This is a genomic window from Terriglobia bacterium (assembly GCA_020072785.1).
Lineage (GTDB): Bacteria > Acidobacteriota > Terriglobia > Acidiferrales > UBA7541 > Acidiferrum.
On sequence record JAIQGG010000001.1, the window covers coordinates 1 to 57671 of the forward strand.

The 57671-nt window shown below is 64.2% G+C and carries 44 protein-coding genes, 1 tRNA gene and 1 pseudogene (1 of these 46 running past the window's edge); 25 read left to right on the forward strand and 21 right to left on the reverse strand.

Going from position 1 to position 57671, the window contains the following annotated elements; all coding sequences use genetic code 11:
- The first annotated feature begins 485 nt into the window (after positions 1–485).
- From LAN61_00005 to phoU (LAN61_00055), 11 genes and pseudogenes are all read left to right on the forward strand, one after another.
- Complete coding sequence (locus LAN61_00005) at positions 486–3080, forward strand: AMP-binding protein (protein ID MBZ5538879.1); 2595 nt, start codon at positions 486–488, stop codon at positions 3078–3080.
- A 94-nt stretch (positions 3081–3174) separates the two neighbouring features.
- Positions 3175–5688: a 2-oxoglutarate dehydrogenase E1 component gene (locus LAN61_00010; protein ID MBZ5538880.1), complete on the forward strand. Its 2514-nt coding sequence runs from the start codon at positions 3175–3177 to the stop codon at positions 5686–5688.
- A 187-nt stretch (positions 5689–5875) separates the two neighbouring features.
- A complete protein-coding gene (locus tag LAN61_00015) occupies positions 5876–6571 on the forward strand; it encodes a response regulator (GenBank protein MBZ5538881.1) in 696 nt (231 codons plus the stop codon).
- Positions 6561–8408, forward strand: coding sequence for a PAS domain-containing protein (locus tag LAN61_00020; GenBank protein MBZ5538882.1), 1848 nt, complete (start codon positions 6561–6563; stop codon positions 8406–8408). The genes LAN61_00015 and LAN61_00020 overlap by 11 nt, the downstream gene beginning before the upstream one ends.
- Before the next feature lie 140 nt (positions 8409–8548).
- Positions 8549–9349, forward strand: a complete 801-nt coding sequence (gene phoU, locus LAN61_00025; GenBank protein ID MBZ5538883.1) for a phosphate signaling complex protein PhoU — start codon at positions 8549–8551, stop codon at positions 9347–9349.
- Between the two features lie 286 nt (positions 9350–9635).
- Positions 9636–11270 carry a putative porin gene (locus tag LAN61_00030; GenBank protein MBZ5538884.1) on the forward strand — a complete coding sequence of 545 codons (1635 nt, stop codon included), beginning with the start codon at positions 9636–9638 and terminating at the stop codon, positions 11268–11270.
- A 244-nt stretch (positions 11271–11514) separates the two neighbouring features.
- Positions 11515–12543, forward strand: coding sequence for a phosphate ABC transporter substrate-binding protein PstS (gene pstS / locus LAN61_00035; GenBank protein ID MBZ5538885.1), 1029 nt, complete (start codon positions 11515–11517; stop codon positions 12541–12543).
- Between the two features lie 53 nt (positions 12544–12596).
- Positions 12597–13583, forward strand: a complete 987-nt coding sequence (pstC, locus tag LAN61_00040; GenBank protein MBZ5538886.1) for a phosphate ABC transporter permease subunit PstC — start codon at positions 12597–12599, stop codon at positions 13581–13583.
- Positions 13580–14281, forward strand: a pseudogene (gene pstA / locus LAN61_00045) (phosphate ABC transporter permease PstA). The gene pstC and the pseudogene pstA overlap by 4 nt, the downstream one beginning before the upstream one ends.
- Positions 14282–14429: 148 nt before the next feature.
- Positions 14430–15161 (forward strand): phosphate ABC transporter ATP-binding protein PstB, encoded by a 732-nt coding sequence (gene pstB, locus LAN61_00050; protein ID MBZ5538887.1) that lies wholly within the window; start codon positions 14430–14432, stop codon positions 15159–15161.
- 59 nt (positions 15162–15220) lie between these two features.
- Positions 15221–15886, forward strand: coding sequence for a phosphate signaling complex protein PhoU (phoU, locus tag LAN61_00055; protein ID MBZ5538888.1), 666 nt, complete (start codon positions 15221–15223; stop codon positions 15884–15886).
- Positions 15887–15898: 12 nt separating this feature from the next.
- Here the strand turns inward: phoU (LAN61_00055) and LAN61_00060 are convergent, their stop codons facing one another.
- Genes LAN61_00060 through LAN61_00075 form a run of 4 tightly spaced genes read right to left on the reverse strand, consistent with a single transcriptional unit; the run spans position 15899 to position 20857 of the window.
- Complete coding sequence (locus LAN61_00060) at positions 15899–17593, reverse strand: hypothetical protein (GenBank protein MBZ5538889.1); 1695 nt, start codon at positions 17591–17593, stop codon at positions 15899–15901.
- Between the two features lie 47 nt (positions 17594–17640).
- Positions 17641–18108 (reverse strand): DinB family protein, encoded by a 468-nt coding sequence (locus LAN61_00065; GenBank protein ID MBZ5538890.1) that lies wholly within the window; start codon positions 18106–18108, stop codon positions 17641–17643.
- Between the two features lie 42 nt (positions 18109–18150).
- Positions 18151–19476 (reverse strand): amidohydrolase family protein, encoded by a 1326-nt coding sequence (locus LAN61_00070; protein ID MBZ5538891.1) that lies wholly within the window; start codon positions 19474–19476, stop codon positions 18151–18153.
- A gap of 55 nt (positions 19477–19531) precedes the next feature.
- Positions 19532–20857 (reverse strand): amidohydrolase family protein, encoded by a 1326-nt coding sequence (locus LAN61_00075; GenBank protein ID MBZ5538892.1) that lies wholly within the window; start codon positions 20855–20857, stop codon positions 19532–19534.
- 166 nt (positions 20858–21023) lie between these two features.
- On the opposite strand from LAN61_00075, the gene LAN61_00080 reads away from it, so the two are divergent.
- The 3 genes from LAN61_00080 to LAN61_00090 all read left to right on the forward strand — a co-directional run bounded on the left by LAN61_00080 (position 21024) and on the right by LAN61_00090 (position 22780).
- Positions 21024–21365, forward strand: a complete 342-nt coding sequence (locus LAN61_00080; GenBank protein MBZ5538893.1) for a hypothetical protein — start codon at positions 21024–21026, stop codon at positions 21363–21365.
- Positions 21366–21443: 78 nt separating this feature from the next.
- Positions 21444–21770 carry a hypothetical protein gene (locus LAN61_00085; GenBank protein MBZ5538894.1) on the forward strand — a complete coding sequence of 109 codons (327 nt, stop codon included), beginning with the start codon at positions 21444–21446 and terminating at the stop codon, positions 21768–21770.
- A gap of 125 nt (positions 21771–21895) precedes the next feature.
- A complete protein-coding gene (locus tag LAN61_00090; GenBank protein ID MBZ5538895.1) occupies positions 21896–22780 on the forward strand; it encodes an NAD(P)-dependent oxidoreductase in 885 nt (294 codons plus the stop codon).
- Positions 22781–23258: 478 nt separating this feature from the next.
- Here the strand turns inward: LAN61_00090 and LAN61_00095 are convergent, their stop codons facing one another.
- Entirely contained in the window at positions 23259–25109 is a 1851-nt protein-coding gene (locus LAN61_00095; GenBank protein MBZ5538896.1) for an AIPR family protein, read from the reverse strand.
- Positions 25110–25416: 307 nt separating this feature from the next.
- A complete protein-coding gene (locus LAN61_00100; GenBank protein ID MBZ5538897.1) occupies positions 25417–26352 on the reverse strand; it encodes a hypothetical protein in 936 nt (311 codons plus the stop codon).
- Between the two features lie 353 nt (positions 26353–26705).
- Between LAN61_00100 and LAN61_00105 the strand changes: the two genes are divergently transcribed.
- The gene (locus LAN61_00105; GenBank protein MBZ5538898.1) at positions 26706–26903 is read left to right on the forward strand and encodes a hypothetical protein; all 198 of its coding nucleotides are present in this window, start codon (positions 26706–26708) and stop codon (positions 26901–26903) included.
- 180 nt (positions 26904–27083) lie between these two features.
- Here LAN61_00105 and LAN61_00110 read toward each other — a convergent pair whose 3' ends face one another.
- Together LAN61_00110 and LAN61_00115 are read right to left on the reverse strand one after the other, a co-directional pair.
- On the reverse strand, positions 27084–27521 hold the full coding sequence (locus LAN61_00110; protein ID MBZ5538899.1) for a cupin domain-containing protein: 438 nt from the start codon (positions 27519–27521) through the stop codon (positions 27084–27086).
- A gap of 157 nt (positions 27522–27678) precedes the next feature.
- Positions 27679–28680 carry a dihydrodipicolinate reductase gene (locus LAN61_00115; protein ID MBZ5538900.1) on the reverse strand — a complete coding sequence of 334 codons (1002 nt, stop codon included), beginning with the start codon at positions 28678–28680 and terminating at the stop codon, positions 27679–27681.
- Positions 28681–28890: 210 nt separating this feature from the next.
- On the opposite strand from LAN61_00115, the gene LAN61_00120 reads away from it, so the two are divergent.
- From LAN61_00120 to LAN61_00135, 4 genes are all read left to right on the forward strand, one after another.
- Positions 28891–29181, forward strand: a complete 291-nt coding sequence (locus LAN61_00120; GenBank protein ID MBZ5538901.1) for a 4a-hydroxytetrahydrobiopterin dehydratase — start codon at positions 28891–28893, stop codon at positions 29179–29181.
- Positions 29182–29288: 107 nt separating this feature from the next.
- A complete protein-coding gene (locus LAN61_00125) occupies positions 29289–30269 on the forward strand; it encodes a flippase-like domain-containing protein (protein MBZ5538902.1) in 981 nt (326 codons plus the stop codon).
- A 248-nt stretch (positions 30270–30517) separates the two neighbouring features.
- On the forward strand, positions 30518–31492 hold the full coding sequence (locus LAN61_00130; protein MBZ5538903.1) for a diguanylate cyclase: 975 nt from the start codon (positions 30518–30520) through the stop codon (positions 31490–31492).
- A 240-nt stretch (positions 31493–31732) separates the two neighbouring features.
- Positions 31733–34096, forward strand: coding sequence for a response regulator (locus LAN61_00135; protein ID MBZ5538904.1), 2364 nt, complete (start codon positions 31733–31735; stop codon positions 34094–34096).
- Between the two features lie 123 nt (positions 34097–34219).
- Here LAN61_00135 and LAN61_00140 read toward each other — a convergent pair whose 3' ends face one another.
- The 5 genes from LAN61_00140 to LAN61_00160 all read right to left on the reverse strand — a co-directional run bounded on the left by LAN61_00140 (position 34220) and on the right by LAN61_00160 (position 41280).
- Positions 34220–35203, reverse strand: coding sequence for a (2Fe-2S)-binding protein (locus LAN61_00140; protein MBZ5538905.1), 984 nt, complete (start codon positions 35201–35203; stop codon positions 34220–34222).
- Positions 35200–36990, reverse strand: coding sequence for an NAD(P)H-dependent oxidoreductase subunit E (locus tag LAN61_00145; protein ID MBZ5538906.1), 1791 nt, complete (start codon positions 36988–36990; stop codon positions 35200–35202). Before LAN61_00145 ends, LAN61_00140 begins: the two co-directional genes overlap by 4 nt.
- Positions 36991–36999: 9 nt before the next feature.
- Positions 37000–38925, reverse strand: coding sequence for a molybdopterin-dependent oxidoreductase (locus tag LAN61_00150; protein ID MBZ5538907.1), 1926 nt, complete (start codon positions 38923–38925; stop codon positions 37000–37002).
- Between the two features lie 544 nt (positions 38926–39469).
- Positions 39470–39868 carry a hypothetical protein gene (locus tag LAN61_00155; protein MBZ5538908.1) on the reverse strand — a complete coding sequence of 133 codons (399 nt, stop codon included), beginning with the start codon at positions 39866–39868 and terminating at the stop codon, positions 39470–39472.
- Positions 39869–39990: 122 nt separating this feature from the next.
- Positions 39991–41280 carry a citrate synthase gene (locus tag LAN61_00160; protein MBZ5538909.1) on the reverse strand — a complete coding sequence of 430 codons (1290 nt, stop codon included), beginning with the start codon at positions 41278–41280 and terminating at the stop codon, positions 39991–39993.
- Between the two features lie 268 nt (positions 41281–41548).
- On the opposite strand from LAN61_00160, the gene LAN61_00165 reads away from it, so the two are divergent.
- The gene (locus LAN61_00165; protein ID MBZ5538910.1) at positions 41549–42247 is read left to right on the forward strand and encodes a pirin family protein; all 699 of its coding nucleotides are present in this window, start codon (positions 41549–41551) and stop codon (positions 42245–42247) included.
- An 88-nt stretch (positions 42248–42335) separates the two neighbouring features.
- On the opposite strand, the gene serC is transcribed toward LAN61_00165, so the two are convergent.
- Positions 42336–43454: a 3-phosphoserine/phosphohydroxythreonine transaminase gene (gene serC, locus LAN61_00170; protein MBZ5538911.1), complete on the reverse strand. Its 1119-nt coding sequence runs from the start codon at positions 43452–43454 to the stop codon at positions 42336–42338.
- A gap of 505 nt (positions 43455–43959) precedes the next feature.
- On the opposite strand from serC, the gene LAN61_00175 reads away from it, so the two are divergent.
- From LAN61_00175 to LAN61_00190, 4 genes are all read left to right on the forward strand, one after another.
- Positions 43960–44568: a hypothetical protein gene (locus LAN61_00175; GenBank protein ID MBZ5538912.1), complete on the forward strand. Its 609-nt coding sequence runs from the start codon at positions 43960–43962 to the stop codon at positions 44566–44568.
- Positions 44565–44861 (forward strand): PqqD family protein, encoded by a 297-nt coding sequence (locus LAN61_00180; protein MBZ5538913.1) that lies wholly within the window; start codon positions 44565–44567, stop codon positions 44859–44861. The genes LAN61_00175 and LAN61_00180 overlap by 4 nt, the downstream gene beginning before the upstream one ends.
- Positions 44858–46018 carry a radical SAM protein gene (locus LAN61_00185; GenBank protein ID MBZ5538914.1) on the forward strand — a complete coding sequence of 387 codons (1161 nt, stop codon included), beginning with the start codon at positions 44858–44860 and terminating at the stop codon, positions 46016–46018. Before LAN61_00180 ends, LAN61_00185 begins: the two co-directional genes overlap by 4 nt.
- 613 nt (positions 46019–46631) lie before the next feature.
- A complete protein-coding gene (locus LAN61_00190; protein ID MBZ5538915.1) occupies positions 46632–47270 on the forward strand; it encodes a signal peptidase I in 639 nt (212 codons plus the stop codon).
- A gap of 61 nt (positions 47271–47331) precedes the next feature.
- On the opposite strand, the gene LAN61_00195 is transcribed toward LAN61_00190, so the two are convergent.
- The 4 genes from LAN61_00195 to LAN61_00210 form a co-directional block, all read right to left on the reverse strand.
- Positions 47332–49905, reverse strand: a complete 2574-nt coding sequence (locus LAN61_00195; protein MBZ5538916.1) for an RNB domain-containing ribonuclease — start codon at positions 49903–49905, stop codon at positions 47332–47334.
- A gap of 257 nt (positions 49906–50162) precedes the next feature.
- On the reverse strand, positions 50163–51554 hold the full coding sequence (locus LAN61_00200; protein MBZ5538917.1) for an FAD-dependent oxidoreductase: 1392 nt from the start codon (positions 51552–51554) through the stop codon (positions 50163–50165).
- Positions 51555–51602: 48 nt separating this feature from the next.
- Complete coding sequence (locus LAN61_00205) at positions 51603–52370, reverse strand: SDR family oxidoreductase (protein ID MBZ5538918.1); 768 nt, start codon at positions 52368–52370, stop codon at positions 51603–51605.
- A 272-nt stretch (positions 52371–52642) separates the two neighbouring features.
- Positions 52643–52729 (reverse strand) — tRNA-Leu (locus tag LAN61_00210).
- Positions 52730–53069: 340 nt separating this feature from the next.
- On the opposite strand from LAN61_00210, the gene LAN61_00215 reads away from it, so the two are divergent.
- A complete protein-coding gene (locus LAN61_00215) occupies positions 53070–53354 on the forward strand; it encodes a hypothetical protein (GenBank protein MBZ5538919.1) in 285 nt (94 codons plus the stop codon).
- 43 nt (positions 53355–53397) lie between these two features.
- Here the strand turns inward: LAN61_00215 and LAN61_00220 are convergent, their stop codons facing one another.
- The 3 genes from LAN61_00220 to LAN61_00230 form a co-directional block, all read right to left on the reverse strand.
- Positions 53398–54003, reverse strand: a complete 606-nt coding sequence (locus LAN61_00220) for a nuclear transport factor 2 family protein (protein MBZ5538920.1) — start codon at positions 54001–54003, stop codon at positions 53398–53400.
- 77 nt (positions 54004–54080) lie between these two features.
- Entirely contained in the window at positions 54081–56606 is a 2526-nt protein-coding gene (locus LAN61_00225) for a PIG-L family deacetylase (protein MBZ5538921.1), read from the reverse strand.
- A gap of 113 nt (positions 56607–56719) precedes the next feature.
- Positions 56720–57671, reverse strand: partial view of an APC family permease gene (locus LAN61_00230; protein MBZ5538922.1) — the 3' portion only. Its footprint extends 440 nt past the window's final position; 952 of the gene's 1392 nt are visible here — the last part of the coding sequence; its start codon lies off the right edge, out of view; it ends in the stop codon at positions 56720–56722.

Consider the following 57671-nt stretch of genomic DNA (forward strand, 5'->3'; position numbering starts at 1 on the left):
TCTTGTGCCCGACAACCAGGTATGCCCGGCGTTTGGCGGCCTCCAGCCCGCAAAAAAAGGGCCTGCAAGTTTGTCCTTGCGGCCCCTTGAACGAGTCAAAAGGTAAAACAAGAGCAACAAACGCACAGCTAGATTACAAGATGGAGATCGTTTTGTCCAGAGTGCAGAGGGCCGTTTCCAGACCGGAAACGTCTATAACATACTGCAATATAAAGACTTATATGCTGGGACAGAATCGGCGGACCACCCCTAGGCACCATTTCCCTAAACTCTCTATTATCATCTATATCCAGAAAGCTCCAATCCTTGCATGACCCTGGTTCTTGCCCATCGTCAAGGCCTTCCCATGTCGCACCGGACGCAGTCTCCATCGCCCGTTGGCGCCAGGTACGCCTCGTTCCAGGCGTCAAACTGTTCACCCTGCTGCCTGGCGCGGACATATAATCGCCTTGGCTGGCTCATGGTGTTCTCCCTGTCCAGCGCGCATGCCTCGCCAATCACTCAGCGCACTCGTTGAGGAATTCTCCCACCTGGGCCGGCAGCCGGCTATCGTGGCGCACCGCGGCTACCGCCGCGAAGTGACCAGCTACGCGGAACTGACGCGGCGGGCTGTCCAGTTTGCCCTCGAGCTGCGCGAGCGTGGCATCCGCACCGGCGACCGCGTGATGCTCTGGGGGCCCAACGGCTCGGAGTGGGTGGCGGCGTTCTGGGGCTGCCTCCTGCGCGGCGCGGTGGCCGTGCCCATGGACGACGCGGCCACGCCGGAGTTTGCCGCGCGCGTGGCCGCGGATGCCGTGGTGAAACTCATCGTCGCCTCGCGAGAAAAGCCCGCCATTTCCCCCGCGGTGCTGGTGCTGGAGGATTTGGTCTCCGCCATTTCCAGACCGTGCGTGGTGGACAGCGTAAGAACGGCAGGTGAACCGAAGCAATCCATTTGGCAGACATTTGCAGACGAGCCGCTGACCCGCAAGCATGTGGCGCAAATCCTCTTCACCAGCGGCACCACTGGCGAGCCCCGCGGCGTGGTGCTGACGCACGGAAATTTTCTGGCCAACCTTGAGCCCATCGAGAACGGCTTCGCTCCTTACCGCAAGTACGAGCGCTGGTTTCACCCGCTGCGCTTCGTGACCCTGGTGCCGCTGAGCCACGTCTTCGGCCAGGTCATGGGCCTGTTCCTGCCCCCGCTGCTGGGCGCGACCGTGGTCTTCGAACTCTCCGCCAATCCCGGGGAGATCCTGCGCACCGTAAAACGCGAGCGCGCCACCGCGCTCATTGCCGTGCCGCGCATGCTCGATGCCCTGCGCGGCGCTCTCGAGCGCGAGGCCGAAGCGCGCGGGGAGCAGCAAGCCTTTGCCCGGGCCTTCGCCGCCGCGGCAGGCCAGAAGTTTCTGCGCCGCGTCTGGCGCTTCCGCCGGATTCACCGCCGCCTGGGCTGGAAATTCTGGGCCTTCATCTGCGGCGGCGCGGCCCTCGGCGCCGAAACCGAAAACTTCTTCCGCCGCCTGGGCTATGCCGTCGTACAGGGCTATGGCATGACGGAGACCGCCTCGCTCATCAGCCTCAACCATCCCTTCCGCGCCGCGCAAGGCAGCATCGGAAAGATCCTGCCGGGGCGGGAGTTCCGCCTTGCCGAGGACGGCGAGATTCTGGTGCGCGGCGAAAACGTCGCCAGCGCGTATTGGGAGAAGGGAGCACCGCGGCCCGCGCTGGCCGCGGGCGAGGAAGGCTGGCTGCGCACCGGCGACCTCGGCGAGCTGGACGCCGAGGGCAATCTGCGCTTCCGCGGGCGCAAGAAAAACGTCATCGTCACTCCCGCGGGCCTGAACGTCTACCCGGAAGACCTGGAAGCGGTGCTGCGCCGGGATGCTGCCCCGGGCGGCCCGGGGCCGGCGCTGCGCGACTGCGTGGTGCTGCCCCTGGCGCGCGACGGCAACGCCGAGCCCTGCGCGGTGCTGCTGCTCGGCGATGCCGCGCCCCCCGCGGCCAATGCAGCGGCCCGCGAAATCGTGCACCGCGCCAATTCCGCGCTCGCCGAATATCAGCGCATCCGCCAATGGCTAATCTGGCCCGAGCCCGACTTCCCGCGCACGCCCACGGGCAAGCCGCGCTTGGCGGAGATCGCCGCCCGCGCGCAAGAGCTTCTCGGCGGCGCTGCACCGCCGGCGGCGCGCCGCGGCGCGCTCGACGATCTCCTGCGGCGTTTTGCAGGCCCGGCGATTCCGGCGCACCTGGAGCGCGAGCTGAACCTCACCTCGCTCGACCGCGTCGAGCTGCTCAGCGCCCTGGAAGACCGCTACCAGCTGGAGCTCAACGAAACCTCCTTCGCCGAAGCCAAGACCGTCGCCGATGTCGAGCGCCTTCTGCGCCAGCCCGCGGCGCAGCGCACCCCATATGTCTATCCGCGCTGGACGCAGCGCGCCCCGGTCCGCTGGCTGCGCCTCGCGGTGTACTACGCGCTGGCCTGGCCGGCCACCCTGCTCCTCGCGCATCCGAAAATCGTTGGCCGGGCGCACCTGCGCGGCGCGCGCGGGCCCTTCCTGCTCGTCTCCAATCACGTGACCTCCCGCGCGGACATCGGCTTGCTCCTCTATGCGCTTCCACCGCGTGTGCGGCACCGCCTGGCCACGGCCATGCTCGGCGAGTTTTTGGAGACCATGCGCCGCCCGCCGCGCGACTGGCTGTTCGCCAAACGCTGGGCCTATCAGGCCGGCTACTGGCTGCTGACCGCGCTCTTCAATGTCTTCCCCCTGCCGCAGCAGTCCGGCGTCCGCGAAAGCTTCAGCTTTGCCGGCCAGTCCGCGGACCGCGGCTACAGCGTTCTGGTCTTCCCCGAAGGCGCGGTGACCAAGGACGGCGCCATGGCCGCCTTCCGCGGCGGCATCGGCCTCCTCGCGGAAAATCTGGCCCTCCCGGTGATCCCCCTGCGCCTCGACGGCCTCTGGGCGATGAAGTGCCAGCGCCGCCGCTGGGCGCACTTCGGCGAGCTCACCGTGCGCATCGGCGCGCCGCTCATCTTCCCGCCCGGCACTCCGCCCGAGGAGATCACCCGCGCTCTCGAAGCCCGCGTGCGCGGTTTGTAGCCCCGCACGGCCTTCGCTGGTTGGCTACAGCGCGTGAATCCGGTGGCGGCGTGCACGGGCGGCGACGACAGCTTTTGTGGCACAATAATTTGTTATGTCGAACCGTCCAAGCACACCGAGAGCAGGCCAATCCAACGAAGACCGCGAGCGCGTCTTGGACGCCTTCCGCCGCTGGGGCTACTACCAGGCGCAACTCGACCCCCTGGGGCTTTTCCAGCCGCTGGCGCATCCCGACCTGGCGTTGACCGGCCCTCTGGCCGACGAGGCCCGGCGCTATTACTGCGGCACAATCGGCGCGGAGTTCATGCATCTCCCGCAGCCGGAGCGCCGCCGCTGGATTGCGGAACGCCTCGAAGCCCAAGCCCCCGCCGTGGACCAAAGGAAAATTCTCGAGCGCCTGATCCGCGCCGACCTCTTCGAGCAGGTGCTGCAGGCGCGCTACCTGGGCACCAAGCGCTTCTCCCTCGAAGGCGTCACCGCGCTGATCCCGCTCCTGGACGAGATCCTGGACACCGCCGGCGAAAACGGTGCGGTCGAATCGGTGATGGCCATGAGCCATCGCGGCCGCCTCAACGTGATGGTGCACGCCGCCTGCAAGCTGCCGCACGAAGTGGTCGCCGGCTTCGAGGACGTGGACCCGCGCAGCGTGCTGGGCGCGGGTGACGTGAAGTATCACGTCGGCGCCACAGGAACCTACACGACTTCCCGCGGCGCGGAGATCCGCGTGCACCTGGCCTCCAACCCCAGCCACCTGGAGGCCGTGGACCCCGTGGCCATGGGCCGCGCCCGCGCCAAGCTGACGCGCCACGCCGGTGGCAGCGCGGACCCGGAGAGTCTCGCCGCAGTGCGCAACAAAGTCCTGCCCATCGTGATGCACGGCGACGCGGCCTTTGCCGGCCAGGGCATCTGGGCGGAGACCCTCAACCTGGCCGAGCTGCAGGCCTATACCGTCGGCGGCACCATCCACATCATCGTCAACAATCTCATCGGCTTCACCACGCGCCCCGCGCAGGAGCACTCCGCGCGCTTCGCCTCGGATATCTCCAAGCGCCAGTCCGTTCCGGTGTTCCACGTGAACGCCGAGGATCCCGATGCGGTAGTGCGCATCGGGCGCCTGGCCGCGGAGTACCGCGCCACCTTCGGCGGCGAAGTCGTCGTGGACATCATCGGTTACCGCCGCCACGGCCACAGCGAAGTGGACGACCCCACCATCACCCAGCCCCTGCTCTACGAGCGCATCAAACACCACGCCCCGCTGTGGAAGATCTACGCCCAGCGCACCGGTCTGGACGCCACCCCGCTCGCCGAGGCGGTGCGCGCCGAATACGAAACCGAGCAGGCACAGGCCGGCACGCTCACCAAGATTCCGCAGATGCGCCGCTTGCCGCCCTACTGGTCGCCGTACCGCTGGTCCCGCTACGATCCCAAATGCGAAGTGGACACCGGCGTAGCGCCCGAGCAGCTCGGGAAACTCACCGACAAGCTGGTGCGCACTCCTCAGGCTTTCCACGTCCATCCCAAGATCGTCAAGCTCCTCGAGCAGCGCGCGGAGATGGGCCATGGCAAACGCGCCGCGGATTACGGCTTCGCCGAATCCCTGGCCTTCGCCACCCTGCTCAGCGATGGCACTCCCATCCGCCTCGCCGGGCAGGATTCCCAGCGCGGCACCTTCAACCAGCGCCACGCCATGCTCATCGACAACAAGACGGAAGAGGAATACCTGCCTCTGGCGCACCTCGCGCCGGGCCAGCCCTTCTGCGAGATCCACAATTCCTCGCTTTCCGAAGCCGCCTGCCTGGGTTTCGAATACGGTTTCAGCCGCGACTATCCGGAAGCGCTGGTCCTGTGGGAAGCGCAATTCGGCGATTTCGCCAACAGCGCGCAAATCATCATCGACCAGTTCATCAGCGCCGGCGAGGACAAGTGGAATCTGCCCTCGGGCCTGGTCCTGCTCCTGCCGCACGGCTTTGAGGGTCAGGGTCCGGAGCATTCCAGCGCGCGCATGGAGCGTTTTCTGCAGCTCTGCGCCGAGCACAACATGCAGATCTGCCAGCCCTCCACCGCCGCGCAGTATTTTCACCTGCTGCGCCGCCAGGCCCTGCGCCCCTGGCGCAAGCCCATGATCGTCTTCACCCCCAAGAGCATGCTGCGCCATCCGGACGCCAGCTCGCCCATCGCCGCTTTCGCGCAGCCGCGCTTCCAGTCGGTCGTGCCCGACCACGATATCCGCGACGCCCAACGCATCCTGCTGGCCAGCGGCAAGGTCGGCCACGAGCTGCGCGCCGAGCGCCGCCGCCGCAAGGACACGCACACGGCGATCCTCTTTCTCGAGCAGCTTTACCCCACGCCCCGCCCGGAGCTTATCGCCGCCATCGCCGAGCATCCGCACGCCCGCGAAATCGTCTGGGTGCAGGAAGAGCCCGCCAACATGGGCCCGCTCTTCTACGTCCTGCCGCGGCTGGAGCGGCTGGCGAAGGCCCGCGGCCTGCAAGTGCGCTCGGTGAAGCGCTCCGCGAGCGCCAGCCCGGCCACCGGCTCCGCCAAGGCCCACGAGCTGGAACAGAAGACGCTGCTGCAACTGGCCTTTACCACCCACGTCGGCTCCTGAGCCGCCAGTGGTGCGCGCCGGCGTTCACCGGATGTTCATCCGCACGTTACAGCCGCGTTACGCCATTTCCCCCGCAAACTTGCGACAATGGCTGTGCGTGCCGGACGCCGCCGCACGGGCCGCCGTCTATCGCTCTGCGGGCGGCTGCGGTACACTCCCGCTAGCGCGGCGCGCGCGGGCGCTCTCTATGAAACGCATCCTCATTATCGAGGACGATCGCGACATCGCGGAACTCGTCCGCTACAACCTGGAAAATGAAGGCTTCCAGGTGACCGCCGCCAGCGACGGTAGCACCGGTCTCGCCATGCTGAAAAAATCCTCGCCAGACCTGCTCCTGCTCGATCTCATGCTGCCCAAGCTCTCCGGTCTGGACATTTGCCGGGAAATCCGCCGCAACGAATCGCTGAACCGCCTGCCCATCCTGATGCTGACGGCCAAGGGCGACGAGGCCGACCGCATCGTCGGCCTGGAGATGGGCGCCGACGACTATGTGACCAAGCCCTTCAGCCCCCGGGAGCTCACCGCCCGCGTGAAAGCCCTGCTGCGCCGCGCCGAACCTCCCGGGGACGCCCCGCGGATCCTTGCCGTGGGCAACCTGGAGATCGATCCGGCCTCCTACCGCGTCAGCCTTTCCGGGAAGCCCGTGACCCTCAGCACCCTGGAGTTCCGGCTCCTCTATTTTCTGGCTTCGCGCCCCAATCGCGTCTTCTCGCGGGACCAGTTGCTCGACGCCGTCTGGGGCACGGAGCGCTTCGTCACCCCGCGCAGCGTGGACGTCTACGTCCGGCGGCTGCGCGAGAAGGTCGAGCCCGATCCCGAGCATCCGCTTCACTTGAAAACGGTGCGCGGCGCGGGCTACATGTTCGAAACCCGTGCGGCTTAACCTTTTTTGGAAACTCGGCGTCGCCTTCCTGGCACTGCTTATCCTGGTGCTGCTGCCGGTGGATTTCTATGCCGAGCGCACCCTGCGCCGGGAATACGAGCGCAGCGGCTTTGAGCGCCTCGCCAGCATCGCGCGAATCGCCCAGACGCGCCCCCTGCAGTGGCTCCCGGCCACCGCCGAGCGCGGGGAAGAACTCGAGGGGCTGCGCGGCTGGATTGCTCAGATGGCCGCCAGCGGCGCCCGCGTTACGCTCATCGCTTCCTCCGGACAGGTGCTCGCCGATTCCGAAGCCGACCCGCGCTCCATGGAAAACCACGCCGGGCGTCCCGAGATTCAGCAGGCTTTGGCCGCGGGCGAGGGCCGTTCGGTCCGCCATAGCGTCACCCTTCAGCGCGATCTTCTCTACTATGCGGTGCGCCAGCCCATGCCGGCGGGGCCTCCCCTGGTGTTGCGTTTCGCCCTGCCCGTCGAAGCTATAGATGTGGTGCTCTGGGACTTTCGCAAAGGGCTGTGGCTCGCATCTCTGGTTATGTTGCTGGTCACCGGAACGGCTTCTCTGGTGATCTCGCGCTCTCTTTCGCAGCGCGTCGAGCGCCTCCGCGCCTTCTCCCGGCGCGTGGCGGAAAGCGATTTCCGCCCTATCCCGGCGAACCGCAGCGGAGATGCCCTGGAAGCCCTGGCCGTCTCTCTGAACGAAACGGCGGCGCGCCTCGACGGCAGCATCCGTACCCTCACGGAAGAGCGCAACCTTTCCGCGGCCATTCTGGGGAGCATGGTGGAGGCCGTGGCGGTGGTGAACGCGGCCGAGCGGCTGGTTTTCGCCAACCCCGCTTTCGTGGAGATTCTCGGGCTGGATATGCCCCCGCGCGCGGGCAGCGCCCTGCTGGAAGTGGTGCGCCAGACGGAACTCATCGAGGCCGTGCGCCAGGTGCTGCGGGGAGAGCCGACGGTGCACGCGGAGATCATGACCGGCACGGTGAAGCCGCGCTACTTCGCGGCCACGGTGGCCGCGGTGCGCGCCGAACGAACCCCCAGTGCCGTGGTGGTACTGCATGACATCACCGACCTGCGCCGCCTGGAGCGCGTGCGCCGGGACTTTGTGGCCAACGTCTCCCACGAATTCAAGACCCCCCTGACCGCCATCCAGGGCTTCGCGGAAACCCTGCTCGCCGGCGCCCTGGACGACCCCCAGAACCGCAGCCGCTTCCTCGGTATCATTCTCGAACATGCCCGCCGCCTCGCCCGTCTCACCGACGATCTCCTGGAGCTCTCGCAGATCGAAGCGGAGCGCCTGCAGATGGAAATCCGCCCGCTGCGCGTCGAGGAGCTGGTGAACGGCTGCCTGGACACCACGCGCCTGCGCGCCGCGGAAAAGAACATCCGCCTCTCCGCCGAGCTGCCCGCCGGCCTCCCGGAAATTGCCGGGGACCACCGCCGCCTCGCCGAAGTGTTGCAGAACCTGCTCGACAATGCCCTGCAATACACCCAGCCGGGCGGACAGATTGTCGTGCAGGCCAGGGTTGCGGAGCGCGAAGTGGTGCTCACGGTCGCTGACACCGGCATCGGCATTCCCGAGGCGGAGCAGGCGCGCATCTTCGAACGTTTCTACCGCGTGGATGCGGCCCGCTCCCGCGAGGTCGGTGGTACCGGCCTCGGTCTGGCCATCGCCAAGCACCTCGTGGAGGCTCACGGCGGGCGCCTGTGGGTCGAGAGCGAAGTCGGTCGCGGTTCGCAGTTCCATTTTTCCGTGCCGGTCTTCGATCCCGAGCGCGCCGTGCCGCGTTTCTCCTCCGGCGGCGGTTCCGCCGGGCGCGGCAACGGCCCGCTTCTCTCCTGATTCCTCCCCGTTTCCTGTCTTCGCAAATTCATCTGCGTATGAAGCCTGCGTAACGGGCCAAGCGCCATGCTCGGATATGCGCGCGGGCTCCAGAGTTTCGGATTTTCGCAACCGCGCGGCAACCTTGCGCCAGGAGCGCCATGACCAACACCCCCCATCTCACGCCCCATCTCACGCCCAATCTCACGGAAGTCGTGTTCTACGACATGCTCGTGAACTATCTGATTTCCATGGCGCGTACGGTCGAAGGCGCCATGAACCGGGCCATCGATGCCATCGTGGAGCTGGAGAGTCCGCGGACGCAAAGTTTGCCGGGCGAGGTCTTTCTCACCGAACCGCACGTCAACGAGATGGAGATGCGCATCGATGAGCACGCCATCCGGCTTTTGCGCCGCGCGGCGTTCTCCGATGATGAGATGCGCTTGATCGTAGCCACCCTCAAAATCACCAATGATCTCGAGCGCATCGGGGATCTGGCCGTCAGTCTCGCCGAGCGCGCCATCTCCCTGCGCGCCATGGGCAAGGTGGAAGCACCGGAAGATCTCTGGCCCATGGCCAGCGCCGTGCGTGCCATGGTCAGCAAGAGCCTGGGCGCCCTGATCTTCCGCAATGCGGAGATGGCCATGCAGGTTCTCGAGAGCGACGACCTGGTGGACCGCTATCGCGACCGCATCTTCGAGCAGCTTCTGGCGCGCATGTCCGAGCAGTCCTCGCGCGTCACCCCCGGCCTGCAGTTTGTCCTGGCTACCCGCCATCTCGAGCGCATCGCCGACCATGCCACCAATATCGCCGAGGACATCATCTTCTGGGTGCGCGGCCTGGACGTGCGTCATGGCCGGGCTCTGGTGCTTCCTCCTCCCGAAAGTCCGGTGCTTCCGGACGAGCCGGAGGTCACGGAGAATTCACCCTGCCTTCATCCGGACGTGAACTCGGCCGTCTAACCTCGCCCGCGTTTAGTCTCAACACCCCATCCCACCGCGGGGGTCGGCGCTCCCCTGGCCCCGGTCCCCGCTCCTCCCCCCTCCCCTGGGCGAAATAAATACAAAGGCACTCCGTAGCGCCGGCCGATTTTGTGTCACGCAATATTAACAGCCCGTTTAATGGACTGTGACTCGGATATCCTACCGTGGGGGCCGCACGAAAGTTCGCAGGGAACCGCTTATACGCGGGTGGATACGACTGGGTTGTTATTTATTTCCTGGGGAAAATCTGACTTGGAGGAAGAGCATGTACAGAATGTGGATGACGGCCGTGTTGTCTGCCGTGCTGGTGGCGACGCCAGCGTGGGCAGCTAAGGGCCACGACAAGAATGCCGCGAGCAACGGCGAAGAGACGCCAGCGGCGGCCAACAAGAGTGCAGCAAGCAGCGAAAAAACGGCGGAAAAGCCCGCCGCGGCCGGCTACGGCGCAGAGATCGAACAACTCCGGGAGATGCTGCTCGAGCAGTCCCGCGCCATCGAGGCCCAGCAGAAGTTGATGCGCGAGCAGCAGGAAAAACTGAACACACTGACCGAAGAGCTGCGCGCCGCGCGCACCGGAAACCTTGCATCGGCGGGGGAAGCCCTCGCGGCTCAGCCCGGAACCTCGGCCGCGGCGGCGCCCCAGGGCGCGGAGCTCGAAGCCCGCGTCGCCAAAGTCGAGAAGGACGTCGCTGCGAATAAGAAGAGTGCCGAAGATGGCATCAAGGCCCTTGGCCCGTTCAAATTTTCCGGCGACCTGCGCCTGCGCTACGAACCTTTCTTCGGCGGTGGCGCGGCGGCCTCCCCGGCGCCGACGAGCCGCCATCGCGAACGCTACCGCCTGCGCTTCTATGCCAACGCCAAGTTCGGCGAAGACTTCACCGGCGGCTTTGCCCTCGCTTCGGGCGACACCGGCGATCCGATTTCCACGAACAGCACGCAAACCGGATTCTTTACGCGCAAGTCCTTCGCCGTGGACCGCGCTTTCATGACCTACCACCCGCATTACTTCAAGGCCTTCTCCGTGACCGGCGGCAAGTTTGCCTACACCTGGCAAAAGACCGAGATGACCTGGGACGTGGACACCAACCCCGAAGGCGTGAGCGAACAGGTCATGTGGGATTGGAAGGATAGATTCCTGAACCACTTCGGCGTGGTGGCCTTCCAGCTTCCGATGTGGGAAGTGTCCAATGGCCCGGATTCCGGAGTCTTCGGCGGCCAGATTCAGACGGGGTGGAAACTCCACCCGCGCGTCAAGCTCGCGGCCGATGTCGCCTTCTACGACTACCGCAACCCGGACCGCATTGCCCAGAACCTGAATGGCGGCAATGGTTTCGCCACCCAGGGCAGTGCCACCGGCCTCGGCGGCACCTTCGGCTTCGGCGGCAGCGGCATGTCCAACAACGTCGGCACGATCAGTGGCACTCGCTACTTTGCCTCCAAGTTCGGCATTCTGGACACCCTGCTCCGCGCGGACATCGACACCGGTTCGGCCAAGTGGCCCGTCGCGCTCATCTTCAACTTCGTGCAGAACACCCGCACCTGCCAGAACCTTCAGGTGTTCTTTGATGCCGATGCCACAGTCCCGGCTTGCGATCCGCACCAGCGGCACGGCTACTGGGCGGAAGCGCAGTTCGGCCAGACCAAGAACAAGGGCGACTTCCGCTTCGGCTACACCGCCATGCGCATCGAGCGCGACGCTGTCGTCTCCGCCTTCAACTTCAGCGACATCCGTCAGGCCACCAACGACATCAACCACCGCGTCGAGGTCTACTATCAGGCCTACAAGAACATCACCGTGGGCATGACCGGCCTCTTCGGGCGGCAACTCGTCACCGCGCAGAGCCCCACGCCGGAACGCTGGTTGAAGCGCTTCCAGTTCGACGTGGCTTATAGCTTCTAGTAAGGAAAGGGACTGGATCCCGGCCGGGATGGAAATTTCGCCTCGGCCGGGTTCCGCCCCTCGAATCCCCGGCCGCATTTTATAAGGTCTTGTCCTTGAATGGCTTGCACGGAAGTTCGGGGAAAGGTTTGTTTCGCGGAATTGCTGTCTGATTGAAGTCTGAGTTCCCTTGTAACCAATCTGTAACACAACTTTGCGAGACTCGGTAAACCAAATGATGAAAAATGGACGAAGGAGAGAACTAATGAAGCGAATCGCGGGATTACTTCTGATCGTGCTTGCTCTCGGCGGCCTTGCCGTCGCGCAGAACGCACTCTCAATTAACGGAGCGGGAGCGACATTCCCCTATCCGATCTATTCGAAGTGGTTTGACGAGTACCACAAGAAGAATTCCAACATTCAGATCAACTACCAGTCGATTGGCTCGGGCGGCGGTATCCGCCAGGCCACCGAAGGCACCGTGGATTTCGGCGCCAGCGACGGCCCCATGACCGACGAGCAGCTCAAAGCCTACAAAGACAAGCACGGCAGCGACATCCTGCACTTCCCGACGGTACTTGGCGCGGACGTGCCCACCTACAACATCCCCGGTGTGAGCGCCGCTCTCAATTTCACTCCCGACGCCCTCGCCGGCATCTTCCTCGGCCGCATCACCAAGTGGAATGACCCGGCCATCGCCAGCGTGAACAAAGGCGTCGCCCTGCCGGCTTCCGACATCATCGTCGTGCACCGCGCCGACGGTAGCGGCACCACCTACATCTGGACCGACTACCTTTCCAAGGTCAGCGAAGAGTGGAAAACGAAAGTCGGCAAAGGCACCTCCGTCAATTGGCCCGTGGGCCTGGGCGGCAAGGGCAATGAGGGCGTCATGGGCATCGTCAAGCAGACCCCCAACGCCATCGGCTACGTCGAGCTGATCTACGCCGTGCAGAACAAAGTTCCCTACGGCGCGGTGCGCAACGCGGCCGGTGTGTTCGTGACCGCCGAGCTCGCCGGCGTCAGCGCCGCGGCCGCGGGTGCGGCCAGGAACATGCCTGCGGACTTCCGGGTATCCATCACCAACGCTCCGGGCAAGACTGCTTACCCCGTTTCCAGCTTCACCTGGCTGCTCATCCCCTCCCGGATCGCGGACGCCGGCAAGCGCGACGCCATCAAGGGCTTCCTCAAGTGGATGATGACCGACGGACAGAATTTCGCCGAGCCTCTGGCGTATGCCAAGCTCCCGAAAGAAGTCGTCACCAAGGAGATGAAAGCCATCGCCACAATTCAGTAAGGTTGACTGCTTGGCGGTTACACTGGGGTTGACCGCTCTGCGGTCACAATAGAATGGTTACGCCATCAACGAACGCCTACCGCGCGGGCCCGGCAACGGGCTCGCGCACCTTTCTTTCCCGGCTGCGCGAAGGGGATGAGATCGCGCGCCTGGTCACCTTGCTTTTCGCCGCCGCGGTGGTCCTCATCACCGTCGCCATCGTCTATCAGCTCTGGGTGGATTCCGCCCTGTCGCGCCACAAGTTCGGCTGGAACTTTTTCATTACCGATGTCTGGGACCCTGTCTTCGATCAGTTCGGCGCGTTGCCGTTCATTTACGGCACTGTCGTCACATCGGCAGTGGCGCTTTTTTTTGCTATTCCACTGGGAATCGGAGCTGCAATTTTTCTGGCGGAACTCGCGCCAGCGAAGATCTCCGACACGTTGACGTTCTTCATTGACTTGCTCGCGGCTGTCCCGAGCGTCATCTATGGTCTGCTTGGTGTGTTTATCCTCGTGCCCATCATGCGCGAGGTGATTCAACCTTTCTTGAAGGCGACGCTGGGATTCCTGCCGATCTTCTCCGGCCCCGGCTACGGCGTGGGTTTTCTGACGGCGGGCATGGTGCTCGCGATCATGGTTATTCCGTTCATCATTTCGGTTTCGCGCGAAGTGCTCATGTCCGTGCCGCGCGATCAGCGCGAGGCGGCCCTGGCCCTGGGCTCCACGCGCTGGGAATCCACCTGGAAGGTGGTCGTGCCCTTCGCGCGGACGGGCATTTTTGGCTCGATCTTTCTGGCCCTCGCTCGTGCGTTGGGCGAGACCATGGCCGTCACCATGGTCATCGGCAACACCCCCAAAGTGGCCGCGTCTCTCTTCGCCCCCGGCTATTCCATTGCCGCGGTTATTGCCAACGAATTCACCGAAGCCACCGGCGACCTCTACCTGCACGCGCTCATCGAACTGGGTCTAGTGCTCTTTCTCCTCACCTTCATTCTCAACGGCTTGGCGCGCTTGCTCATTCTCCTCACCGAGCGCCGCGGCGCTGAGGTGCGCGCATGACCGCGCGGCTTCTCTGGCGCAAGGGACTCAGCACCGTCATGCTCACGCTCACCGGCGTCTGCGCCCTCGTCGCCCTGTCCCTGCTGTTCTTCATCCTCGGCTATCTCCTCTATCACGGCGGCCGTTCGATCAATTGGGACTTCCTCACCAAACTGCCTACGCCCGTCGGCGAGGCTGGCGGCGGCATGGCCAATGCGATTCTCGGCAGCGCCAAGCTGCTGCTCCTGGCCTCGCTCATCGGCGTGCCCATCGGGTTTTTCGGCGGCGTCTATCTCGCGGAATTCGGCGGGCGTACCGCGGGCTTCTTCGTGCGCTATGCCGCGGATCTGCTCAATGGCACGCCATCCATCGTGATCGGCATCTTCGCTTACGCCCTGCTGGTCCTGCCCTTCAAGCACTTTTCCACTTTCTCCGGGGCTTTCGCCCTGGGCATCATGATGATCCCCATCACCCTGCGCAGCACGGAGGAGTTCTTGCGCAGTGTGCCGCAAACGCTCCGGGAGGGGGCCCTGGCCCTGGGCGCCAGCAAGTCCCGCGCGATTATGTCCGTGGTCATTCCCGCCGCCTACCGCGGCATTCTCACCGCCGTGCTTCTCGCAGTGGCCCGCGTCGCCGGGGAGACCGCCCCGCTGCTCTTCACCGCCTTCAGCAACCGCTTCTGGAGCCCGGGATGGAACCAGCCCACGGCTTCGCTCCCGGACCGTGCTGGCCCGCGGCGTTTCCGTTCCGAGGCAGTAACCCGGGGATCTCTCGATGACTGTAAGCTCCAAGCCGGCTTTTTCCCTCAGCTTCGCCGCTGTCCCGGACGGCGCCGGCCGCGCTCCGGCCGCCGAACTCTCCCTGCGCATGACCCTCGCCAAGGTCAATTTCTTTTACGGGCCAAAGCAGACCCTCTTCGACATCAACCTGGGTATCGCCGCTGGCCGCATCACCTCGCTCATCGGCCCTTCCGGCTGCGGCAAGTCCACCCTGCTGCGCACTCTCAATCGCATGCACGAGACCCTGTCCAACGTCCGCCTCACGGGGGCGATCCTCCTCGACGGTGGGAGCATCCTGGCGCAGGACGTCACCCAGTTGCGCCGCCGCGTGGGCATGGTCTTTCAGCACCCCAATCCCTTTCCCAAGTCCATCTTCGAGAACGTCGCCTATGGCCCGCGCATCAACGGCACTCCCAAGGCTCTCTCCGATATCGTCGAGGCCAGCCTGCGCCGCGCCGCTCTCTGGGACGAAGTGAAGGACCACCTGCACAAGTCCGCCTACGAGCTTTCCGGTGGCCAGCAGCAGCGCCTGTGCATCGCCCGCGCTCTGGCCGTCGAGCCGGAAGTGCTGCTCCTCGACGAGCCCTGCTCCGCCCTCGACCCCATCAGCACCGCGAAGATCGAAGAGCTGCTCGTGCAGTTGAAAGAGACCTGCACCATCGTCATCGTCACCCACAACATGCAGCAGGCGGCCCGCGTCAGCGACTTCACCGCGTTTCTCCTCAATGGCGCGCTGGTCGAGTTCAGCCCCACCCCGCAGCTCTTCACCACTCCGGCCGATCCGCGCACCGAGGCCTACATCACCGGGCGCTTCGGATGAAGTGTGTACGATGACGCGGAGAGGCGGGTGCCGCCCCGCAAACCGCGGGAAAGGATTCCATGGAACGTCACTTTGAAAAAGATTTGGACGAGCTCAAGGACCGCCTGCTGTGGATGGGCAGCCTCGCGGAGCGCTCCGTGCACCAGGCGGTGCACGCCGTGCTGCAGTCCGACGAGCAGCTCGCCCAGCGCGTCCTCGCGGAAGAGAACGCCATCAACGAACTGCAGATCGAGATCGACGATCGCGTCGTGCACCTCCTCGCCCTGCACCAGTTGATGGCCGTGGACCTGCGCCTGGTCCTGGCCGTCTCGCGCATCAACAACGACCTCGAGCGCATCGGCGACCAGGCCGTGAACATCGCGGAGTCCGCCCAGCGCATTCTGCGCCACCCGCGCGTCAAGCCCTACGTCGACCTCCCGAAGATGAGCGAACTGGTCGAGGAGATGGTGCGCGACGCCCTCAACGCTGTGGTCCGCCGCGACGTTGACCTCGCCCAGAAGGTGCTCGCAAGCGACGATCAGGTCGACAACCTCCGCGACCAGATCTTCCGCGAGCTGCTCACCTATATGATGGGTGATTCCAGCGTCGTCTATCCCGCCTTCGAGCTCATCCTCGTGGCCAAGAATCTCGAGCGCATCGGCGACCACGCCACCAACATCTCCGAGGACGTCATCTACATCGTCCAGGGCCGCGACGTCCGCCACCCCGCCGTCGACCGCCGCTGACTTTATCCCCGCTCAGCGGCGCGCCGGCCTGCGCCACAGCGCCAACGCGCAGAGCGCGCTCAGAACACTCAGCCCGCCGCCCAGCGTGCGGTCCGCCGTGCGTTGGAAGCGCACCGCAATCCGCGATGCGCCCGCGGCCAGCGGCACGATCATCTGCTGCGTTTCCTCCGCGCGCTCCGGCTGCACCACTGCGCCGTTTACCTCCACCCGCCACGCCGGATAGTTCAACAAGCGCAGTGCCGCGTGCACCGGCGTGCGCGCCCTCACCCGCACTAGCTTTTCTTCCGCCGTCCAGCGCTCGACGCGCACGTCTGCCCGGGAAATGTCCGGAACGCCTTTTGCCTCCGGCAGAAGCCGCACAAGCGGCGCCTGCCGCGGCAGATCGGTGTGGTCGTCGCCCAGCGGGTCGTATTCGTCCGTGCCCTCGTAGCCCGCGCCGCTCGCGATCGCCGCGCGCAGGGACGGGATGTCATCCGTGTCCCAATAGGCGTGCTGCACGAAAAACACTTGCGCCCCGCCGAGAGCCAGCAGCAGCGCCGCCCCGCCCGGCCACGCCCAGCGCCGCCGCGCCAGCGCCGCGGCGGCAAACCACGCAAACGCCACGGCCAGCACCAGCATCCAGCGCCACGGGAATTGCACGTAGCGCAGTTTCGGCAGAACGCTCCACAGCGGCGCCGTAAAGCGGAACATCAGCGCCGCCCCGGCCGCGCCCACCAGTAGCAGGCGCTCGCGCAGTTGCCGCTGTCCTTCGTCCGCGCCGCGCCGCTGGGCGCCGAGCGCCGCCAGCGCGGTCCCGGCAAGCAGGGCTGCGGCCGCGCTGGAAATAATCCGGTTGACCAGGTTGTGCTCGGGGTCGGTGGTCGTGGTGTAGAGAAAATTCTCCGCCGGAAGCAGGCCGCCGGAGAGTACCTGGGCGATGTTCACCCAGCGCTGCTCGTACACCGCCGGAAGGAGATAAAACGCGCAGAGGCCAAAGCCCAGCCCCAGCCCTCCGGCGCCGCGCAGCAGCGGCCGCCAGGAGCGCTCGCGTGCGGCCGCCGCCGCGAAAAGCAACGCCACGCTGTAGCCCGCCAGGACCCCCGCCGGGGCGTTGGCCAGCCACACCAGGGAGAAGGGCACGGCGAAGCGCGCTGTGCGCCACCGCGCGCTTCCCCCGTCTGTGGCGTCGGCCAGGTCCCCCGCAAAGAGCAGCAGCAGCGGAAAAAACGCCGCGCCCAGCAGTTCGGCAAAATCGCTGCGCAGATAAACGACCAGTTGCGCGTAAGGATTCGCCGCATAGACCGCGCCGGCGAAGAGGGCCGCGCGCAGCGGAAGCGTGCGCCGCGCCAGCGCGAACATGCACAACCCCGCGGTCGTCTGCGTGACCACCACAAACGCCGCGACCGCCGCCTGCCACCCCGCGAGCAGGCCCAGCGCCGCGCCCAGCATCCACCCCAGCGGCGGATAGAACACGAAGCGCGGCTCGCCGAAGCCCCAGTTTGCCCATTCCGCCCAGCTCGGGTAGAGAATTCCTGCTTTCCACTGCCCGGCCACTTCCAGCCAGTTCGACGCATGAAACGCAATGTCATGCCCCGAAGGGTTCCCGCGCCCGTAAAACGGCGCGATCAGCGTCAGCGCCGCCGCCGCGCACACCAGCAGCGCCAGAAGCCAGGCGCGATGTCCGCCTTCGGGCGCCGCGCTCTTCGTATCGTCAGGCTGCGATGTCATGAATCCATTCTGGCGTGCAACGCGTTCTGCGGCCACTGCGCCGGCTTTTAATTCTTCGCCAGCTCCCGGCAAAGATAGATGATCTGTCCCACGTGATGATAAGCATGCCCCGCGCAGCGCAGCAGAATGCTGAAGCGGTCCCTGGCTTCCGGCTCGCGTTCCGCCGAATATGGCCGTGTCCAGTCCTCTTCGCTCTGGTTGCGTATGGCCGAAGTGACCATCGCGATCGCGCGGTCGAACGCCGCCATCACCTCGTCTTTGGGGGGCCGGCTGGGTTCGCTGAATTCCAGATCCCGGTTGCGCACGTAACCCGTTCCCGCGAGGCGCGCCCCGATGTAGTAGTTCAGGTTGCCGGTCAGATGCAGAACCAGATGGCCCGCGCTGTTCCCGTAGTCATAAGGCTTGCGCCAGAACTGCTCGGGCGATAGCGGATCGGCCCACTGGTGCAGTTGCTTCGCGATGTATTCGTAGTATCCGGCCAGGCTTTCCGCTACCCCCTCTGACAATTCCGTCATTCGGTTCTCCGTTTTGCCTGGTTCGCTGCCCGCTCCCCGCGGCTATTTGGCGCGGTCGTTCCGGTAGACCACGCCCTCCTTCATCACGAAGAGAACCTTCTCGGTTTCCCGGATGTTCTCCGAGGGATCGCCCGGCACGGCCACCACGTCGGCGAGCTTGCCCGCTTCCAGCGTGCCGATCTTGTCCGCGAAACCCAGCAGCTCCGCATCGGACGCCATTGCCGAGCGCAGCGCATCGATGGGTTTCATCCCCAGCGCCACCATCTGCCCGAACTCTTCCGCGTTGCGCCCGTGGGGATAGACGCCCGCGTCGGTGCCGAAGCCGAAGCGCAGGCCTTTGGCCAGCGCCCGCTGAAACGTCTTGTGCGCTCCGGCCAGGGCCGCATTGGCCTTCGCCAGAATCGCCGGCGGGTAATACACTCCGCGCCGAATGCGCTCTTGTTCCCCGACGATGGGCATCAGCGTGGCCACGAAGAACGTTCCGTGCGCCTTCATTAGGTCCAGCGTTTCATCATTCAGAAACGAGCAGTGCTCGATCGAGTTGATGCCCGCCAGCACCGCGCGCTTCGCCCCTTCCGAGCCGTGCGCGTGCGCCGCCGTCTTCAGGCGCAGCGCGCGGGCTTCCTCCCCGATGGCGTTCAGCTCTTCCTGCGTGAGCTGCGGCGAATCCACGTCGTCGGTCAGCGAGAGCACGCCGCCCGTGGCGCACACCTTGATCATATCCGCGCCGTATTTGTGGTCCAGCCGCACCGCCTCGCGCGCCTGGTCCGCTCCGTTGATCACCCCGTCCAGCGGCCCGCTCTCCCTCCCGAACAGCCCCGCGCGAAACCCTGCCATGTCATCGCAGTGCCCTCCGGTCGACCCGATGGCGTGCACCGTGACCAGCATGCGCGGTCCGATGATCTGGCCGTCGCGGATGGCGTTGCGCAGCCCGACGTCGATGTAGTCATTCGACCCCACGTCCCGCACCGTGGTAAACCCCGCCAGCAGCGTCCTCCGTGCGTAAACCGAAGCATCCAGCGCCATCTCCGCCACGGTCTTCTGCAGGCTGTCCAGCCGGTCCTGTTTCCAATCGTCGCTGGCTTCCATGCTGAGATGCGTGTGCGCGTCGATGAAGCCCGGCAGCAGCGTGGCATCGCCCAGGTCGATCACTTCCGCGCCCGCGGGGATCGTGACGTTCGGCCCCGCGGCGGCGATCTTGCCGCCGCTCACCACCACCACGCCGGGTTTCACCACCGCCTCGCTCTTGCCGTCGTACATCCGGGCCGCTTTCAGCACCACGGCCTTGCTCGCCGGCTTGGTTTGCTGCGCGAATACCTGTCCACTCGCTCCGAACAACACCACCAACGCCACAATCCATTTCCGCATGATCCAGTTTCCTTTCGCCGCGCAGGCTCGAAGCCCGCCCCGGCCTCCACTGCCGCTACTTCTCCCGGTCGTTCTTGTAGACGGCGCCTTCCTTCATCACGAAGAATACTTTTTCCACCTGCCGGATGTTTTCGACCGGATCGCCCGGCACGGCCACCACATCCGCCAGTTTGCCCGCCTCCAGTGTTCCGATCTTGTCCGTCAGGCCCAGCAGTTCCGCGTCGTGCGACGTGCCTGCCTTCAACGCTTCCACCGGCTTCATGCCCAGGTCCACCATCTGGTGAAACTCTTCGGCGTTGCGCCCGTGCGGATAGACGGCGGCGTCCGTGCCCAGCCCGATCTTCACGCCCTTGGCCAGCGCTTTCTGAAACGTGGCGTGAATCGCGGCGATTGCCGCGCGGGCTTTCGCGGCAATGGCCGGTGGCAGGTACACGCCCGCATCGAACTTTTCCTGCAGCCCTTGCACGGCCATCAGCGTCGGCACATAGTACGTGCCGCGCTGCTTCATCATATCCAGCGCTTCGTCATCCAGAAACGAGCCGTGCTCGATCGAGTCGATCCCCGCGCGGATGGCCCGCTTGGCCCCTTCCGCGCCGTGCGCGTGCGCCGCCGTCTTCAGGCGCAGCGCGTGCGCTTCATCCACGATGGCGTTCAGCTCTTCCTGGGTAAGTTGCGGGGTATCCACGGCGTCGTTCGCGGAGAGCACCCCGCCGGTGGCGCACACCTTGATCATGTCCGCGCCGTACTTGTGATCGATCCGCACCGCTTCGCGGGCTTGGTCGGCTCCGTTGATCACGCCGTCCATCGGACCGCTCTCGCGCCCGAACAGCCCGGCGCGGTAGCCGGAGAGAGAGTCGCAATGTCCGCCGGTGGCGCTGATGGCGTGGACGCTGACGAGCATGCGCGGTCCGATGACCTTGCCGTTGCGAATCGCGTTGCGCAGGCCGACGTCGATGTAATCGGTCGAGCCTACGTCGCGCACCGTCGTGAACCCCGCCAGCAGCGTCTTGCGCGCATTCACGGTGGCGTCCAGCGCCTTCTCGGCCACGGTCTTCTGCAAACTGTCCAGCTTGTCCTGCTTCCAGTCTTCGGTGGGGCTCATGGTCAGGTGTGTGTGCGCGTCAATAAATCCGGGGAGCAGCGTGGCGTCCCCCAGATCGATCACTTCCGCGCCCGCGGGAATCGCCGCGTTCGGCCCCGCGGCCGCGATCTTGCCGTCGCTCACCACTACCACCCCGGGCTTCACCACCGCGTCGCTTTTCCCGTCAAACATCCGCGCCGCCTTCAGCACCACGGTTTTGCTCGCGGGCTTCTGCCCCTGCCCGTGCACCGAAAGCGTCAGCAGCAAACTCAAGAAGACCAGTCCACTCGCCTTGCGCATCATCGGATTCTCCCTCTTTCCGGAAAAAATCCCGGAACGGAGACGATAGCCCGCCCACCGAAAAAGTCAAGCGCCAGCCCTCTTTCGCCGCGCGCATCCTTGCGCTATCCTCCGTTCGATTGTGACCGCGCAGCGGTCAACGACGCGCAGGGGAAAAGGGGAACGCATGGCCAACCGCAACTGTCCGATGTGCTTCGGCAAGGTGCCGCGCGCGGCGGTGCTGGCGCGCTCCGCAGCCGTGGATTGCCCGCACTGCGGGCGCGGCCTGGAGCTTTCCCGTCCCAGCCGCCTGCTGGCCAGTCTCCTGGGCCTGCTCGGCGCGTGGTTCGCTTTCCACTACACCAGCGGAGGGCAGGGCCCGCTGAGCTGGGCCGTGCCGCTCGTGGCCTCCATCCTGGCCTTCGGCGTCGTCGCGCCGGTCTTCCTGATGCTCAACGCCGATCTCGTCGTCCGCCCGGAGGCCGGTGGCGAGCCGCTCGCCGCCGCCGGCCACGGCGCCACGCACTAGAATTTTTCCACCGCGCGCGGCGAGGGGGCCTTCCGTACTATTGACCAGTACGCCGTGCCCCTTCACCCTTGCTGCAACATGGCTCGCTACTCGGCTTTCCTCGAACGCAAGGTGGAAGTGCGCTACCGGGCCGGAGAGATCATTCTGACCGCTTCGGCCACGCTGTTAGCGGATTCCGGGCGTTCCATCTTCCTCGAGGAGCATTTTGTGCAGGACGGCCAGCAGAAGCAGTTCCGCTGGGAAATTCCGTATTCTTGGGTCGTGGAGATCGTGGAAAAGGCGGGCGGCTTCGAGCCCGCGCGGTTCCGCGCGGCGCCGGAAAGCGCGCCGTTGGCGCGTGCGGCGTCTGCCGCCGACGCGGATGTTCCGCTGCTCCCGCTGCAACCTCGTCCGAAAGAAGCTTGAGCGCAATTTTGCCCGTGCTTCCGCGGCGCGGCGTCCGCAAACCCGCCCGCACACGCCGGCTTTCCGCTACAATCAAAACTTTCCGCGCCGCCGGGCTGCGAGCCTGACCGCGCAGGAGGCGTCTCGTGAATCCCGCAGGGAGCTCGAAAGCAAAAATCGGATTGATCGGCCTGGGCCTGATGGGCCGGCCGATGGGCTTGAATCTGCTCAAGGCCGGCTACCCGCTCACGGTGTGGAACCGCACGGCCTCGCGCGCGGAGCCGCTGGTGGCCGCGGGCGCGCGCCTCGCTGCCTCGCCCCGTGCCGTGGCGGAAGCTGTGGATGTGCTCTTCACCATCGTCAGCGATCCTCCGGCGCTGGAAGAAGTTCTGTGGGGCAAGGACGGCGTGATGGGCGGGCTGCGCCGCGGCAGCATCTACGTGGACTCCAGCACGGTTTCTCCGGCGCTGGCGCGCAAGGTTGCCGCAGCCTGCGCCGAACGCGGCGCGCGGTTTCTCGACGCGCCGGTGACCGGGGGCACCTGGGGCGCGGAAAAGGGCGAGCTGCTCTTCCTGGTCGGCGGGGAAGCAGCCACGCTGGCGGAGGTCGAGCCGGTCCTGGGGGCGCTGGGGAAGCGCTGGTTCCATCTCGGGGCGAACGGCGCGGGGCAGACCATCAAGCTGGCCATGAACCTGATTCTCGCGCTGCAGGTAGGCGCGCTGGCGGAAGCGCTGGCGCTGGTCACCGGCGCGGGCATACAGGGCGAAAAGCTGGTGGAGGTGCTGCAGTCGAGCATGGCGCGCGCTCCGGTGCTGGACGTGAAAGCGCCGCTGCTCCTCAAGGGCGAGTACGCCCCGAGCTTTCCGCTGCGGCTGATGCACAAGGACCTGGGCCTGGCGCTGGACCTTGGCAATCAGCTCGGCGTGGCCCTGCCCGAGACCGCCGCCGCGCGCGAGGTCTACAACTACGTCAAAGGCGCGGCCAAAGAAGACCTGGACTACGCCGCGGTCATGAAGTTCTGGAAAAAGTGAGGCATCCGGCGCCAAGGAGAGAAAAAGATAACGCTGAGACACTGAGTGCGCAGAGCCGCGCAGAGACCGAAGGGGATCGGAGTTCAAGTGCTGGTTTAAGGAATGGGCACCGCTACCCCCACCCACCCCCGGTGTTTTTGCAAAGAGTGCGCATTTTCCTGATTTCAGGAGAGTTGCGGCGCGCTCCTGTTTTCGGGAGTGCGCAAGAGCGGCAAATAAAGGAGTTAGAGAGGCAGTTAACAGTTGCCAGTTGAAAGTTGAAAGCAAGAGGAGGCGGGAAGGACGCCGGGAAAGTATTCGAACAGAAGATTGACGTAACACGAAGAAGGATAGCAGAAGAGTTATGTTATTTCAATAGATTATTAAGCAGTATTCGAATGGATTGTGGAAAAGTGTGCGAATGCTCGGCTCAGCTTTGCAGCCGAAGATGAAAGACCCAAGCAAAAAAACGGAATGATGTTCTATGTCCTAATTTTTCTCAGTTAGGTTTTAGAAGCCTATACTGAACACCAAGTTCGGACGTGAACTCGGAAAAGCTCTCCAATTCCGCCCGAATCGCCTTCAGAGTTGCTTCGTATCGAAACCAATTTCGATGCGAAAAGGGTTCGGTTGCTTCGGCCTGAGCGTAGACTTTTTTGATTACCTTGGCAGCTAACTTGAAGTGCCGCTCAATCGTGGCACGGTAGTGCTCGCCTTTCTGGTCGCGGTCGTCTAACCAAAACGGATTCGCTAACTTGCGGATGTCGTTGTTCAGGTTTTCATCTTCATCTTTGTAAACAACTCTCATGGACTCCCCCACAGTCCAAAACACCAACCATCTGCGCTCCATTCCCGGGGTCTGCATTTCAGGCGGACGCTCCTTCCATATAGTCCGGACGCGTTCGCAAAGAAACCACACTCCCGCGATATCATCAAACTCCGCAGTTGTCAGGGTTGTTTTGAGTTCTGTCCCGTCCCCAAACAACTTGAAGTAGCCGCCATCCTTGTCGGTACTAAACAAGTAGCTAGTGCCACCAAATCTATCATCGGGTCCGAACCGAAATGCGTGGATAGTTTTAATCAGTTCTTCTAACGAAATAATGATATGAAGGCTATCACGCTCGCTGCTCCGTTTGTTTCGGTAAACAAATGATTTACCCTTAAGCGCGGGAACTTTGGTGAAATGCTGTTTTAAGGAAATTTGTACTTGGTCGTTGCTTCGAAAATCTGAGATTTTTATCGCATTTTGCGTATTGTTATTTCGAATGATGTTGTCCAGAAACGTTTGTTCAGCCTGAGTAATCTTAGAGTTGTACTCAACCAGCCTAAGTAACGCTTGCACTTCGCGAACCGCTTGCGGATTTTCCGATTGGGCTTTTGAAAGTGACCTTACTGTCTGTGCTCCGTTGATAATTGAGAATCGGTCACACAGGAGTGTCCTACCCTCGGAATCTTCATCGTCAGGCCTGATTCGTGTGGCAACGGCGCAAATGCCATTATTTGCATAAAAGAAATCATCTGGATTTGAGGTCGCGGTTTTTCGAATCGCTCGATTCGTTCCCGTATCCCCAATGTAATTGCGAATGTTCAAAGCAAAGAGGGCTGACTTGTGTTGCCTGAAAAGATCTGCTATCTGCGCGCCACCCATCCTGCCGAGATATGATTTTCTGCCTGTTGCAGGATCTTCGAAGCATAGGAATGCATCGCCAGTCGCGCTCGGGGAAAAGCGGACTTTGATCGTCTGTGAGGAAGCAAGTTCCTGCTTCATTGCATCCCGGAGTGTAAAATTTAGCTTTTCCTCGTCAAACAGTTCGAGTGAAGTCCGATCAATTAGATCAGGATGCTTCGGAAGAGAGTCAATACCCTGCTCCGCTCTGACATACGAATTCTCGGCTGGTTTTTGAAGAGTGATATAGTGCAGGAGAAAGTTGTCTTCGGCCCACTCTATGTCTGCGATTGCCTCTTTCAGCTTTTGATTCATCTTCAGCTTGGAGGGTCCTGAATGAAGGCGTGAAAGTACACCGCAAAAATAGTCAAACGTTTCGGACTTCTCGATGGCCTTCTTACCGCTCTTTTTCTCCCCGCTGTACTTAGCTTGAATGACCAATACCGTATTTCCTTCCCTCGCCAGGAAATCCACACCGCAGTCGTCTGTCCCGTCAATGAGGCACGCGTCTAGGTCCTCGTCGGTTTCTGGAACTAAGCCGGGATTGAGGGACCGCATGACGACGTCAGCGTAAAATCGCGACATCCATATAGACCTCTGTTTTTCAGTTAGGTTGTCAAACGGTGTTTGCAGCTCATTCTTTACGTAGTCTCGAAAATGCTCGCGGAAACGCTCTTTTTCCACTGGTTGCTCCTCGATGCGAGATGATAAACCGAGACGGGGTGATTAGCCACAAGTGGTCTCACAAGAGCGGGGCCGGTGCCCCGGCGTCCTTTCCGCCAAGGGTGAGCAACAAGAGAAGAAACTATGCTTCATTCGTGAGTGAGGGACGGGTGGCCCGGGCGTATAGTGGCGGGTGGCGCATCCAATTCTCTGAATTGTTTTGCTAGCGCATCTCGGCGAGAGGATATTACTCTTGCAATTCATCCCGGCGTACAAAATGAAGGGCACCCCGAACCTCCTCAGTCATCAAACCTGGGCCGCCCGCCGATTAGCGCTCTGAGATTAAGAGCAGCTGCCTCGCTGTGGTTTTAAGTGAGGCAACGGGTACTGAGGCAAATGTCCATTCTTCATCCTCAATCCGAGCTTGAAAAATAGAGTACGAGCGATAGTGACCGCTGGCCGCGAAGCCTGAACCTCTCAGTTGTTTCGCCAACATATCGGAAACAGCATGACGCAACTGTTCCTTCTTGCTACCAGTTCGGTGAAGGTCTGCGGAATGGCTCACTACGCTTCCAAGAAGTAAGTCCACAAGTTGGAGTAGGTGGGCGTCATCCTGAGATGCGCATCGGCTGTCGCGGTGGTCGGAAAGAATGTGCCGGATATGAGCACCGGGCGCAATTGTAATCAAAGGCCCGAGCCGTTCTTTGAGTCTTTCTAGAATCCGGTATTCAGATAGCAGTCGATGATACGGCTCACTGTCAGTAACGATGCCTTCGATTGTCAGGGATTGCTCGGTATCGTAGCAAAACCGGATTACCCCTGTGAGCAAGATTCGAATCAGCGTCTCGCTCCATCGGACCCGACGTTCCCTCACATCACCACTGAAACGCTCCAGTTCAACATGACTCTTCTTGTCGAAAAGAATTACTCCAAGTTTGCACAACAAGGGACTCGAAAACGGCTGTGTTGCTCCTTTATGACGAAGCGCTTCCACCCCCAGCTTGATCCAATGATTTGCGCATCTCTCTGGCGGTCCCCATTTCTGCCCGGAAAACTCGTTGAAATGGAGCTTCGTCTCGCAGTTCCAGCGACTGCGAGCATCTTTCAGCGCAGTGAGTAAGGCCGTCCTCGATTGAGTCGGTACGACAAGACATCCATGGGCGTGAAACGGTTCGTTGCTCGAGTCATGGTAGAGTGATACTGATAGCGAGCTTCCATCGACTCTTGAAGGAACGGGGAACAAGCTGGGTTGTTCGGTGGACATCTGGCTATTTCGTGGCGATCCGCCCTGTCCTAAGTCAAAGGCCAGTTTTCCGAGAGCACTTCCGCTTGTTCAAGGGCCGTTATGGTCGCCATTTCCTAGCGGGTGGCTCACTCCTGCGAAGTTTGCACTTCTTCCTTGCGGCGCACGGGGAGAGGATACCACTGCTGCAAGTCATCGGGGAGTAGTGGGATGGGGCGCGCCGAGCCGGCTCGGGCATTAAGTGCCCAGCGCTTCCGCGCTGGGCTAGCGTGTGGCGCGCCTACGGCGCTGGAATGGTTTGAACGGAGGCCATCGGGGGTATACTCCCGCTGCCGGGAGTCCATGATGGAAATTCCGGCTCAGAGGAGGAAGTCATGAGCCAAAAAACTTTTGACCTGGTTGCCGGACTCTTCTTTCTTCTCATCGCAGTGGGCCACTTGCTGCGGGTGATCTTCGGCTGGACGGTCAATGTGGCGGGCGTAACGATTCCGATGTGGGGGAGCTGGCTTGCCCTCGTGCTGGTTGGCTACCTCGCGTTTGTGGGCCTGCGCGCCAGCCGCACGTCTTCGTAAAAAGTACCCAACGCTTTCGCGCTGGGCTAACGTCTGGCGCGCCTACGGCGCTGGGGATTCTTCCAGGAAAAGTTAGAAGACCCACCCTCAAAAACCGAGGGAGGGGCACCCGCGTGCCGGGCTAAAGCCCGGCCTCTACACAATCCTTTCATCTCGGTTGCGCACGCGAATTCATCCTAATTATGTAATTTTGGGGATTGCCGGAACGAGTCCGTGTCTGGCCATCACCGCTTTTAATTTTTCCAGGTCCGGAGGGCCACCGGCGTTCACAATTTCGGCGGACTCTTTGAAGAAGGCGGGTCCGATCAGAGCCGGGGTAATTACCGCCAAGGCTTTGGCGTGCTCTTGTTTTAGATTGTTAAAGCCGTGAACCGCACCCCGCGGGATAAAATAAGATTCACCGGAAGCAATGTCCACGGCTTTGCCTTCTACCGTAAACGTAATGACGCCTTCTAATCCATAAATAGTCTCGTCGTAACGTTCGTGGGAATGAGGAAGCGGGACCTTGGCTCCAGGCGGCACGCCAAATTCAAACATAGCTACCGAGCCATTGGTGTCTGCCGCTTCCAGCAGAAAATCGATTGTGATTTGGCCAATTCGGATCGTTTCGTTTTTCATAAAGATAAGGGTTTAATTTTTCCTTCGCTAAAACCGGCGCCCACCGCTTGCGCGCTGGGCTAACGTGTGGTGCGCCTACGGCGCCAGGGGATTCTTCCAGGGGAAAGTTAGAAGACCCACCCTCAAGAACCGAGGGCGGGCACGATGTATCGTGCCCCTACGGTTTGGCGTTGGGGGAGAAGAAGCCGATGGGCAGGTCGCGGGCGGTGCGCAGGCCGGCCGGGGCGTCGAGAATGGCGGGGATGGTGTTGACCACGACGGCGGCGGTGGCGATGTCGCCGTGGCAGCCGCCGGGGATGGTCAGGCTGACGGCGGGGTGGCCGGTCAGCTCGATGGTGTCCGCGGGATTTTTTGCGCCGACGTACATCTGCAGCTCGAGGTAGACCAGCTCTTTGCCGCCGCCAATGCCGCGGGCGATCTGGTGTACGCCGGCGGCCTGGCCGGCTTCCACGGTCAGGAATCCGGTCTGCACGCGCTCCTGGGCGACGACCGGCTCGATGGTTTCGATGATCTGCTCGACCGGGAGGTTCAGGCTGTCGGCGATCATGGCCACGGACTCCGGCAGGCCCACGTGCTTGATGACCCCGGCGGCCACCTGCGCAGTAAACTCCTCGACGCTCATGCCCGCGCCGATCTTCTGCTGCAGGGGCATGCGCCGCGTCGCGGCGTCCACGATGCGCAGCGCTTTGGCGTGCTCGATGCGCTGGGAGACCGCCGCCAGGGTGATCAGCAGCTTGTCCATCACGAAGCCGGGATTGATGCCCGTGCCCACCAGGGCCACGCCCCAGTCCTTGGCCGCGGCATCCAGCTTGGCCGCCAGCTCCGGATGCGTGCGGTAGGGATAGGCCAGCTCCTCGCAGGTGGAAACCACGCAGGACTCCGCCTCGAGGCAGGCCAGCAGCTGGTCCAGCACCTTGGGCAGGGAGGAGGAGGTCGAGTGGATGACCACGTCGGCCGCCTGGTCCAGCACTTCGTTGGCATGCCCGGAGATTTTTACGCCCCAGGGGGCGTCGGGGGCGCCCACGACTTCGCCGAGGTCGCGGCCGATCTTCGCGGGATCGGTGTCAATCGCCCCGCAGATCTGAATGGCTTTCTTTTCCCGCAGCAGCCGGGCGATGGAGGCGCCAATGGGGCCGACACCATACTGGATGGCGCGAATTTTCTTTTTCACGTTTCTCTCCGAGGATTCCGGCGCGGAGCCGACGCTCACCGCGTCTCTTGGTCCAAACTGAATCTTTTACGATAATGGAAAGCGCGGGGTCAGGCAATGGCAAAGGCGCGCGGAGCAAAACGCCGCTCCGGAAAAGAGAAAACCCCCGCGGCCTGCTCCTGCGCTACACTTGCGGATTAGTACACAAGGGAGAGGCTTATGCGCGCGCAGAAGCTCAGCGAAGCGGAAATCCAGGAGCGCCTGGCCGGAAGAAAAGGCTGGACGGTAGAGAACGGCAAGCTCCACCGCACCTACGAATGCCGCGATTTCGTGAGCGCTTTCGGGAACATGACCCGCGTGGCGCTGGTGGCCGAAGCCATGAATCACCACCCGGAATGGTGCAACGTATGGAACAAGGTGACCGTGGACCTGACCACGCACAGCGCCGGGGGCATCAGCAGCCTGGATTTCGAGCTGGCCGCGAAGATGGATGAAATTTTTGCGGCCTGAGCGCCGGGATGCGCTCTCCGCGAAAGGAGCTTCCCCGCGGAAGCATTTGCGAATACTCTCTGACGGAGGCTCTTGGCGCTGATGATCGCAGACCGGTTGCGGGACGCATGATCGGCGCGCACCAGGCGCGGCAGGCGGCGCGCCGCCGGCTCTTCATTCTCCTGCGCTGGGGCGCAGGCCTGGCCGTCCTGCTCCTGCTGGCCCATGTGATTCCCCGGGAACCTCTGCGCGCGGCGCTGGCGCGCGTGCCCGGGACGCGCTTCCTGGCTATTCTGCTGGCCTATCTTGTGGTGCATCTCGTGGGCATCGCCAAGTGGCGCATGACCGTGAATGCCGCCGGCGCCGGACTGGATCTCTCCACCAGCGCGCAATGCTACTGCGGGGGGCTGTTCGGCACGCTCTTTCTGCCCTCCATTCTGGGCGGAGATGTGGTGCGTCTGGCCGTGGGTCTGCGGCGCAGTCCGCAGCCCGCCGGGGTGCTCGCCGGGAACATCGCCGACCGTATTCTGGACGTGTGCGCGCAAGGCGGCCTGGTCCTGGTGGGCCTCTTCCTGCTCCCGGAATCTCTGCCCGGCGCCTGGCAGGCCGCGGCGCGCCGCGCGCTGCTGATCGCCGCGTTGCTGGGGATGGTGGTGGCGCTGCTGAGCATTCTGCTCTACCGGCCGCTGCTGCGCGGCCACTCGGTGCGCTTCCGGCGGCGGCTGGCAAGGTTCCGCCATGCGCTGCGAAGTGTTTGGCGGCGGCCGCACGTCCTGGTGCTAGGCTGGCTGATGGGGCTGTTCATCCAGGCGAGTTTCGTGCTGCTCGGCGCGCTCCTGGCGATTTCCTGCGGGCTGCTGCTGCCGCTGCGCGTGTGGCTGTTTGCCTGGCCGCTGGCGAAGGTGGTGGCGCTGTTGCCGCTCACCCAGGGAGGCATCGGAGTGCGCGAAGCGGCGCTGGTGGTACTGCTGGCTCCGTTTGGCGTGGCTGGTCCGCTGGCCTTCGCCACCGGCCTGGTCTGGGAAGCCGTGGTCATCTGTGGCGGCCTGCTGGCGGGCTTGGCCGCCCTGCTCCTCCGGCGCCTGGATGAGGCAGAAGAGCAGGCGTAGCGAGTCCGTGACACCGCGCCCGCCGCGCGCTTGACTCTCCCGGCAGCCGGTTCACAATGGGCGTATCCCCCTTCCAGGTACGCGTACGTTCCGTGGCGAGCGATTTGCGGTTTTCTCGCCGTCTTGAGGACTGTCCTCTCCAGTCTGGTAGCCGTGGTTTATGGCCATAAGCATCTGCCGCGCAGGAATCGCGGGCCACCCGGCACCAAAACATTCGTTTCCGGGGCCATCCCCCAGGAGAGGCGTTTATGAGCACCACGGCAAACACACCTTCGGAGGCCCGAGACACTGCCAAGAATCTGCGCATTCTCGTGGCCGAGGCGGGAGCCGGACAGCTCGCCCGGGCCTTCCAGGAGGTCATTCCGAATTGGGGGACCGAGTGCCAACTCACTCTCGCGACCTCGGCTACCACGCTGGTGCCGACCATCGCCGCGGTGCGTCCCGACGCCATCTTCCTTGATCTTTCACTCTGCTGGCCGGAGCCCCTGCAGGCCGTGCGCCGGGTTCGCGGCGCGGCCCCCTTCACCCCGCTGATCATTTTGGCCAATCCTGCGGATAAACAATTTGCCGCCCTGGCCGTCGCGGAGGGCGCCCAGGACTATCTGCTGAAGGACTATGTAACTGCACGCACGCTGGAGCGGGTGTTGCGGGCGGCGCTGGAGCGCGCCGCCGTCGCCGCCGCCGCCGAATCCCCGGAGGTTCTCCGCGATACCTTGACGGGACTCTACAACGCGCGGGGTTTCGAGGTGCTTGCGGGGCGCTCTCTGCAGCGAGCCCGGCGCGTCGGCGGAACTCTCCTCATCCTGTGGGTGCGCGAAGAGAAACTGGGGGCGATTCGCGCGGCCTTCGGAAGGGAAGCGGCGGAGCGCTTGGAGCGCGAAATCGCGGAGGTTCTGTCCGGCATTTTTCGCCGTTCGGACCTGCTGGCCCACGTGGACGAGGGCGAATTCGTGGTTCTCGCGGCGGATGCCGGCGCAGCCGGAGCGCCACTTCTGCGCCACCGCCTGGAAATGCGTTTGGGGCAGCAGAATCGCGCGCCCGGCCGGCAGTTTTCGCTGAGCGTGCGCATCGGCAGCCGCCTGTGGTCCGCGGAGAGCGACGCTTCTCTCGAGAGCCTGATGCGGGAAAGCGCAGCGGCCGCCGGCGCACACGTCGCCGACAATGGCCCGCAGCCGGAGCTGGTCACGCTTCCGGAGGGAAATCCTCCGGGACGGAGACCGTGAAGAGTTCGCCGGCCCGCGCATCCGCTGGGGAGCCGCAGGCCGGCAGATTGCATTGGCGGAAGGCCATCCAAGGACATCCATGAGCCGCGCGCTGCACTTCCGAAAACAGCTTCGCCCGGCGGGGCCGCCGGTCGTGCTCCTGCGGTGCGCCGCACTGTATCCGGGCTTGCACGGCACCAGCGGGTTCGCCGAGCGCACGCCCTCCACCACTTTCCCCTGCAGCGTTGCCGGAGAACGACGATGAAGCCCGAACTCCTCGAAGAACTACAATCCGCCAGCCTCGCCGTTCCTCTGCGTCTGCTCCTTTTCCAGAATTCCCCGGAAGAGACCGCAGCGATCCTCCGCGAGCTGGAGCAGTCCGGCATCGCGGCGCAGGCGGACGTCATCGCCTCACCCGAGGAGTTCAGGCGTTGCCTGGCGGAGCGCTCCTACGACGCGGTGCTGGCGGACTACTGCCTCCCGGAGGGGTCCGGTTTCGAAGCCTTCCAGGAGCTGCGGCGCGGCGGAAAGGACACCCCCTTCCTGCTGCTCGCGGCGGCACTCCCCGAAGAGGAGGCCGTCGAATGCATCAAGCAGGGCGTCAGCGACTACATCCGCAAGGACCATCTATCCCGCCTGCCTCTGGCCCTCAAACGCGCGGTGCGCGAAAAAACTCTGCGCGAGGAAAGCGAGCGGGCCCAGGCCGCCCTGGCACGCAGCGCCGACCGCCTGCGCACCATCATCGAAGCCGAGCCTCATTGCGTCAAGATTCTGGACCGCGAGGGCTTGCTCCTGGAGATCAACCAGGCCGGGCTGCGCATGCTCGAAGCGGACAGAGCGGAGCAAGTCCTGGGGAAGGCCATCTGTCAACTGATCGTTCCGGAATACCGCGAACGTTTCCAGCGCTTGCACCAGGGGATCTGCGAGGGCGGCAGCGGCGTTCTGGAATTCGAGTCCATGGGCCTGCAAGGAACGCGCTGCTGGCTGGAGACGCATGCCGTTCCCTTTCGCGACGCCGAGGGCCGCATCATCGGTTCTCTCAGCGTCACCCGGGACATCAGCGAGCACAAGCGCGCCGAGGAGGCCCTGCGTCTCTCCGAAGCGCGCAACCGCGACCTCGTGGAAAACGCCGCCTACGGCATCTGCCGCGCCTCGCTCCACGGGGTTTTTCATTACCTCAACCCCGCTTTCCAGCGCATGCTCCAGTGCTCGTCCGCCGAAGAGGTCCGCGCCCTCAACCTTGTGGGCGATATCTTCCGCTATCCGGAGGAGTTCGCGTGCCTGCTGGCCTCCTGCCAAGAACAGGGGCGAATCAACGGCGCGGAAACCGAATGGCGCCGCCGCGATGGGAGCATTTTCACCGTGCGCCTCACCCTGCGCAGGGTCCTCACGCCTTCCGCTACGGAGAGCCTGGAGATCATCGCCGAGGACGTCACCGAGCTGCGCGCCATGGAGCGCCAGCTCCGCCAAGCGCAGAAATTCGAAGCTATCGGCCAGCTGGCCGGAGGCGTGGCCCACGATTTCAACAACGTCGTCGGCGCCATCCTCGGCTGGGCCGAGCTCGGCTTCGAGCAGACCAAGGACTCGCCGCAGGCCGCCCTCAAATTCGGGCGCATCCGCGAGCAGGCGGAGCGCGCCGCGGCTCTTACCAAGGAACTGCTGGCCTTCGCCCGCCAACAGATACTGCAGCCCCGCCCCGTGGACCTCAACGAAACCGTGAAGGGCCTGGCCAGCTTCCTGGACAAGGTCATCGGCCGGGACGTGGAACTGAGGGTCGAACATGCGCCACTCGATCCGGTGCGCGCCGATCCCACCCAGATCGAGCAAGTGCTCATGGACCTCTGCCTCAACGCCCGCGACGCCATGCCCAAAGGCGGCCGTCTGGTCATCACCACGGAAATGGCCGAACTCGACGAGCGCTACTGCCGCTTCTATTCCTATGCCCTCCCCGGCCGCTACGCCGTCCTTTCCGTTTCCGATACCGGCATGGGCATGGACGCCGAAACCCGCGAGCGCATCTTTGAACCGTTCTTCACCACCAAGGAGCTCGGCAAGGGCACCGGCATGGGCCTGGCCACCGTTTACGGCATCGTCAAGCAGCATAATGGCTTCATCCACGTTTACAGCGAGCCCGGCCATGGCAGCATGTTCCGCATCTATCTCCCCACCTGGCAGGAGACGGCCGCGGAAAAAGGCGACAGCGGAGAAGTTCCGTTGTGCGGGGCCGCCCGCGGCGGGAAAGAGACGATTCTCCTCGTCGAGGATCACGATTCCATCCGCGAGATGGCCCACCAGGCGCTCCTCGGCCTCGGCTATCGCGTGCTCCTTGCCTGCGACGGCGAACAAGCCCTGCAGCTCTGCGCCAGCGAAGCCCTGGACTTGGCCATTCTCGACGTGGTCATGCCCAAACTCGGAGGCATCGCCACCGCCGCGAAGCTGCGCAAACGCTTCCCCAACCTTCCCCTGATCTACAGCAGCGGCTACGTCTCCGAGCCCGCTAATTTCGCCAGCACCGGCCCCCCCGTTTTCTATCTCCCGAAGCCCTACACTCCCGCCGCCCTCGCACGCCTCGTCCGCCAGGTCCTGGAACAGGCCGCCCACGCCGCCACCCTCCCGTCTCCGTGAGGGGCTGCCGAAAAAAGCAATAACCGTCGTCTTGAATCCAGCGCACGATGGGAGTATAGCGAGGAGGGCAAGGACGGTTTGTTGTCACTTACGGATGCCAGGCAGATTGTGCGCGGAGCGCGATCACGCCCTCTGATTGATCCATTCCCAGCCAAAGCGGCCTTTGATACAGAGGTTTCCGTGGGTGACCGGCTGGTCGATCGGCGATGTCACTTTCACGATGCGTTCGTCCTGCACTTGAACCGTCAGCGTACAGCCAACGCCACAATAGGGGCAGATCGTGTCCGTCTTCGTTTGCCGGGATTCATCCCAGGCGCCAGCCCGGCGCATCTCGTATTCGCTGCGAAACATCAGCGCACCCGTCGGGCATACGCCGATGCAGTTCCCGCAATAGACGCAGGCGGACTCGGGCAGCGGCACGTTGTATTCCGTGGAGATACGCGCGGCAAAGCCGCGTCCGGCAACGGCGATCGCGAAGGTGTTTTGCGCATCCTTTCCGCAGGCTTCCACGCACTTGTAGCAGAGGATGCACTTTCCGTAGTCGCGCACGTACAGGTCATTGTCCACCTTCACCGGCTGCGCCACGGTAGCGGCACGGTTGGCGGCAGGCGCGTGGTGATGTCCCGGCCGCGCCGTATCCCGCTGCCCCTCAGGAGCAGGTGCTGCCGCGGGGCCGAACCGCTCCGGCCGGGCATCGTAACGCCGCATGTATTCCTGGATTTGCGGCGCAGTGGAGACGTCCACTGCGGAAGCGAGCAATTCCAGGACTAAGCGGCGGCTCAGCCGTACCCGCTCCGAATCCGTTTTCACCACCATGCCCGCTTCGGCTTTGCGCGAGCAGGAAGGAACCAGCATCCGCGACCCTTCCACTTCCACGACGCAGATGCGGCAGACGTTTACGGGAGTCAGCGTCTCCAGATAGCAGAGCGTGGGCGTTTCCACGCCAATGCTACGCGCGGCTTCCAGCAGCGTGGCACCTTCGGGAACCGCGACCCGCCGACCGTCGATGGTGATCTCCACCGTGGCCGCAGGAGGCGGAGGCGGCAGGATGGGCAGGGGACCACGGGGTACCGGAATCCTGGCTTCGGGAATATTTTTTGCGCTCATCGCTGGCCCTCGAAAACCGGGAATTTCGCCAGCGCAGATTCGATGGCGCTGGAAGCCGTCTGGCCGAGACCGCAGATGGAAGCGTCGCGCATGGCTTGGCCCACCTCCTTCAAGAGCAGTAGTTCGCCAGAGACGGAGGTCAAAGACATGCCGGAGACCAGGCGATGCATAATTTCCTGCTGGCGAAGCGTTCCAATACGGCATGGAACACACTGCCCGCACGATTCGTCCCGAAAGAAGGCCGCAAGGCGCAGCAGCATCTGGCGCAGGTCCACGCTGTCATCCAAGGGCATCACCACACCCGAGCCCAGCGCGGCGCCGACACCCCGCAGGCCTTCGAAGGTCAGCGGGGTATCGAGCTCTTGCGGCCCCAGAAATGCTCCCGCTGCGCCGCCGATGAGCGCCGCCTGCAGCTTTCCCGTTCCTGCGATGCCTCCCGCCAGGTCCAGCAACTGCCGCAGGGTGATGCCAAACGGCGCTTCGTAAACTCCCGGCTTGGCGACGTGGCCGGAGAGACAGAACAGCTTTGTTCCCGTGGAACGCTCGGTGCCGACAGCCGCGAAGGCCTTCCCGCCTTGCAGGACGATGTGCGGGATATTCAGAAGCGTCTCCACATTATTAATGATGGTGGGTTTTCCGAATAACCCGGCTTGCGTGGGGAAGGGAGGTTTATTGCGCGGTTCGCCGCGGTAACCCTCGATGGAATTCAGCAGGGCCGTTTCTTCTCCGCAGATGTAGGCGCCAGCACCCACGCGCAGCTCGATTTCGAAATGCACGCCCTGGCCGGCAATGTCGCCGCCGAGAAAACCAGCTGCGCGTGACTCGCGAAGCGCCTGCTCCACGCGCCGTCTGGCCTCGGGATACTCTCCGCGCAGGTACAGATAGCCCTGTTCGCATCCGGTGGCGAAACCCGCGATGATCATGGACTCGATTAGGGCAAAGGGATCGCCTTCCATCAGCACGCGATCCTTGAACGTGCCGGGTTCCGATTCGTCGGCATTGCAGATCAGATAGCGCGGCGCGGGAGTATTGCGCAGCGCATCCCACTTCTGGCCCGTGGGGAAGGCGGCTCCGCCCCGCCCGGCCAATTTCGATTCGATGACTTCCCGAATCACCGCGGCGGGCCCCATGGCGATGGCCCGGCGCAGGGCCAGAAAGCCTCCTGCGGCGCAATATTCGGCGAAACTCTCCGGATCCACCAGCCCGATGCGGCGCAGCAACTGCAGGCCGCTCTGCCCGGACTGCGGAATGGAAATGCGCAGCGGGGGTTGCGGAATCTGCCGGTCCGTCAAGGCCGCCTGCACGTCGCCTGGCTGAGCGAATCCGAACGCCTGTTCGAAGGGACGCGCGCCGGCAACCTTCACGAAAGCCGCGGGCGCTTTTTCGCACAGGCCGAGGCACGGGCTGCGCTGCCAGGTGCTTTTTCCATCCTTGCTTGATCCGGCGGGCCCGAAAGTTTTTTCCATCGCGGCACACAGCCGTTCGGACCCTTTGGCTTGGCAGGCGAGGTCCTCGCAGATGTGGGCCACGGCCGGGGGCTGCTTCTGCGTGGCCAACAGTCCGTAGAAGTCCGCTACGCCATAGGCATCGGCGGGCGGCACCTCCAGCAGGCTGCTGGCGTAGTTCAGCGCACCCGGACTGGTCCAGCCCGCGGCATTCTGAATGGCTTGCAGCACCGGCGGCAGATAGCTGCGTTTGGGGGCCCCGGCGGGGATCGACGCAACGACACGATCCACGGCCGCTTTTTCCTCTGCCGTGGCCACCGCCTCCGTAAAATGAAGATCCATGATGGGCGCTCAGTTCCCGGAACGATCCCCGGCACTTTCGCTCTTGCCGATCTTTTCAATGCGCACGGCCGTGGCCTTGAACTCCGAAGTGCCGGACTTCGGATCCACAGCGTCCACCGTCAATTCGTTGGTGGCCACCTGCTCCGGAAAATGAAGCGTCAGGAAGGCCAGTCCGGGGCGCAAGCCCGGATCGAAGCGGACCGGAGCCCGCACCGACCCGCGCCGCGAGAGCACGCGCACGACCTCCCCCTCGCGAAGGCCATACGCACGCCCGTCTTCCGGGGAGAGGTCAATGGTCTCCCCGTGCCGCAGGGGCGAGGAGTAACGCGAACTCTGCACGCCCGTGTTGTAGGAATCCAAACGGCGGCCGGTCGTCAGACGAACTGGAAACTCTTCGTCGAGCGCGTCCACGGGCGGCACATAGTCCACGCAACTGAAGGGAGCGAAGGGACCGATGACCGGGCGTTTCCACAATCGTGCATGCAGGTACTGTTCTCCCGGGTGCGTTTCGTCGTAGCAAGGCCACTGCAATCCTTGCGCGGTTTCGAGCCGGGCATAACTCATGCCCGCATGCAGGGGGCTCAACTCGCGTAACTCGTTCCAGAGTTCCTCGGCGCTGGGAGTACCGAGATCGCGCCCCATTTTGCGGGAGAGATCGCAGAGAATCTGAATATCGTCGCGCACTCCCGGCGGAGGGGGCAGTGCCCGGCGCACCCGCTGCACGCGTCGTTCGCTATTGGTGACGGTGCCTTCGGATTCGCACCACCCGGCAGCAGCCGGGAATACCACGTCCGCCATCTCCGCGGTCTGGGTCAGCAACATGTCCTGGACCACCAGGATATCCAGCCCCTGCAGCAGCCGCATGGTGCGGTGCTGGTCCGCTTCGGAGTTCGCGGGATTTTCTCCGATCACGTACAGCGCCTTGAGCTCGCCGCGCTCCATGGCGTCGAACATCCCGCTCAAGTGCCATCCTTTCCTGGGCGGGATCTTTACGCACCATTTTTTTTCGAATTTTCCGCGCAGCTCGTCGTTTTCCACGTGCTGAAATCCCGGCAGACGGTCGGGCAGGGCTCCCATGTCGCCGCCGCCCTGCACGTTGTTTTGTCCGCGCAGCGGATTCAGCCCCGAGCCGTAGCGCCCCACGTGCCCGGTGAGCAGGGCGAGGTTGATCAGCGAAAGAACATTGTCCACGCCGTTCCGGTGCTCGGTGATGCCCAGCGTCCAGCAGATCTGCGCGCGCCCGGCGCGCCCATAGGCCTGGGCCAATTCGCGGATCGTTTCTCCGGGTATGCCGCAGATCTTCGCGGCATAGGCCAGGGTGTACTTCTCGACGTGCCGGCGGAATTCCTCAAAACCCACGGTCGCGTTCTCGATGAAGCTCCGGTTTTCCAGGCCGCCAGCGAGGATCTCCCGGGCCACGGCATTGGCCAGCGCGATATCCGTTCCTACGTTCAGCCCCAGCCACTTCTCGGCCCACTGCGCGGAGGTGGTCCGGCGCGGGTCCACCGCAAAGAGCCGCGCTCCCCCGTGAATGCCCTTGAGCACGTGATGGAAAAAGATGGGGTGCGTTTCCCGGGCGTTGGATCCCCACAGGACAATGAGGTCCGCCCCTTCTATCTCCCGATAGGAGCTGGTGCCGCCGCCCGCCCCGAAGACCGTCGCCAGACCGACGACGCTGGGGGCGTGTCAAGTTCGGTTGCAGCTGTCAATGTTGTTGCTGCCGATCACCACGCGCGCGAATTTCTGCGCCAGGAAATTCATTTCGTTGGTGGTCTTGGAGCAGCTGAACAGTCCAAAGCTCTGCGCGCCGTGCTTTTGCACGACGCCGGCGAAGCCTTGGGCGGCTCGCGCGAGCGCCTCTTCCCACGTGGCAGCTCGCAGCTTGCCGTTCTCCCGCACCAGCGGAGTGGAGAGCCGTTTGTCTTGCGTCGCCATATGCGTTTTCCACCTGGGACAGCCAGTTGCCTCGCGGTCGTGCCGAAACGGACCAAACGGGCAGCGCCACGGCCCGCGATGCGGCGAATCCCGGGTTCCCTACCCCCTGGTACGCCATTCTAGCAGGGGCAAATGCGTCCGGTGACGAACTTTACGCGAAGGCTTGCAGCCCTGCGCCTCGCAGGGCCGCCATGTGAACGCACAATTAATTTTCCCTGGCCTTTCGATACGGTACCTTTTTGGCGTTGACAGCAACTGGAGCGGATGTTATATCCAAAGCAATAGAAAGCCCTTCGGTGCTGAGTCTCAAGCTGCCTGAGGTTGCGCCTGGCGCGAGCGAAGCAGCGGTTCTGCCTGCGAAGGTGGAAGTGCTTGTCACCCAAGGGTCTGGAACAGCAACACCCACCCCACCCCGGGAGGTGAGAGCCTTGCGGTTTTCACCTCCTTTTTATTTCAATTGGGCCCAGCTCCGCGCCGCCGCTCGCTGCGGCACACCACGACCCGTTCGTCTGCCTGCCGGAAAGGGAAAGTAGGAACCGGAAACTTACTTGTCGGAGCGTCCGCTCGAAACCGTGCGCGCTTCGGGACTCTTCGGCGACCAGTCCTCGGGGGGAAAGGCCACGCGCCAGAAAGTGGGCCGGGCGGTGGAAAATTCCAAGCCGATTTCGGACTTGCCGGAGCGGACCGGGCCGAGAAAGGCCACGAAGCACTCCTGCTCTTCTTCCGTGCGCTTGTGCTTCAGCAGCACTTTGCCGCCGCTCTGCAGCTTGGCTTTCAGCAGCACCAGCGCGCCGTGCGCATTGATCGCCAGGGTGTCCGTGTGCTCTTCGAAGGAATGGCCCTGGACGTCCGTGCCTTTGATGGCCACGCCGACCTGCATCAGCACGCGTTGACTGCGGCGCCGCGCGCCGCCGGGTACTGGACTATTGGGATTCTGCGCCATGACTTTTCTTCTAGATTTACTATACGCCGCGGAGCCGGAAAGTCGAGAGCCTTCCCGTGGCCTCGTGTACAACTAAGATATGGCGCGCCGGGACGTCCGTCCGCGGGCAGCGGCGGAAGCGCTCAGGAGCGCTGGTCGATTGGCACGTAGTTCCGCGTGTCGTGGCCGAGATAGACTTGCCGGGGCCGCGCGATCTTCTGCTCGGGGTCCAGCAGCATCTCTTCCCACTGCGCGATCCAGCCCGAAGTCCGGGGAATGGCGAAGAGCACCGGGAACATGGTCATCGGGAAGCCCATGGACTGGTAGATCAGGCCGGTGTAGAAGTCCACATTGGGGTACAGCTTGCGCTTCACGAAGTATTCGTCCTCGAGGGCGATGCGTTCGCACTCCAGAGCGATCTCCAGGAGGGGATTTTTGCCCATCAGTTCGAACACTTCGTAGGCGATGCCCTTGATGATGCGCGCGCGCGGATCGTAGTTCTTGTACACGCGGTGGCCGAAGCCCATCAGCTTCGTCTCCCCCGCCTTCACCCGCTTGATGAAGTCCGGCACCTTCTGCACCGAGCCGATCTCCTTCAGCATGTGCAGCACTTCCTCGTTGGCGCCGCCATGCAGCGGACCGTAAAGCGCCGCGATGGCCGCCGCCGTGGCGGAATAGGGATCCACGTGCGAGCTGCCCACCCCGCGGATGGTGTTCGCCGAACAGTTCTGCTCGTGATCCGCGTGCAGGATGAAGAGCACGTCCAGCGCCTTCTCCAGAGTGGGGTTCGGCCGGTACTTGGTCTCCGAGGTTTTGAACAGCATGTTCAGGAAATTGCCGGCGTAGCTCAGCTCGTTGTCCGGATAGACGAAGGGCATCCCTAGGGTGTGCCGATAGGAGAACGCCGCTATCGTCGGCATCTTGCCCACCAGCCGGTAGGTCTGCTTCTTCCGGGACTCCACGCTAAAAATGTCCTTGGCGTCATGATAGAAGGTGGACAGCGCCGCGATCGTCGAGATGGTCATGCCCATGGGATGCGCGTCGTAATGAAAGCCGTCGAGAAACTTCTTGATGCTCTCGTGGATGAAGGTGTGGTGGGTAACGTGGTAGGTCCAGTCCTTGAGCTGCGCCGCGGTCGGGAGTTCCCCGTTGAGCAGCAGGTAGGCGGTCTCCAGGTAGGTGCTCTTCTCCGCCAGGTCCTCGATGGGATAGCCGCGGTAGCGCAAGATGCCCGCGTCGCCGTCGATGTAGGTCACCTTGCTGATGCACGAAGCGGTGTTGTTGAACGCCGGATCGTAGCTCATCATGCCGAATTCTTTGGGGTCCACTTTGATCTGGCGGAGGTCCATGGCCCGGATGGTGCCGTGGGTGATGGGCACTTCGTAGCTCTTCCCGGTGCGATTGTCGGTAATGGTCAGCGTTTCCCGCGGCATGGAGGAGGCCTCTGCGTTCTTGGATGGCGATACCGGCTGAACTGGATTCATGGATGTACCCGTGCGGGGCGGCTGGCGCCCGCGTGCCTCTCCACTTTACACCAAGGAGGGGGGCGGCGGAAATGGGCGCCCCGGAGAAGCGATTCAAACGAATGTTTGAAAAGGCCGGCGGGTTGGGCGGCAGTAGTCCTCTGGACAATAGTCGTTATAACGTGTACTATGCGGGGTGCCGCGCTCCGGCGTCCCGGAGACGGCCCCAGGAGATTCCATGATAAAGCTTCGCCGCAGCCCCGAGCGCGGCCACTTCGACCACGGCTGGCTCGACACCTTTCACACTTTTTCCTTCGCCGACTACTACGACCCGCGGCACATGCACTTTCGCACCCTGCGCGTGATCAACGAGGACCGTGTCGCGCCCGGCGCCGGCTTTCCCACCCACCCGCACCGCGACATGGAGATCGTCACCTACGTCCTGGAAGGCGCTTTGCAGCACCGCGACAGCATGGGCCACGGCTCGGTCATCCGCCCCGGCGAGGTGCAGCGCATGAGCGCCGGCAGCGGTGTGACGCACAGCGAATACAACGCCTCCGAGAGCGAGCCCGTACACCTGCTCCAGATCTGGATGCTTCCGGAGCGCAAGGGCATCGCGCCCAGCTACGAGCAGAAGGCTTTCAGCGCGGAAGAACGCCGCGGAAAGCTGCGCCTGGTCGCTTCTCCGGACGGCCGCGAGGGCTCGGTCACCATTCATCAGGACAACGCGCTCTATGCGGCGCTGTTGGGCCCCGGCGAGACCGTGCGTCACGCCCTGGCGCCGAACCGTCACGCCTGGCTGCACGTGGCCCGCGGGCGCGTCACGCTCAACGGCACGGAGCTCGCCGCCGGCGACGGCGCCGCCATCTCCCAGGAGAAATTCGCGGAACTCAGCGGCGTGCAGGACGCGGAAGTGCTGCTTTTCGATTTAGCCTGATTGCTTTGCAGGGGCAGGGGCGCCTCTTGGGGCGCACGCACTGCGAGACAGCCGGGGCGGGCAAGCCCCGCCCGAGCCTGTCTTTTTCTCAGCCGCGGGTGCGCTGGAATTCGCGCATGAAGCCGACCAGCGCTTCGACGGCTTCGAGCGAAACCGCGTTGTAGAGCGAGGCGCGCATGCCGCCCACCGAGCGGTGCCCGGCCAGGCCGATGAGGCCCGCCGCCGTGGCTTCCTGCGCAAACTGTTTTTCGAGGGCTTCGTTTCCGCCGGCCACGCGGAAGACCACGTTCATCTTCGAGCGCGAGGCTTTCTCCACCGGACAGGTATAGAAGCTGCCGGCATCCAGCGCGTCATAGAGCAGCTTGGCTTTGGCCGCGTTGCGCTTTTCCATGCCGGCGAGGCCGCCTTGTGCTTCGATCCACTCGGTCACCAGGCCGATGATGTATACCGCGAAGGTCGGCGGCGTGTGATAGAGCGATTTTTCCTTGATGTGCGTGCGGTACTGCAGCACCGTCGGCAGATTCTTGTCCGCGCGCTCGGCCAGGTCCTTGCGCACGATCACCACGGTCGCGCCGGAAGGACCGAGGTTTTTCTGGGCGCCGGCGAAGATCAGCCCGAACTTCTTGACGTCCACGGGGCGCGAGGCGATATCCGAAGACATGTCCGCAACCAGGGGCACCCCGCCGGTCTCCGGCGGCGCGGTCCACTGTGTGCCCTCGATGGTGTTGTTGGTGCACATATAGACGTAGGAGGCGTCCGGCGAGAGCGAAATCTCTTCCAGACGAGGCACGCGCGTGAATTTCCCGGCTTCCGTGCTCGCCGCGATGCGGTGGGCCACGCCTTTCTTCAGCTCGGCGATGGCCTTGGCGGTCCAGCTCCCGGTATGCAGCACGTCCACGGGCTTCCCCGGAAGGCACAGGTTCATGGGCACCATGGTGAACTGCAAGCTGCCGCCGCCCTGCACAAAAATCACCGCGTAGTCTTCGGGAATTCCCAGGTGCTGACGCAGCCCCTGTTCAGCGTGCGCGTTGATGGCCTCGAATTCCGGCGAGCGGTGGCTCATCTCCATCACGGACATGCCGCAGCCGCGGTAATCCAGCAGCTCCTCGCGGATGCGCTCCAGGACCGGGAGGGGCAGGGCCCCCGGGCCGGCGTTGAAATTGAAAACACGCTTCGTGTTGCGCGCACTGCCTGTGGGAAAACTCACGATGGTCGAATCCTCTCTGTGGAAATGGGGCGGTGGGCGGGAGGGGCCGGCGGCGCCATGTGTTCCACCCTACAGAGTAGCAGAAATCGCCGGTTCTCCTCTCCTCCGGCGGAACGCGGCGGGCCGCCGGGGGCGCGTTTTTTCCGCGGAGAATGCCGGAGGCAGAAGACCAATTTTGCCAATGGAGAGAGGCTCTCCGCCCAAGAAATCGGCTTGACTCGCCTAGCGCCTCTGAGTCCTAATATGCCTGCTTTCTTCTCTGGGGGCATTCGTTTACGGCGCGTCCGCCTCTTTCCCGGGGGAACGCCCGCAGGCGATGAGGAGACACTTGGGAGTACCGCACGTTGCTTTAGTTCGCCGTCCGACACAAACGCTCGAATTTTCCATCGGCAGCGTGCCCTTCCGTGTCTCTCTTCCGAACGATACTCTTTATCACTCCGCCGCGGCCCGCTACGCCGCGTTTCAAGGGGCGGAGGGAGATCCATTTCCCATCCGAGTTATCGAATTGGACGAGCCGGCACAGGGTGCGGCGGAGTTTGCCTACGAATGGGAGCAAAGCCGGCTGCAGTGCTGCGCCGGGGAAGCGCTCTTCACGAGCGTACGCAATGAATATGTATTCGATTCCTTGCTGCGCATCCTGTTTTCCTGGATTCTGCTGCCCCGCAGCGGTTTTCTATTGCATGCGGCCACGGTCGTGCGCCAGGGGCGCGCCTACGTCTTCACCGGGCGTTCCGGCGCCGGGAAGAGCACGCTGGCCTCGCTGGCGCCCGCGGGCAGCGTGCTGACCGACGAGATTTCGCTGCTGCGCTTCGAAGAGGGCGCCTGGCGCGCCTACGGCACGCCGTTCTGGGGCGAATTTCGTGCCGGCGATGTGAATCACAGCGCTCCCGTGGCCGGCATTTTCCGCCTGGTGCAGGCCCCGGAGAATCGCGCCGCGCCGCGCCGCCCGGCGGAGTTGCTGCGCGCGCTTTTGCCCAACGTCTTGTTTTTTTCCGCGCAGCCTGCGGCCAACGGCCGGCTCCTGGAGATTCTCAGCGGCGTTGCGGAAGAGATCCCCGGATACGATCTGGAGTTCCGTAAAGACCGAACGGTCTGGGAGGTTCTGCCCGCATGAGCACGACGATTCCCTGGCAGAAGAATCCGCTTCTGGCCTGGCGGGAAATCGATGGCGAAACGGTCATCATCTCGCCCAGCGACAGCGTGATGCACGAGCTCAACGAGACCGCCAGCTTCATCTGGCGGCAGATCGACGGGCGCTGTTCCGCCGCGGACCTCGCCGGGATGCTCGCCGCCGAATACGAAGTACCGCCGGGAGATGCGCTGGCCGACACCGAAGCGCTGCTGCAGCAACTGGCCACGCGCGAGCTGCTCGTCACCGCCGCGGCCGCGGGCGGAGCCGCGCGTTGAGCACAGCGGCACAGGCTGCTGCTTCCGTAATGGAGCGGGTGGCCGCGCGCACCGCGCGCAAGCACCATCCGCTCCATGTCCACTTTGACCTGACCTATCGTTGCAACGAGCGCTGCGTCCATTGCTATCTCGACCATGAGGACCACGGCGAACTCAGCACCACCGAAATCCTCCGGGTGCTCGAGGAGCTGGCGGCTGCCGGCGTTCTCACTCTGACGTTCAGCGGCGGCGAAATTTTTCTTCGCCCCGATCTCTTCGAAATTCTCGCGGCGGCCCGCGGCTTGCACTTTGATATCAGCCTCAAGACCAATGCTGTGCTGGTCACCGCGGAGCGCGCCACGCGTTTGCACCAACTGGGCGTTCGCAACATCCAGATCAGCGTCTATAGCGACGACCCGGTCGTGCATGACGCCATTACCAAAGTATCCGGCTCGCTCGCGCGCACTCTCGCTGCCGTCCCGTGGCTCGTCGCGCAGGGGATAAAGGTCCGGCTGGCCTGCCCGCTGATGCAGCAGAATCTGATGGCCTACCGCGGGGTTATGGCCCTGGCCGAAAAACTGGGCGTATCCTATAGCTTCGACCCCACCATCACGCCGATGATGGACGGCTCCGCGGGGCCGCTCGCGCATCGCGTCTCGACTGCCGCGCTGTTGCCCGTCCTGCAGGATCCCGTCTTGAGCGCCTGCCGCCCGCGGCCCGCGGCCCAAGCGGATGTCGCCAGGCCTTCCGGGAAGCTCGTCCCTGCACTGGCCAGCGCCGTCTCCAGCGGTCTTGAATCCTCCGCCTACGAGGACATCCCCTGCAGCGCCGGCCACAACAGTTTCTACATTTCTCCCTACGGCGATGTTCTTCCTTGCGTGCAGTTGCCGCAGCCGGCGGGGAACCTTCGCCGCCAACGCTTCCGTGACATCTGGCAGCATGCCTCCTCTCTCGAACAACTCCGAGCCGTGCGCGAAAGCCAGCTCCCGCTTTGTTCCTCCTGCGAGATTCGCGGCTATTGCGAGCGTTGTCCGGGGCTGGCTTTGATGGAGGGGGGCGACGTTCTGGGCGCGTACGAGCGCGCCTGCGAGCTGGCCGAGCAAAAGGCGCGTTTCGCGGGCGTGGCCCGCCCGCTCAGCGCCCTGCATGCGGAACAAGCTGCCGCGGCGGGAAATTGACGCGCCAGTCGAAACGAACTTTCTTGTGACCAGGTACAACTCGTTCTAAAGTAAAGGACACGACGCATGGCCGAAAATCACAAGACGCCGCCCGCAACGCCCAAGGGCAAAAAGCCGTACAGCAAGCCCACCGTCGCTTCGGAACCGATCTACGAAACGACGGCGCTGGCATGCAATAAGGTGAATTCCGTGGGTAGCTGCAGAGGCCCGGGAAACAAAACGTCCTGATTTTTCGGGTCGCGGACGCGCCGCAAGCGTTCCGGGCTCTGCAGGGAACGGCGCGCCAGCGCCGCGGGCCGGGCTCGCGAGATTCTTTGCATCCCATCCTGTTTCTTTGGACAAGTTCCGTAGAACCCCTTGTTGACCGTAATCGCTGAAAGAAAGACTCTATTCGCGGACCTGCGCGTTTTGCCCGGGAAACGCTGTGTTTCACCGGCGGAAACTGGCGGCAGGCTACGCGATGCCCGGATCACACCGCAACCAAGAAGATCTCGCGCTCTCCGCCCACCCGCCGCGCGGGCGATGGAGGAGGGCGTCCTCTTCTTCCGCGCCGGGCCTGCGCTCCGGGAGCTCCCCGGCGCCTTTGTACCCGCCCGCTTCGGAAACTTCTGCGGTGCCGGCGCCCGCGACCGGAGGGCTGGCCTTTCCTGCACTGGGCGCCGTGCCGTTGCCCGATCCCGGATTTTCGCGCGCCGAAGACGCTGGGATATCCTTTGCGGAACGCCGCTCGGGTGCCTGCGCCATCGGCGGCGAACGCCGTACGAGCGATGCCCAAGCCGTTGCCGAGGCGCTGCTGAACCACAGCCGCGTGGTGCTTCGTGTTTACGGAGCCAGCATGCTTCCCTGGGTGCGGCCGGGCGACGTCGTGGTCATCCACAGCGCTTCGCCAGACACCGTGCGCTGTGGTGACGTGGTTCTTTTCCGGCGCGGCGACAGGCTGTATGTTCACCGTATTGTCGAAAGACGCGGCCTGCGCCAGGGTGCCCGTTTTCTCGCCAAGGGCGACGCCAATCCTCATGCCGACGGCATCATTGGCCAGGAAGAGATTCTCGGCCGGGTCCTGAGCCTCTATCGCGGCAACCGGCTTATCGATCTCGATTCGCCGGGGCAGCTGATGCTCGGCCTGCTGATCGCCCAGTTTTCCCGGTGCAGCAGCCTGGGCTACCTGCTCGCGCGGGTGGCGAGCGGGGTTGCGCGCCCGGCGCGCCGCGTGCTGCACCTGCTGGCTCCGTCCAGCGTTCTTTCCCGCTGACCCGCTGTCTCTCGTAAGCGCGACCGCGAAGCGGTCAACTTCACGTGTGACCGCAAAGCGGTCAACTTTCCGCGTTCACCAGAGCGAATTCCACGCGCCGGCGCATGGGGTCGATGCGCTCCGCGCGCACGCGCACCCGGTCGCCCAGCCGCCAGGCGCGCGCTGCGGGCTTGACCGCGGCGTGCCGCGCGGGGGCACGGCCGTGGGCGTGCGGGGCGAGGGCCACCAGCGCGTGGTCGCGCTCGCGGTAGACACAGCGCGCCTGCGCCGCCTCTTCCAGAGCGCTCACCGGCAGCAACCCCTCCACGAAGACCTCGAATAGCTCCACGAAGCAGCCGTACTTCTGCACGGAGATAATCAGCGCGTCGAACTCATCGCCCAGCCGCCCTTCCATGTACTGCGCGCGCTTCCAGTTCATCAGCTCGCGCTCGGCGGCGTCCGCGCGGCGCTCCGCGTCCGAAGTTTCCGTGCCCAGCTCTTCTAGGTGCGGGCGGGTGTACACCGCGGCCTCCGCGCCGCGGGGCGCGCCGCGCGCGGGAGCGGTTTCGCGCGGCGAAGGCGCGGCGGAGTCCGGATGCGCCAGCGCCCACTTCAGGATGCGGTGCACGATGAGGTCGGGATAGCGGCGGATGGGCGAGGTGAAATGGGTGTATTCGTCGAAACCCAGGGCGAAGTGGCCGAGCGCGTCGGCGGCATAGCGCGCCTGCTTCAGCGAGCGCAGCATCAGGTAGGAGATGATGCGCTCCTCGGGCTTCCCGGCGAGCTTCTGCACCAGGCGCTGGTAGTGCTGCGGGGAGATGCGCAGCTCCACGCCCGGGGTGGCGCCGGGCAGCGTGACGCGCATCGCCCGCGGCCGCCCGTGCCCGTAGGAATCGGGCCGCCCCCGCCGCGCGGGCGCCGGCACGCGCCCGTGGCGCACGGGCATCACGCGTTCGAAAAGGCCCTCCACGCCCAGGGAATACCCGAAGGCCCGCGCCAGCTCCTCGAACTCCAGCACCTTTTTGGCGTCCGGCTTTTCGTGCACGCGGTGCAGCGAGGCGATGCCGCGCTTTTCGAGGTAGCCGGCCACCGCGCGGTTGGCCGCCAGCATGAACTCTTCGATCAGGCGGTGCGCGTCGTTGCGCTCGCTGCGCGAGATGCTGGTCATGCGCAGCTGTTCGTCGAATTCGATGACCGGCTCGGGGAGGTCGAAATCGATGGAGCCGCGCTCGCTGCGGCGGGCGTTGAGGAGCAGCGCCAGTTCGCGCATGTCCTGGAAATGGTGGGCCAGCGCGGCATACTCCGCGGTGGTCTCCGCGTCGCCCTGCAGCACCTTGTTGACGTTGGTGTAAGTCATGCGCGCGGCCGAGCGGATTACCCCGGGCACGAAGCGCGCCGAGAGCATGTGCCCCGCGGCGTCCAACTCCAGCAAGGCGCTCAACACCAGGCGCTCTTCGTGGGGGTTGAGCGAGCAGATGCCGCTGGAGAGCTCCTCGGGCAGCATGGGCACGGCGCGGCTCGGGAAATAGACGCTGGTGCTGCGCAGGCGCGCGTCGCGGTCCAGCGCGGTTCCCGCACGCACGTAATGCGAGACGTCCGCGATGTGCACGGCCAGGTGCCAGCCGCCGCCGGGGCGGCGCTCGATGTACACGGCGTCGTCGAAATCCCGCGCCGTTTCTCCGTCGATGGTGACGATCGGCAGATGGCGGAAATCCTCACGCCCCTCGCGGTCGTGGGCGCTCACCGGCTGCGCGCGCTCGTTGGCTTCCTCGAGCGCATCCCCGGGAAAGACGTGCGGCAGGTGGTGCTTGCGGATGATGATCTCCGTGTCCACCCCGATATCGCCCGGGCGGCCCACGATCTCCACCACGCGCCCGGTCGCGCCGCCTCCGCCCCGGGGATAGCGCACCATCTCCACGTTCACCACCGCGCCGTCCAGCTCCGGCAGGCGCGGCAGCCGCCGCAGATGCGCGGGATGCCTGCCTCGCGCTGCATGCTCTTCCGCGGGAGGCAGCCCGAGCTTTTCCGCGAGCGTCTCGCGCAGCCCGGGCGTCAGCTCCTCGCCGGGGGGAATCTCGATTTCGTGCTGGATGCGCGTGTCGTAGGGCAGGACCACGTTGCCGCGCGCGCCGTAGCGGAAGAGGCCCACGATGGTGGGATGCGCCCGCTCCAGCACGCGCAGGATGCGCCCCTCGGCGCGCTGTGCGCCGGGGATTCCGCTCATGCGCGTGATCTTGGCCAGCACGCGGTCGGAGTGCATGGCGTCCTCGATGGCGTCGCGGCCGATGAAGATGTCGCCGTCGAGATGCGGCAGCGGCGTTTCGGGCACGACGAAGCCGTAGCCGTCCTGGTGCAGCACCAGCCGCCCGGTCACGGTGTCCCGGCCAGCCGCCGCAGCGGCGAGTCCCGCGGCTTCGTGGCGCTCGCGGCCCGCGGCGGGCGTGAGGCCCTTGCGGCCGAAGACGCGGTAGCGTCCACCGGGCAGCTCTTCGATGGCGCCGCGTTTTTTCATCTTGGCGAGGATTTTGTGGAGCATGCGGCGGGCATGCTTGGGCAGGCGCAGACCGCCGGCAATTTCATTGGTGTTTGCAGGGCTTCCGCGATCTTGCAGAAAATGCAAGACATCGGCGTATTGGATGGTGTCCGTGCGAGGCATCTTGGAAAGCGGCGAAAGGGCGTCCCGCTTCTCCTGCGATTCTAACGACAAATCGCCCGCGGGGCGCAACTTTTCGATGCCGGCTTATGTTTCCCGTGGAACAATTGCGGAACGCCAGGTGATTGCTGCGATTCGAATCGCGGCTATGGCAACGGCGCGAACCACTCGCGCGACGGGCTTTCGATGATCTTCATCAGCCCGTCCGTGACGTATTCACGGTAATGCGCCGTGGCGCGGTGCGCGATTGTCGCGCTCCGCTAGTCGTGCCAGGAGTCCTTGAACTCCGGAATGCGCCGGCCCAGGGCGCGCTCCGCGCAGGTCAGGCCGGCGCGTGCCGCGCGGTCCACACCGATGCCGCGCGAACGGAAGGTTTCCGAAGCGAAGTACAGGCCGTCCACGTTCGGCGCGGAGTAGTCCGGCCGGTATTTCCCGACGAGGCCGGGCTTCTGGATTACGCCGAAGGCCGGCTGAGCCACCAGGTGCCGCTTCTTCCAGACGATGTTCTTGTCCGTCCAGGTGCCGGGATAGAAGGTCTTAAGGTCCTGTTCCACCAGATCGAAGTGCTGCTCCACCCACTTCGGACTGCGCAGGCCCTGGTAGACGAAGCCGCAGTTGAACAGGTGCATGCCCGGCGGCGCGATCTGCGGGTCGTAGCCCGTGCCCAGAAAGGCGAAGCCGCCCAGCTTGCTGTGCGGCGCGCCGAACCACACCGCCAGCTCCGTGGGGTGAATGCCGGTGTACACCGGTTCGCGCGTCGCCGCGTAAACGCCCAGCCAGCACGCGCGGAACTGATCCTGCGCCAGCATCTTGATTTGCGCCACGTACCAGTCCGGGAGATCCTCCTCGCGCACGAAATTCAGCACGTTCCACACCGGCAGCGTGGAGATTACGCATTCCGTCTCCACCACCTCCCAGTTATAGGCTTCGTTGGGGATTGCGCGCGGGCCCTTCTCGCAGGCTACGCCCACCACGCGGCCATTCTCGATGAGCAGTTTCTGCGCCGTGGTCTGCATCCAGATCTCGCCGCCGTGCCGGGTCACCCCGTCGGCCATCTGCTGGAACATGCCGTCCCAGCCGCCCACCGGCCAGAAGGAATAACCGGCCATGCGCTTTTCCATGTAGTGCATCTTGCGCACGTAGAGGTTGTCGCTGGCCACGTGGTCGTACCAGTGCTCGGTCATGGCCTCGGCCGCGGTGATGTATTCGAAAAGCGCGATGACCCCTTCGCTGGTGGTGTACTTGCGCAGCCAGGTGCGCAGCGGCACGTCGTCGTAGTTGTCGAACTCCTTGAAGTCGATATCCGTGAGGATCTGGATGATCTTTTTCAGCTCGCTCTTGTCGGTGTTGTAGAGCTCCTGCACCGGTTTCCAGCGGTCGCCGACCCACACGGGCATGCCCTTGCTGGTCGGCCCGTGCTCCAGTTTCCCGCCGATGTATTCGATGATCTTGGTGATTCCCGAGCCGCTGTCTTCCAGGAGATGCCCGCCGAGATTCAGGCGGTAGCCCTCATAAGGAATGGCCATGCCGCGCCCGCCCAGGTATGCGTCCCGGTCCATCACCAGAACCTTTTTGCCCTGCTTGGCCAGGATCGCTCCCGCGCTCAATCCTGCCGCTCCTGCACCAATGACCACCACGTCGTATTTAGCCATGTGTCCGGTCCCTTTCCTGCAGTTGGTTTTCGGTATCTCTTTCCGGTGCTACTGCTCGGTGTAGCCGCCGTCGGCCACCAAGGCGTGCCCGGTGACGTAGCCCGCTTCGTCGCTGGCCAGGAACAGCGCGCAGTTGGCGATTTCCTCCGGCTTGCCCAGGCGGTTGAGCATAGTGTAGCTGCCGTACAATTTCTTGATCGCTTCCGGGTCCTTGGGGTTGAGGGTCTCCGCGGCGCGCTGGATCATCGGCGTGTCGATGGGGCCGGGGCAGATGCTGTTCACGCGGATGTGGTGCGCCGCGTAGTCCGCGGCCATGCTGCGCGTGAGCTGCACGATGGCGGCCTTGGACGCCCCGTAGGCCGAATATTCCTTGACCGCCACCAGCCCGCCGATCGAGCCGAGGTTGATCACCGAGCCGCCGCCGGCCTTGATGATTTCCGGCACGCCGAAGCGGCTCATCACGAAGGTGCCGCGCAGGTTCACGCCGATCTGCCGGTCCCAGTCCTCTTCTTTCGCGGTGGTCACCGAGCCGACCGTTTCGATCCCGGCGTTGTTCACCAGGATCTCCAGCCCGCCCAGAAAAGCTACCGCTTCCTGCACCATGCGTTGCGCGTCCGCGGTTCTGGAGACGTCGCCGATGGTGCACATGGCCTTGTGCCCCCTGGCCGTCAACTGCTTCACCACCTCCTGGGCGTCCGCCTTGTTGATGTCGGCGATGGCCACCGCGGCGCCTTCGGCCGTGAAGCGCTCCGCCATGGCCCGGCCCAGGCCGGAGCCCCCGCCGGTGATCAATGCCCGCTTGTTTTTCAGTCGCATGATGGTCCTCGCTTTTTGGAGTTCAGGAAAATTGTGCCAGCTCAATGAGCAGACCGTCCGGATCGTAACAGTAGGTGATCACGCTGCGCCCCGTGCGGGTCAACCAAACAACCGTTTGATTTTGCCGCGACTGCACATTTAGCCTCTTGCCGCGGGTTTGTCAAGCGCCGAGACGCAGCGGCGGGCCAGCGCATTCCGGCGCCTGCTGATTCTAAGAAAGGGGACACCGTGGTTCCGGGTTATCGTGCGGTGCGGTCAGGGAAGAAAGGAATTGGTGCCCAGGAGAGGACTCGAACCTCCACTCCCTTGCGAGAACTAGGTCCTGAACCTAGCGCGTCTGCCAGTTCCGCCACCTGGGCACAGGTGAGATATAGGGCAGTAGAATTCATTTTGCCCACCGCACCGCGCTTTGTCAACGCGCTGGGAGCGCTGGAAGAGCCTACTCACATCGTATCCCCCTAGCAGAGTTGAAGTGTATGAGTCCGAAGAGGCGGGAGCGGAGGGAAGAAAAAACCGCCCACTGAAGAGGGCGGCTACAGGGACCGGGACAAGTTCCGCGGGTGGCCCCAACCCCCCTTGACTCCTATTGTCACCAGGTACCCTTCCCACGAGAAAGTGCTATACTCCGCCGCAGAGGCGGATTTCCCGCCCGCTCCATCTGCTCGTTCACCTGGGGGGCGGTTCCTTTGGGAGGTCACCATGGAGTACCTGCAACCGAACGTTCTAACCTTCCTTCTGATTGCCTGGGGTCTGGCCACAGCAACATTCGTTGTGCTGCTGATCCGGCGGAGCCTGCTCACCAATCAGGAGGATGATCAGCTCTTCCTCGATTCTGCGGAAGAGCATATGGCTGCCGAGCAGCGCATGATCGTGGCGAAGATCAGCGCGCTCTCCCGGCCCATTACCACAGCGGGCATCGCTTCCGGCGTGCTCCTGCTGGCCATGGCCGGAGTGTGGCTGTACGAAGGGCTGAAGAACTTCTAAGGCGCGGGCGGCCGTCAGGCCTCCGCGGCTCGCGGTACGCTGCTCACGGCGACGGGGGCTTGCTCTCCGGCTGTGACGGGTTTGGCGCGCCCGCGGGAGTTGTGGCCGGTGCGGGAGGCGCAGCCGTTTGGACGAGCGAAGTGTGGTTGTGCACGATCAGCCACTTCCCGTCGCGCTTTTCCAGAACCAGCGTGGTCTGGCCGCGCGCCGCGCTCTGCTGCCCGTCCACCACTCCGGAAAATTCCCACTGATAGCAAGCCCAGCCGAAGGTGCCACTCACATGCACATAGGTGTTCAGCCGGTCCATGCGCACCTGCTGCACCCGCGCACGCTGCCGCTGGTAATCCGCGAGATAGTTGGCCCAGCCGAGGATAGGCGGCTCCCAGGCGCCGCTGACGACAGATACGTCATCGGCGTAGGCCTTGTGCAGCAACTCGACGTCCCCTAGCTGCCACGCCGCGAGCATCCCGGAGATGGCCACGTCAATCTGTTTCTCCTCGGGGAGGGGAAGCGTCAGAGGGGCGGTGTCGATCGCCTTCTTTTCTTTCTTGGACTTTTTCTCTTTTTGCGCCGCGGCAGGCAGGGCGCCGAGCAGCAGCACGCATCCGCACAGGAACAGCAGCCCGGCAGCCCGCAGCTTCCTTTTCACGCTGACTCCATGCATGGGGTGTATCCCTCGCGCCGGCCGTCTTTCCTTGCCGACGGCAGCGGCGAAAGAATCATACGTCAGCGCAAGCGCGATGCGCTGAGGAGATTCACAAAAAGCCTGTACGCTCCGGGCACACCCTCGGGCATCTGCCGGAAGAAGGCCAGCCCCGTATAAATGTAGGTGCCCTGGCCGTAGCGCGTGTAAACCAGCCCGCCGTCGAGTTCCGGCTCGCCTGGGTCGTTCATCCCCAGCAGCGGCGTGTAACGCGCATCGAATTGGCTCCAATAATAGAGACCGCGCTCCTGCACCCAGCCCTGAAAGTCGTCCTGGGTGATCTTGTTAGGACGGTTCAACAGGGCGTCGCCGGGCTTCAGAAATTTCACGGGAGAATTCTCATCGGTGATGCGCGGCAGCGGACTGCCGGGCTTTCCCGGAGCGACCTTCGCGGGATAGGGCGCCGGTTGCAGCTTGTCCCACGCGAATTCGCGGTTGTACTGCACGACGAGCGTGCCGCCCTTGGCCACGTAATCGAGCAGGCGCTGGTTCGCGCCGGGCAGGTCGGAACGCAACTCGTAGGCGCGCACACCCACCACGATGGCGTCGAAGCGCGCGAGGTCGCCGAAGGCCAGCGCCGGCGCGTCCAGCAGCTCCACGCGAATGCCCAGGCGTTGCAGCGCTTCCGGGACCGGCTCGTTTTCCGCAGTGATGTAACCGACGCGCAGATTTTCCGGCACGCTGATCTCGAAGGCGTGCACCCGGCACTCCGCCGGTTCGCTCCACAGCTGAGTCGGCAGCGTGGGCAGGGGCTCGAGCGACGTGGTGAATTTTTCTTCGCCGCGTATGGCGTACGCGGCAATTGCGTAGTGCCCCGGCGCGAGCTTTTCCGGCGGCGTGACGCGGAAGCGCGCGTAGCGCTCGCCCTGGCCGGCAAATTTGAGCGCCTGCTCCGGGCCGGCCGTCCAGCCCCCCGGCACGTCCAGGCCCACGCGCACTTGGCCTGCCTGCGCGGCATTGGAATGCACGCGCACGAAAACGTCGAAAGGCTTGCGCGCCTCGCCGAGCACCGCGATCGCCTGTTTGGGCTCCACGGCCAGCGTGTACGCCGGCACGATGCGCAACGCCACACGGTCCACGCGGGTGGAGCTGGCCGCGACATGAATTACGGGCACGGCCGCGGTGAAGCTGTATCCCGCGACACGGACGGCCTGCTGCGCCTCCACCAGGGGCGGCGCTTCCGGCTGCAGTTGCGCCCAGGTGCTCATCGGCGGTGCGGGTTTTTCCACGGCCACGGTGATCTGCAATCCATTTGTGGGACCGCCCTCGCGCTTGCTTTCCTTCATTCCTTCCGGCAGCGCCAGACGCAGTTCGCCGGGCGCGCAGTCTGTTTCCTGGCGGCAGCGCGTCTTCACCGCGATGGTGAACGATTCGCCCGCGACGAGGTCGCTCTTGTCCGCCTGCGCACTCACTTCGACGCCCGCAGCCAGAGCCAGCGCCCGCTCGATGCGGCTGTGCGCGGCATGCAGCTCTTCCAAGAGAGGATCGCTGGCGCGCCAGTGCGCTGCGTGACTCCCGCCGGGATAGAGCGAGGCGACGGCCTGGGCGGCTCCGGCGAGCGCTTGCGCGGCCTTCCGCCAATCGAGCGCCAGGGCCGCGGTGCGCGCCGCGGCCAGATCCTCTTCGGATGCTTTCAGTACGGGGCAGAAAAACGCCGTGCCCGTGCAGCCTTCCGGCAAGGCATCGCCGCCGAGCGCGCGGAGCGGCTGCGCCAGGACGGCGGGATCGAGATTGGCGGCGGCATCTTCGCGTGTCAGGGCAATCGGGCGCCAGATGTAGGGCGAGCCGATAAATCCGGAAATGCCCTGGGTGCGGTGATTGATGAAGGCATCGAGGCCGATCTGCCGCCACGATTTGCCGTAGAGCGGCGAGATTTCGTCAAGCGGCAGGATATGTCCCTTCGGACTGTCGCCGCCGCGCTCGATGCCGAGAATCTCCACCGGATGCGCGCCGCCGCCCCAGGTGTTGAGGCCCTCCAGCAGCTGTGCGGGGAAGGCTTTCGGATCCGCGGCCATCTGCACGGCCTTTGGTGTGAGCAAGCCGGAAGCCTGGTGGTGCCCGTGGCCACTGTGGACGCCGCCCCAGTTGTTGATCACGATGTTCGGGCGGAAGGTGCGGATGACGCGGACCATGTCGTCGAGCACCTGGTCGCCCCAGATGCGCTCGGTCTCTTCCGGGGTCTTCGAAAAGCCGAAATCGGGCGCGCGGGTGAAGAAGAGCTTTACGCCGTAACCGCGGGTCGCCGCCAGCAGCTCCTGGGAGCGTATGAGGCCGAGCTGCGGCGCCTGTTCCGGACCGAGGGCGTTCTGGCCGCCTTCTCCGCGGGTGAGGGAGAGCAGAGCCACGTCGGCGTGCAGGCCGCGCGCCAGGTAGGTGAGCACCGAAGAGGATTCGTCGTCGGGATGCGCGGTGACGTAGAGAATGCGGGTGGTGACGCGGGCGCTGTCGATGGCCTCGACCGTTTCGGCCAGCCCCGTGCCGGTGCCCGGCGCGGGCGGGAATTGCGCCGCCGCGGGCGCGGCCAGCCACAGAGTCAGTGCTGCAGTCAAAAGCGCAATGATCTTCCTGGGCCGGTTACTCCGGCATGCAGTAGAGATCCCGCGACTGCGGGCCGCTAGAAGGCCTCGGCGCTCCGCGGGGGATGACACACTCAAAAGGTGATTCACACGGCCTCCGGTTGCTTGCCCTGCGCAAAGGGCCATTCTCTCACTAGCCGGGCGCGGAGGAGAAACGCCACCACGCCCAGCCCGATCACCAGCAATCCCCACTTGCGCGCCGGCCCCGTGGCCCAGAAGAGGCCCGCCCAGCCCAGCATGGTCAGCAGCGCGGGCAGCGGGTAGAGCCACATCTTGAACGGCAGACGCTCCGCGGGCCAGCGCCGCCGCAGAAGCATCACGCCCACGGCCTGCCCGATGAACTGCACGAGCAAGCGCATCGCCAGGATGGCCTTGATCACCGTCGCCAGCCGGAAGAACAGGCTGAAGAGAAACGCCAGGGCTCCGAGAAAGAGCAGGGAGAGGTGCGGAAAGTGCTTCTGCGGGTGCACGCGCGCAAACACCCGGAAAAAATTTCCGTCGAGCGCGGCGGAATAGGGCACGCGCGAGTAACCGAGCAGCGCGGAGAAGATCGACCCGAACGCAATCCACAGCACCATCAGCGTGGCCAGGTTGGCGGCGCGCGTGCCGTAGATGGTTTCCACGAAGGTACTCACCAGGAACGGCGAATTCTGCGCCTTCTGCCAGGGCACGACGCCCAGGATGCTGGTCTGCATCAGCAGGTAGAGCACCGCGATTCCCGCGATGGAGATGAGGATACCCCGCGGAATGTTGCGCTCCGGCTGCTTCATCTCTCCGCCGAGATGGCAGATGTTGTAGTAACCCCAGTAGGTGTAAACGGTGTTGACCATGCCGCCACCCAATGCGGCGAAGAAAACCCAGGAGAGGTGGAAGGCACCCGGGGGAAACGTGAACGCCAGGCGCGCGTTGAAATGCGTGGCCCCGCCGAAGATGAGCCAGAACAGCGTGGCCAGCACTCCGATCCATAGCAGGACGGAGATCTTGCCAACCGCCGTGATGCGGCGATAGAGCAGCACGACGAGGAGAAGCACCACGCCA

What these genes read in the sequence shown, in the direction of transcription:
- LAN61_00060 (MBZ5538889.1), bottom strand. Translation starts at nt 17,593, where the DNA reads ATGACATCGCAGCCTGACGATACGAAGAGCGCGGCGCCCGAAGGCGGA.
- LAN61_00070 (MBZ5538891.1), bottom strand. Translation starts at nt 19,476, where the DNA reads ATGCGGAAATGGATTGTGGCGTTGGTGGTGTTGTTCGGAGCGAGTGGA.
- LAN61_00120 (MBZ5538901.1), top strand. Translation starts at nt 28,891, where the DNA reads ATGCGCGCGCAGAAGCTCAGCGAAGCGGAAATCCAGGAGCGCCTGGCC.
- LAN61_00165 (MBZ5538910.1), top strand. Translation starts at nt 41,549, where the DNA reads ATGATAAAGCTTCGCCGCAGCCCCGAGCGCGGCCACTTCGACCACGGC.
- LAN61_00145 (MBZ5538906.1), bottom strand. Translation starts at nt 36,990, where the DNA reads ATGGATCTTCATTTTACGGAGGCGGTGGCCACGGCAGAGGAAAAAGCG.
- LAN61_00195 (MBZ5538916.1), bottom strand. Translation starts at nt 49,905, where the DNA reads ATGCCTCGCACGGACACCATCCAATACGCCGATGTCTTGCATTTTCTG.
- LAN61_00160 (MBZ5538909.1), bottom strand. Translation starts at nt 41,280, where the DNA reads ATGCCGCGGGAAACGCTGACCATTACCGACAATCGCACCGGGAAGAGC.
- LAN61_00010 (MBZ5538880.1), top strand. Translation starts at nt 3,175, where the DNA reads ATGTCGAACCGTCCAAGCACACCGAGAGCAGGCCAATCCAACGAAGAC.
- LAN61_00140 (MBZ5538905.1), bottom strand. Translation starts at nt 35,203, where the DNA reads ATGAGCGCAAAAAATATTCCCGAAGCCAGGATTCCGGTACCCCGTGGT.
- LAN61_00105 (MBZ5538898.1), top strand. Translation starts at nt 26,706, where the DNA reads ATGAGCCAAAAAACTTTTGACCTGGTTGCCGGACTCTTCTTTCTTCTC.
- LAN61_00135 (MBZ5538904.1), top strand. Translation starts at nt 31,733, where the DNA reads ATGAAGCCCGAACTCCTCGAAGAACTACAATCCGCCAGCCTCGCCGTT.
- LAN61_00215 (MBZ5538919.1), top strand. Translation starts at nt 53,070, where the DNA reads ATGGAGTACCTGCAACCGAACGTTCTAACCTTCCTTCTGATTGCCTGG.
- LAN61_00080 (MBZ5538893.1), top strand. Translation starts at nt 21,024, where the DNA reads ATGGCCAACCGCAACTGTCCGATGTGCTTCGGCAAGGTGCCGCGCGCG.
- LAN61_00200 (MBZ5538917.1), bottom strand. Translation starts at nt 51,554, where the DNA reads ATGGCTAAATACGACGTGGTGGTCATTGGTGCAGGAGCGGCAGGATTG.
- LAN61_00130 (MBZ5538903.1), top strand. Translation starts at nt 30,518, where the DNA reads ATGAGCACCACGGCAAACACACCTTCGGAGGCCCGAGACACTGCCAAG.
- LAN61_00110 (MBZ5538899.1), bottom strand. Translation starts at nt 27,521, where the DNA reads ATGAAAAACGAAACGATCCGAATTGGCCAAATCACAATCGATTTTCTG.
- phoU (MBZ5538888.1), top strand. Translation starts at nt 15,221, where the DNA reads ATGGAACGTCACTTTGAAAAAGATTTGGACGAGCTCAAGGACCGCCTG.
- LAN61_00125 (MBZ5538902.1), top strand. Translation starts at nt 29,289, where the DNA reads ATGATCGGCGCGCACCAGGCGCGGCAGGCGGCGCGCCGCCGGCTCTTC.
- LAN61_00065 (MBZ5538890.1), bottom strand. Translation starts at nt 18,108, where the DNA reads ATGACGGAATTGTCAGAGGGGGTAGCGGAAAGCCTGGCCGGATACTAC.
- phoU (MBZ5538883.1), top strand. Translation starts at nt 8,549, where the DNA reads ATGACCAACACCCCCCATCTCACGCCCCATCTCACGCCCAATCTCACG.
- LAN61_00180 (MBZ5538913.1), top strand. Translation starts at nt 44,565, where the DNA reads ATGAGCACGACGATTCCCTGGCAGAAGAATCCGCTTCTGGCCTGGCGG.
- LAN61_00085 (MBZ5538894.1), top strand. Translation starts at nt 21,444, where the DNA reads ATGGCTCGCTACTCGGCTTTCCTCGAACGCAAGGTGGAAGTGCGCTAC.
- LAN61_00155 (MBZ5538908.1), bottom strand. Translation starts at nt 39,868, where the DNA reads ATGGCGCAGAATCCCAATAGTCCAGTACCCGGCGGCGCGCGGCGCCGC.
- LAN61_00030 (MBZ5538884.1), top strand. Translation starts at nt 9,636, where the DNA reads ATGTACAGAATGTGGATGACGGCCGTGTTGTCTGCCGTGCTGGTGGCG.
- LAN61_00100 (MBZ5538897.1), bottom strand. Translation starts at nt 26,352, where the DNA reads ATGTCCACCGAACAACCCAGCTTGTTCCCCGTTCCTTCAAGAGTCGAT.
- pstC (MBZ5538886.1), top strand. Translation starts at nt 12,597, where the DNA reads ATGGTTACGCCATCAACGAACGCCTACCGCGCGGGCCCGGCAACGGGC.
- LAN61_00075 (MBZ5538892.1), bottom strand. Translation starts at nt 20,857, where the DNA reads ATGCGCAAGGCGAGTGGACTGGTCTTCTTGAGTTTGCTGCTGACGCTT.
- LAN61_00015 (MBZ5538881.1), top strand. Translation starts at nt 5,876, where the DNA reads ATGAAACGCATCCTCATTATCGAGGACGATCGCGACATCGCGGAACTC.
- pstS (MBZ5538885.1), top strand. Translation starts at nt 11,515, where the DNA reads ATGAAGCGAATCGCGGGATTACTTCTGATCGTGCTTGCTCTCGGCGGC.
- LAN61_00205 (MBZ5538918.1), bottom strand. Translation starts at nt 52,370, where the DNA reads ATGCGACTGAAAAACAAGCGGGCATTGATCACCGGCGGGGGCTCCGGC.
- LAN61_00005 (MBZ5538879.1), top strand. Translation starts at nt 486, where the DNA reads ATGCCTCGCCAATCACTCAGCGCACTCGTTGAGGAATTCTCCCACCTG.
- pstB (MBZ5538887.1), top strand. Translation starts at nt 14,430, where the DNA reads ATGACCCTCGCCAAGGTCAATTTCTTTTACGGGCCAAAGCAGACCCTC.